Here is a 54328-nt window from a genome sequence, read left to right as displayed (position 1 = left end):
ATGAGTCCATTTTAAACATCCTCTAGCAGGTTTATAAACTATTATTTTGGGCGAGACTAATGCTAGAACGGCCCGGGACGGTTCACAGTACGTGCGTAGATGCGCGGGAATCGTTCCGGGCTTTTTGTTGTTGTCATTTCACATTCTATGAATATGGATAGGTTTGCAAGGGAGGGAATCACGTGTCCAATGATATGAAATCTAGCAAGGATGGTCCTGTTGCCCGGGATTATGATGTGTGGCTTGCCGCGTTTGCGGAACGAGGCTGGACCTCTTTCATGGAACGATTGGAGCAGGTAGTCGTCGGGAAGCGGGAGGTGATCCGCCTGGCCGGTCTGGCGATGCTGTCGGGCGGGCACATTCTGCTCGAGGATGTGCCGGGCGTCGGCAAGACGCTGCTGGCGCGCACCCTGGCACAAGTGGCGGGCGGCAGCTTCCGGCGCATACAGATGACGCCTGACATGATGCCTGCCGATATTACCGGCAGCATGATGTGGGAGCCGTCCTCCGGCAGCTTGCGGTATAGCGAAGGCGCGTTGCACGCGAACGTCGTGCTGGCGGACGAGCTGAACCGGGCTCCGGCACGCACGCAGTCCGCGTTGCTGGAGGCGATGGAGGAGGGGACGGTCACGGTGGACGGAGTGACGCGCGCTTTGCCGCAGCCGTTCCTGATAGTGGCGACGCAAAACCCGATCGCCTTCGAAGGCACGTACCGGATGCCGGAGGCGGAGATGGACCGCTTTGCGATGCGGCTGTCGCTTGGCTATCCGCAGGCGGAACAGGAGGCAGACATGCTGCTGCGGCAGCAGGAGGGAACGCCGCTGCGTCGTCTGAAGCCGCTCTGGTCGCCGGAGGAGTGGCAGCTTCTAATCGAGCGTGTGCGTCAGGTTCACCTCGACGTCGTCCTGTGCCGCTACATGGCGGACTTGGCTGATGCGACACGCCGCCATCCGGCCGTCAAGCTGGGCGTGAGCCCAAGGGGAACGTTGGCATTGATGCGGGTAGCCCAAGCGCATGCTTGGGTGGAGGGGCGCACTTATGCCGTTCCCGAAGACGTGCAGGCGGTCGTGCTGCCGGTGTTGGCGCATCGGCTGCTGCTGCAGCGCGAAGCCTCGCTGGCGGGCGCAACGGAGGAAGAGGTGCTGGCCGAGGTGCTGCTGCACACGGCAGTCCCTGGATTTCCGGCCGGCGCGAAAGGTGCAGGCAGACCTGCCAAGCCGATGCGGCAGCCAGAGGAGCGCGGGCGAGCGGCATCCCGGTACGTCAGTCCTCGAACGCGGCCGGTGTCAGGGGCTCCCGCTCGTTCGGCAGGCAGCCGCATCTGGTTCGGAGGGTTGTTCCGATGAAGCTGTCGCTGCGTTATGTGTTCACTGCGCTTGGCTGCGGGCTGCTCGCCTTTCTCGGCCTGTATCGCGAGAGCGCGGCTGAATGCTTCCTTGCCATTCTGCTCGCCCTTATGCTGATGCACGGGCTATGGCTCTACCGGACAGGGACCAAGCTGCGCTCCGTACAGGTTGTTCATAAGCCTTCTGGAGAATGGAGCTCAGGGCTGGAGGCGATGCGCTTCAAGGTTACGCTTGCCTCAAGGCGGCGTATGCCTGCGCTCTGGCTTATGTCGACGGATGTATGGACGCGCACAGGCGGAGATGGAGGCGCTTGGATCTGCCGCAGGCTGTTGTTTCCCCGCGGCCGGCGCGCGATCACCTATATGAGTTCCTTCGAGGGAGCGCCGCGCGGCGTCTACCAGCTGGCTCGGACGGAGCTGACGATCGGGGATTGGTTCGGCTGGTTCGGACGAACAGTGTCGCTCGCTGCAGAAGAAGCGGACGCGCCGATATGCGTCATCCCTCCACTTGCCGTTGTAAGCGAGCCCTTCGACAGAACTGTGCAAGCTGGAGCAGCGCCATGGGATATGGAGCCGGACGCGAATGATGGCAGTGAAGTCGATGACGATGCGAGCCGAGTAATGCGGCACAGCGCATCCGGAATGTCTGGAGTGGAGCTGCAGCCTTACCGTACAGGTGCTTCGCAGCGAGCCATCGACTGGCGCACCTATGCCAAGCGCCGTGTTCTTGCCGTCCGGCCGCTAGAGTCGGGCACGGCGGCAGCTTGCCTCGATCTCGTTGTCGATGACACTGAATGGCGGACTGCTTCAGGTGACAGTGACAAGTCTGCTCCGAGGCATACAAACAGGGACGGCTCTGGCGCCATAAGCCGGCATGCAGCAGAGATGGAAGCCGTGCTGTCCGTAGCAGCGATGGCCTTGCGGGAGGCGACGGAGAAGGACATCTCCGTCCGGCTCATATGGCTTAGCGATGGCGCTGCGATTGAAGGGACCTGGAATGCGGTCATTGCTCTTGCGGCGGAACGCCTAGGCGAGCGCGGCGAGCTTCCTTGGAAGCTTGATCAGGGACCGTCGCAGCCGGACAGCACGACAAGCGGGAAACTGACGGTCGTAAGCTTGAGCCGGGATGGGGCCGCTGTCAAGCGGGTGCTGGCATACGCTGGCGCCAAGGATATTGAGCGGTGGCTTGTTGCTGAGCAACACCTTGAAGCTGTTCAAGCGTTCCAATCGGCCCAGGCCAATTCAGCTGCTAATTTCAACGATCGGCCCTATCGCGCTAAGTTCGCATTTACCGGACCTGGACGAGCCGGGCGAAAAAGAGGTGAGAATGATGCACACGCCGAGCATCCGGCAACAATTGAAGGGTAACGAGCATCAAGCGGGACAGCCTGCCGAGGCGCAACGGGAGTCAGGGCGAAATGGATTGACCTTGTGGAAGCACGCCGTGTTTTCCGCGCTGCTGTATGCTTTGTTCGCCGAATGGTTTTATCCGCTGCATCAATTCGGCCGACAGATTGATATGGATGACATGCGGCCTTTTTTATGGGCGATAGCAATTTATTTAGGGATAGGCCTCGTTATCCGCAACACAGCTTGTTCCCTTATCCTGCGGGGAGCAGCAGCCATCGGCGTAACTGCATGGATGTTCGGCTCCGTCCGGCATAACTATGAAGCAGATTCCGTCAGCGGGGCGCTCTCTTTCTTTTCAGGCATCATGTCGGAAGGGTTATCGCTTATGGCGTCAGCCCTCTCATCGGATGTGAGCCGCTGGCTGGATGGGAAGTGGCTCAGCACGAGCGGGGAGACACGCACGCTGCTGCTGCTAATCGGCTGGGCGATGCTGACGGCCTCCATTCAATCGCTGATGCTGAGCAGGCGGACGGTGCTGTTTTTTTCTATCGCTACTCTCTGTTATTTATTCGGATTTCAATGGGGATTCGGCATGGATGCGACGATGTCGATTATCCGCGTGGTGGGCTGGAGCTTGCTGCTGTCGGCGTGGCTCCACCTGGACGATCACCTGGCGTTGGAGACGGAACGCGACCACAGAAGCCGCTCGTTCCGCTGGCTGCTGTCCTCCCTAATCGCAACAGCGGCGGTAGTCGGCATAGGGGTCGGCTTGTTGAACGCGCATGAGTGGGCAAATCCGCGCTCCTTGCCTTCACTGCAGGAATGGACGCAGTCGTTGACCGCCTCCTACAATTCACGCTTCAACCCTCCGGGACAGACAGCAGCCTATGCCGTCAATAAGGGGGCGAACCCACAGACAGGTCTTACGGGATACAGTCAAGACGATACGCAGCTAGGCGGTCCGATTCAGGATGATTTGCGCCTGCTGTTCACAGCTGCTTCGCCGGAGCCGACGTATTGGCGCGGGGAGAGCAAGACAGTCTATACCGGACAAGGGTGGACGTCGAAGCCGGAGCAGGCACAGACATTGGATGCTTCGGGAGCGCTGCGGGACGATTCGACCGCCACGCTCAAAGGATGGTCGGACCCGATCACGCAGACGATAACGGAGTCCCGGTTCATGCCGGAGCTTCCGCTTCTGTTCGGCGGCAAAGTGGAGAGGCTTATTTCGTGGTCACCCAATGGGGCTGACCCTGATCTGGCGCAGAGCTTGCCGGCGCTGCGCTACCTACCTATCGGCGAACGCTATGAAGCGGCAACGTCTGGGCAAGCTTCATCCGTAACGTATCAATATGAAACGCGCGTGTTCCGCTTGGACGAAGAGATGCTGCGGACAGTTGCAGAGAGTCCCGCGCCGCGAGAGACCCAACTGCCAGAAGAGGTCCGGCGTCTTGGCTTGCAGCTTCCCGCCTCTTTACCGGGGCGTGTGCGCGAGCTCGGTGCCCGGTTGACCGCCGGGGCAGACACGCAGTACGACAAGGTGCAGCGCATTCAACAATTTTTGCTGCGGGAATATACGTACATGAAGACAGAGACTTCCGTTCCGCCAGAGGGAAGGGACTTTGTCGACCACTTTTTGTTCGATGCCCGCCAAGGGTACTGTAATCACTTCTCGACAGCAATGGCCATTCTACTGCGCACGCAAGGAATTCCTGCACGGTGGGTTAAAGGATTCTCCCCAGGCGAAGCGCAATCACCCGGCCATTATGCCGTGCGCGCTTCGGATGCGCATGCATGGGTGGAAGTGTATTTCCCTGCTGTCGGCTGGGTTCCGTTCGAAGCGACCCCAGCTATCAGTCTGACAGGCGGGTCTGATACGGGGGTGGCGGACGTCGTTATGCATTCTTTCGCCCAAGATCGGACAGAGGCGGAGGCTGGTGGAACTGACTCACATGCGATGGTATCAACCTATGATACGCCAGCGGATGTCAAAGAATTGCTCGAGCAATCACTGCAGCCGCAAGCGCCGCTCACCGGCTGGGAGCGAGTGCAGCATGCCGGCTCCGTCGCCGTTCAAGCTTGGCGGAATGGGGTGGAGGAGATAAGGAAGCATTTCGTCTCGGAATGGGAGACACTGACACAGCTTAGCTCGGTATGGAAGCGGCTGACCTCTGGAGAAGAGGGCTTGTCCGCATTTGCAGCTCTCCTTCGCCATCTCATAATACGGATGCCGATATTGATCATCCTTAGTGTGTGGATGATTGCCTTGCTGTTGTTCCTAAGCGTTAAGCGGTGGCGCAAGATGGCTCCGCAGTGGCGTCTGCGCCGGCTCGTTCGGGCGCAAGAGCGCCGATTCCAGAACGAACGTGTGCAAGAAATGGGACGCATTGCTTGGCAGCTTATCGAACGCAAGTATGGCGAGCGCCCTTGCGGCATGACATGGAGCGAATACTTGACTATGAAGCGCAATTCGATGAGCTTGTCCGAGCCGTTGAGCGGTTCGCCACTCGAGCAATTCATTGCGGATTGCAATGCTCTGATCTTTGCCGGTCCACAGGGAGAGCGGGCGGTGAGGCAGCGCTTTTTAGATGGGTGCGCCTTCGTGCTTCGCCAATGCACGTAATATAACGTAATATAGCAGCGATATGCAGCGATAGTTCATGTACGCTGATGGATGCCATATGCTGCAGTATCATAAAAGCCTCCTGCCGCTGATGCAGACCGCAACCTGTTACCGGTGCGGTCTGCTCGTTCGATTTCGGCCTTGCGTTCGATTGCGTTTTTTTTGATTTACGGATGTACTGGAGTTATGTCGTGTGGCCCTGCTCTTTTTGCCTCTCCGCTTTCTCAGGCGAGAAGCTCTCTGGCGGCTTCTTGCGGTTCGCGGTTCATGAGCGGGTGTCAAAATCTGATTTGGTGTTGACAACGCGACATCTGTCATCTCCACGAGTATGTTTCTTGCTTCAGCCAATTGTCCATAATGGATAAGCCGGATGTGTGGTCTGTTCTGGAGAACGGACATGATGGAAGCGTCTGTAAATACGCGCAGTTCCGCTTCACGCGGCTCGATCCATTGGGAATATCGCCGTACGTCCGCATCAATATAACCGGGATGGCATAGCAGTTCCGACACACCGCATGGCAGTTGATCCAGAAGAGAGATGAGATGTTGAACGCTAGTGTCCCGATCATACGTATGCATAATGAGATGGTCGGCGGCGTATGGAAGCTCGATGTCCGGACGATCCGGATGCACTCGCAATGGCAGACGCAGAAGCTGAGCGAATCGCTTCAAGACCCGATATACGACAGGACTGTCAAAATGAATATGACAATGCGAATCGACATGCGTCGGCGCTAGCCCATTGGATATCATAAGACGATATTGAGCGTACAGCTCTCGTTCGACGTCTTGTTCTATCCAATCCGTATGCGTACCGTTAAATGTTCGGTCATGACGAATAAGAGAATGGACTTGTGCCGGTTCGGATATGGGGCTTCCATAAGTTAAGTTAAAATGCAAACCGACTCCGAGCGAAGGGATGGCCTTCGCTAACGAAACCGCATCATAGAAGCCAGGCATGTTGACCATGAGTGAAGTGCTGGTTACGGTTCCGGCGTGGTGTGCTGCTGCAATTCCCTCATTTACGCTGCGTGATAATCCGAAATCATCCGCGTTAATAATAAGAAAGTGATGCATGGTGCATCCCTGCTCCCATCATTTCTATTGAACATGAATCTTTAGTTTAAGCGAATTGATATTATATAGCGGTTCGTCCGAATGGGAAGGACTGTAAGGACCGAGAAGTCATTCTGTATACAGTAAATGCAAATCAAGGAACGAGGGAATAGGCTTCTCGCCTAAACGTTGATGCATTCGGGCGAACGTCTGTATCGATGCGCACCATGCTCCAGCTCTTTTCATTCGTCCATCCAGCCAGTATAATTTACCATACAAAATCATTGCAAAAGCCTAACGAATTTGTAATCGGGAGGGAAGCGGAGTATGGCCACCATGAAGGATATTGCAGAACAAGTCGGAGTATCCATTTCAACCGTGTCTCGCGTCTTGAATCACGATAACAGCCGGCGCATTAGTGAAGAGACGAAGCACAAAATTTGGCAGGCGGCCAAGCAGCTCAATTACCGCACGAACCTCGCACCCAGACGTTCGGCAACAACGGGGCAGCGAGCTCAGTCCCAATCTTCTGCCAAAACAATCGGCTGCATTTTATCACTGCCGGACAACAAGTATAATCATCCCTACTATTCCCCGATTCTGCAGGGGATTGAAGCGAAGCTGCTGGAAGAGGGCATTACGCTCTCTTTCATTCATACACAGGCTGAATTAAAGAGCGAGGCTGTGCGGCATGCGCTGCTGCAAGACAGGCCTCCAAGCGGCATCATCTGTGTGGAAGGCATGGATAAAGCGACCTACCGCTGGTTGAAGGAGCGGGTTCCATTTATGGTTGGCATCGATGTGGCGGATCCGGATATTCCGGTCATCTCCTACGATCGCATGAATGCCGCGCGAACAGCCGTGCAGCATCTGCTCAATCACGGACACCGCCACATCGGATTTATCGGAGGGGCAGGTCTGTTCGGGCAGATGGAACGGGAGAAGCGATACCGCGGATACAAGCTTGCTTGTGAGGAGGCGGGGGTCGAAGTTCGACCGGAATGGACGATTGATGCGGCGTGGGATGCCGATCGCAGCTATAAGGAAATGCAGCTTCTGCTTCAGCAGAAGCACCGTCCAACGGCGATGTTCTGTGCCAGCGACATGATGGCCATTGCGGCGATGCGGGCTGTCATCGAGCAAGGGCTGCACATTCCGGATGACATGGCGTTCATCGGGATCGATGATATCGAATTTTCCAGATACAGTTCGCCTCCGTTATCTTCGATTCATATCCCAAAATTTGAGATGGGCTATGCCGCCGCCAAGACGCTGCTGGACAGCATGCACAATCCGTATCCGTTTCCGTTCCGGATGCTGCTGCCGTTTCGCCTCATGAATCGGGAGTCGACGATGAAGCTCCAGTAACTATCTTGACCCAATAAACACACCTTGAGCGGAATTTTTATCCGTCAAGGTGTGTTGTCATTCCGGAGGACGATATCGTCCTCGGGCTTATTTATTTGCAGCCGGATAATGGATTAGCGTAATGAAACGGATCGGCTTGTCTGTTACATTTGTATAGGTGTGGCTTTGATTCGCCGTGAAGCGCATTGCCATGCTGGGATGGAGCACATAGGTCTTGCCGCCGATAACAACGTGCAGTTCCCCTTCCATGCCCATGATGAATTCATCCACTCCGTCGTAGTGCGGCTCGGACGTATAGGAGCAGCCTGGCTCGATGACGACGCTGTATACTTCGAATCCCTTGTCCTGTTCAAAAGGAAAAATGGGGTATGCGCGGTACGATCCTTCTTCCTCCACCAGCGGCGAGGTATCTTCCATATGGACAACCGTGACGTTCGGTGTCGATTCCTCCATCAGCGTAGCGAAGGAAATACGCAAGCCGTTCACAATTTTCCATAATACAGAGATGGTAGGATTAGACTCTCCGCGCTCGATTTGCCCGAGCATGCCCTTGCTGACACCGCTCATTTCAGACACTTGATCCAAGCTTAAATTCCGCGATTTGCGTATATCCTGAAGGTTTTTTCCGATTTTTTTGTGTATCGGTTCGTGCATTGCCGATCTCCTCTCCAACGATTCGTACAGTGGGTTTCCAATAGAATACAAAACACCATGTACAATATAACGCACAAACGTATAATATGTTATACAGATGGGTGTTTAAAAGTAGTTTTTCTTTCTATTGTAAAAAAAAATCGAAGGAGGGGCAATCGGTTTATGACAAGAACGATGATCGGTTTGGTGAAAGAAGAACGTAAACCCGGCGCCGTGCTCAAGGAAGTGCCTGTTCCAACTTGCGGTCCCCATGAAGTGCTGGTGCGCGTCAAAGCCTCTTCCATTTGCGGCACGGACGTGCATATTTATAAGTGGGACGATTGGGCAGCGCGCACGGTCGTTACTCCTAATGTATTCGGGCATGAATTTGCAGGTGTCGTTGAGGCGATTGGCGATGAGGTAACGAATGTCAAGGTAGGCGATTATGTATCTGGAGAAGGCCATGTCGTATGCGGGGTGTGCAAAGCTTGCCGCACTGGAAATGCGCACGTGTGCCGGAATACGAAGAGCTTCGGGATTACGATTCCGGGCTGCTTCGCCGAGTATGCAGTCGTCCGGGCGAGCAATATCATCCAGAATGATCCGATGCTGCCGTTCGACATCGCGTGTCTGCAGGATCCGCTCGGCAATGCTGTGCAAGCGGCGTTGTCGGGAGACGTGGTTGGAAAGAGCGTAGCGGTCATCGGGGTTGGACCGATCGGGCTGATGGCGATTGCCGTGGCGAAAGCGTGCGGCAGCGGATCTGTCTATGCCGTGGACATTAATCCGTATCGCTTGGCGATGGCCAAATCGATGGGGGCGGATGTCGTCATTAATAGCCGCGAGGTGCCGATGGCACAGGCGCTGATGGAAGCGACGAATGGGGAAGGCGTCGAGGTCGTGCTCGAAATGTCTGGCCATCCGGATGCGATTCGCGACGCTTTGAAAGCGGCTGCAATGGCAGGACGCGTATCGCTGCTTGGTATCCCGACCCAAGAGGTGCCGCTCGATTTGGCACAGGACATTATTTTCAAAGGACTGCATATTGAGGGCATTACAGGGCGGCGCATGTTCGATACGTGGTACCAGATTAAAGGGCTCTTGGGTTGGGGCAGATTGGATCTGGCCCCGCTCGTGACGCATCATTTCACGCTGAATCAATATGAAGAAGCGTTTGAATTGATGGCTTCCGGGAACTGCGGCAAGATTGTATTCTGGCATGATAGATAACAAATAACGAAGAAACATAACGGAGGTGCTGAAGCATGGCAGGGTTTCAACATATCGAACAGCAGCTGAACGAGCTGAAGCAAGCGGGGCGTTATCGTCCGCTTACGGTATGGGAAGGCGGCTCGGATTCGTGGATGACGCTGGATGACGGCCGGCGGGTGCTGCAAATGTCTTCGAACAATTATTTGGGGCTTACACAGCATCCAAGTCTGAAAAAAGCTGCTATCGAAGCGACCGAGACCTTTGGTGTCGGCGCAGGATCGGTGCGTACGATTACCGGAACGCTGGACATTCATGATATGTTGGAGCGCCGCTTGGCTGAGTTCAAAGGCACGGAAGCGACGCTCGTATTCCAATCTGGCTTCACGACGAACCAAGGAGTGCTGTCGTCCATTCTTGGACCGGACGATGTGGTCATCAGCGATGAGCTGAACCATGCCAGCATTATCGACGGCATTCGTCTGACGAAGACGAACAAGCGTATTTATGGGCATAAGGACTTGAATCAATTGGAAGCGGTGCTGAAGGACTGCGGAGGATTCCGTCAACGCCTCGTCGTGACGGACGGCGTCTTCAGCATGGACGGCGACATTGCGCCGCTGCCGCAGATCGTCGAGCTGGCCGAACGCTATGACGCGCTTGTCTACGTAGACGATGCGCATGCCAGCGGCGTGCTTGGCAAGCATGGCAAAGGCTCCACGGACCATTTCGGCCTGCACGGCCGCGTGCATATTCAAGTCGGCACGTTGTCGAAGGCGATCGGCGCCGTGGGCGGGTATGTCGCAACCTCGCAGGTGCTGAAGGATTACTTGACGCACACGGCACGTTCCTTCCTGTTCAGCACTGCGCTCCCGCCATCGGTTGCCGCTACTTGCCTGGCTGCGATTGAGGTGCTGCGGAACGAGCCGGAGCTGACGGAACGGCTGTGGAAGAATGCGAATTCGTTCCGCGCTTCCTTGCAAGCCGCGGGCTTCGACACCGGCGGCAGCGAAACGCCGATCATTCCGATCATCGTCGGCGAGCCGGCGCGCGCGCTGGATTTCTCCCGCCGTCTGTTGGAGGAAGGCATCTGCGCTCAAGGCATCGTCTATCCGACCGTAGCTATGGATAAGGGGCGCGTGCGCCTTATCATTACGGCGCAGCACACCGATCAAGACCTGGCCTTCGCACTGGAAGCATTGACGAAGGTGGGCAAGGAATTTGGATTGATCTGAATATAATCGACAGATGCAAGTTATAGTGCGGCACAGCACGCTTTTCTGCAGCGAATGAGCTGATAGGAAGGCGTGCTGTTTATATATGCCCAATCTCCCTTGAACTCAGGAAATAGAAGCGGGTTAGGAGATGATATCGGATCGATGAGACGATCATCGTTATTTGGCGTTATTCCCTTGTTAGGATGAGATGGACGAGCAAGGCTTTCTGAGTACAGTCTAGATGACAAGCAACTTTTTCTGAATTCAGTGTAGATGACGAACAATCTTTTCTGATGCAAAGGGAGAGTGCAGCTAAGGGGAAAATGACAACGTACGGAGTTCAACGGAAGCCGGATGGAGAAGCGTGCCGATGGATCGGCGAGGTCATAATCTAATCCAAACGCATGCCATTCGATAGAGTTAAGCTCCCAATTCTACCTAAAAAGCAGGAGGGTGAACCTAATTATTTGGGCCCAAATAAAGCGCAAAATAATTTCTAAAATGTGAACAAAAACGTATTGACTCCAAAGTTGACATCGTAATATAATGACCACAAGCCGTCACCATAGAGATTTTCCACAACAATAAATTCCATATCAATGCAAAACTCCACAATAATTATACCCAAATTGAAATGATATATTTGCACTATGCACGATCAATTAGCCAAATTGAGGCCAAAGCTACGCCAATGCATTCAAGCAGTAAACATGTGCCGCCGGTGTATATTCACCGTAATATGTAAGCGTTTTATATAGAGAGAGTGCGGCAGATGACTTTCAATATGATGAGGAAAGTAGCAAACCTATTTACTATGTTGCTTTAGTTCATTAACTTACTGCATTGACAAACAATCCGAAAGGGGAATGCAACATGAAGCAAGTTCGAATTGGAATGATTGGAGCTCGCGGAAGAGGCGGCATCGCCAAATATTGGCACCAGCCGGATGGCCGTTCGATCGTCGTCGGCGCAGCGGATATTTATCCAGAGAAGCTGGAGGAGTTCAAGCAGGAGGTAAATCCAGACGCCTTCGTGACGACGGATTATCGTGAACTGATTGCACGCGATGATATCGACGCAATTGCGGTTACATCGCCAGACTTCTGTCACGAGGAGCATGCGGTGGCCGCCTTGAAGGCAGGCAAGCACGTGTTCTGCGAGAAGCCGCTCGCCATTACAGTCGATGGCTGCGACAACATTTTGCAAGCTTGGCAGGAATCAGGCAAGAAGCTGATGGTCGGCTTCAACATGCGCTATATGAACATGTTCCGCACGATGAAGGAAATTGTCGATTCTGGAGTCATCGGCGAAATAAAGGCGGTATGGGTACGGCATTTCGTTGGCTGGGGAGGTTACTTCTATTTCCACGACTGGCACGCGAATTCTAAAAATTCGACCGGACTGCTGCTGCAGAAAGGTTCCCACGACATTGATATCATCCATTGGATTACCGGACGTTACGCGACGAAGGTATCGGCGTTCGGCGGGCTTGATTTTTACGGCGGTGACAAGCCGAATGATTTAACGTGCCCGACCTGCAACGAGAAGGAGACGTGTACGGAAGCAAGCCCGGGGCATTTGATTGAGTGCGCATTCCGCGAGGAAGTGAACGTGGAAGACAACAATATGGTCATTATGGAGTTGGAAGGCGGAATTAAGGCATCTTACTTGCAGTGCCATTTTACGCCGGACTACCATCGGAATTATACGTTTATCGGCACAGAAGGGCGCATGGAGAACAACGAATTGGAGAACAAGGTGTATGTATGGACACGCAGCTCGAACTCATCGCGTGAACTTTCGAACCGCGTTTACGAGGTGAAGGAAGCTAAGGGAACTCATGGCGGGGCAGATCCGAACATCTGCCGAGACTTTGTCGACATGATTCTCGATGGCAAAGAGCCGATCGCTACGCCCCTGGCGGGTCGCATGAGCGTCGCCGTCGGCTGTGCGGCCACAGAATCCATCCGTTCCGGAGGCGGTGTTGTTCAAGTGTCTCCGACTCCTGACTTATCCACGCTGCAAGGCATCGGACAATAACTAAAAGAGGGGGCGTCTTGACGCTCCCTTTCATACCGATAAATTCTCAAAAATTTTAAAAGCTGAAAAATAACATTGGACTCATTTTTACAAGATCTGGGATTTAACAAATATTAGGATTTCTTGTAAATAAAAAGGGGGGATCAATGCGTGAGCAGAGCAGGCGCGGTTGAACAGGCTGCGAATCGCCTACCGGTCCAGGAGAGCAAGGCGAACTGGATATGGCGTTCCATGAAGCGTAACTGGCAGCTGTATGCACTTATTGCACCGGTCGTCATTTATTACATCGTGTTTCACTATTTGCCGATGTACGGCGTTCAGATCGCCTTTAAAGACTTTATCGCGTCAAAAGGAATATGGGATAGCCCATGGGTTGGATTCAAGCACTTCGAACGTTTTTTTAACAGTTATTTCTTCGAACGTTTAATTTTGAACACGCTTACAATTAGTCTGTACACGCTTCTCGTCAGCTTCCCGGTACCGATTATATTGGCGCTCATGCTGAACGAAGTGAAGACGAAATGGTTTAAGAAGACCGTGCAGACGATTACGTACGCGCCGCATTTCCTGTCGGTTGTCGTCGTGGTCGGCATGCTTTTCATTTTCCTTAATCCGAGCACAGGCATTATCAATCACCTCATCGTGGCGCTCGGAGGCGAATCCGCCAGCTTCATGACGGATCCCAAATGGTTCAAGACGCTGTACGTTATGTCGGACGTCTGGCAGACGATGGGCTGGAGCTCGATTATATATCTGGCTGCGTTGTCCGGCGTCGATCACCAGATGCATGAAGCGGCGACAATTGATGGGGCGAGCAAGCTGCAGCGCATCTGGCACATCAACATTCCAACCATTGCACCGACCATCGTCATCCTGCTCATTCTCAATTTGGGCAGCGTGATGGCGATCGGCTTCGAGAAAATTTTCCTGATGCAAAACTCGCTTAACTTGGAGAGCTCTGACGTCATTTCGACGTACGTGTACCGCGCTGGTATTTTGGACGCTCAGTACAGCTTCTCCGCAGCCATCGGCCTGTTCAACTCACTTGTCAACTTCACGCTTCTGGTCGTTGTGAACTTCATAGCGAGGCGTGTAAATGAGACGAGCTTATGGTAAAGGAGGGACAGACATGATAGACCGTTCATTTGGTGACCGCATCTTCGATGTCGTCAATTACATCTTATTATCATTCATTACGATCATTGTGCTGTATCCGCTCCTGTTCGTCATGAGCGCGTCGATCAGCAATCCAGAGACGGTGCTGCGCGGAGAGATGTGGCTCATCCCGCGGGAAATTAATTTTGATGCGTATCACACGATTTTTCAGAACAAAGATATTTTGAGCGGCTACGGCAACACGATTTTGTATACGGCAGTCGGCACGGCCATCAATCTCGTCATGACGATATGCGCTGCTTATCCGCTTGCGCGCAAAGACTTTTTCGGCCGGGGTCTCATCACCGGCATGATCGTATTCACGATGTTCTTCAGCGGCGGCCTGATCCCGACGTATCTCTTAATTAAAAATTTGCATATGCTCGATTCACTATGGGTCATGGTTATCCCGAATGCGGTCGCTGTATGGAACATCATCATTATGCGGACGTTCTTCCAGCAGTCGATACCAGGTGAAATTCAAGAGGCGGCCATGATTGACGGATGCAGCCACATGCAGACGCTGCTTCGTATCGTGCTGCCGTTATCGATGCCGATTATTGCCGTCATGGTGTTGTTCTATGCGGTAGGGCACTGGAATTCCTACTTTAACGCCTTAATTTATTTGACAAGCAAAGACAAATTTCCGCTGCAGCTCATCCTGCGGGAAATTCTTATCCAGAGCGACTCCGGGGATATGGTGAAGCTGACTTCGGAATCGGCCATCAAGATGAAGATGAGCGTCGAAGGATTAAAATATGCGGTGCTGGTCGTGGCCAACTTGCCAATGCTCATCTTGTATCCGTTCCTGCAGCGCTATTTTGTGAAAGGCATCATGATTGGGGCTCTAAAAGGATAAATTTCAATACGTAAGGGGGACTTGTAATGCGTGCAAAAAAATGGTTTGCGATGACAATGAGCATGGTGCTTAGCCTCTCACTGTTCGTAACGGCGTGCAGTGGAGGCGGCGGTAATGAAGGAACGGATTCGGGGAAGAGCGAGGAGCGGCTTGCGAACCTGAATCAAGCAGGCATGCCGATCGCCAAAGAGAAAATAACGATGACGGGCTTTGCCGCGAAGCTGTATGCATCAGCCGACTGGAGCAAGCTCATGCTGTGGGAAGAGTACGAGAAGATAACGAACGTTCATATCGACTGGGAAACGGTGCAGATTGACAGCCTGAAGGAAAAGCGCAACATTAAGCTGGCAGGCGGGGATTACCCGGAAATCTTCTTCGCCTCGGCCTTCGCCAAGAGCGATCTGATTAAGTACGGCAGCCAGGGCACATTCCTGAAGCTGAACGATCTCATCGATCAGAATGCCCCCAATTTCAAGGCCATGATGGAGAAATATCCGATCGTCAAAAAAGGCATTACGATGCCAGATGGCAGCATTTATGGACTGCCGACGGTATTTGATCCGGAATTCATATCGCTCTTCTATGGTACGCCGTGGATGAAGCAGGAATGGCTCGACAAGCTCAACCTGAAGCCGCCGGCCAATCTGGATGAGCTGTATAACGTGTTGAAGGCCATCAAGGAAGGCGATCCGAACGGAAATGGCAAAAATGATGAAATTCCGTGGGGCTCCAAAGGCGTATGGATTATGATCAACTACTTGAAAGGCTCGTTCGGCCTGAACAAGAATGGTGTTGCGAATCCAAACGTTGATCTCGATCCGGACACTGGCAAGCTGCGCTTCGTGCCGGCAACGAAGCAGTACAAGGAATTGCTTGAGTATGTAGCCAAGCTGTACCGTGACGGCATGTTCGACAAAGAGACATTCACGATGAAGGATACCGACATCTCTTCCAAGGCAACCGCGGGTGTGTACGGCTTCCTGGACGGTGTCGATCCGAAGGCGATTTACAATCAGGAAGGTTATGTGGGGATGCCGATCCTTGAGGGGCCGTATGGAGACAAGATGGCAACTAATATCGGCTCGCCGCTCGGCAATATTGGCATGTTCGTACTGACAGACAAGGCAAAAAATCCGGAAGCCGCCATCCGTTGGATGGATCATTTTTATAGCGATGAAGGCGCGAAGATGTTTTTCATGGGTTTTGAGGGTGTCACGTACAAAATGACCGACAAAGGGGAATATGAGTATTTAGACAGCATTGCGAAAAATCCGGACGGCTTGAATCTGGATCAGGCTGTGAGCCAATACCTCGTGTGGCCTGGCGGATATTATCCGGGCATCGTCAAGCAACAGTTCTTTAAAGGTGCGGAAGGCTTGCCGTCTTCTGTCAAGAACGCCGAGGATGCGGCGCCTAATTCCATTAAATTGGACGACATATGGCCGGCATTCAACTTTACGCCGGAAGAGCAGGATGAATTAACGACAATTCAGACGGACATCCACACGTTCGTTGACGAGATGCGCGACAAGTTCGCTTCCGGCGCCCTCGGCTTCGACCAATGGGACAGCTACGTGCAGCAGCTGGATAAGATGAATGTGAAGCGTTATCTCGAGATCTACCAAGCGGCGTATGACCGATATACCTCTTCGAAATAACCGCCCTTTCTAAGAGTCCCTTGCGGTCAACGATCGCTAGGGATTGACGCACCACCATGCATCATAAGTCAGGTGATGTGTCAACGTCTTCCTGCATTCACCTTCAATGCGGGAAGACGCTCCTTATTATTGTAACGCACCTATCCACATGCAACTGAAGCATAATCATATATTCACGATCAGTCTCGAATTTATATGATGCGATAGAATTATTGGTCCTTCCTATTTCCACATCACGGACACTCCTTAAAAATAGTATACATCCACCTCGCCAATGAAAACGGAAGCTTAACCACAGTACCGTGCAACGCTGTAATTCTACTTTTTGAAACTGATACATATATTACCCCTAGAATCACTCGAAAGCTAAACAATTGTCATGCTTAACCAAGTAGAGTGGATAGTATGTTCCTTGGAATTACAGAGGTCAAAAAATGAGGCATAAGTATTTTTAAATTTATGGTTTACATAATTTTACTAGAGGCTTATAATAGGGGTCATTATAATTCCTACTGAGTTTATAGGAATAATGAGGAATTATTAAAATATCCGTATTAACGGGAGGGTCACCATGAAGAAAATATTGATGACGTTATTATCTTTGACGATGGCTAGCAGCCTGCTTCTTGCAGCCTGCTCTAACGACAGCTCCGCACCTGCCTCCGACAACGGCAATCAGGCCGCGCCGGCAAGCAGCTCAGATTCGGGCGGCACGACGACAGAGGCGAATGCCGTGGAACTGCTTGCGGGTCCGGTCGCAGCCTCCGACATGTCGAAGCTTCCGGAGCAAGCGAAGAAGCGTACAGATACGATAATTGTTGGGCTTACGGATCCGAGCGGCGCGTTTACGCCTTATTTCCACCAGAGCGGCTATGACGGCAACGTGTCTTCCGTCCTGTACGCTTCACTCGTGACGGTGGATGACAAGGGACTTCCGATTCCAGACCTTGCGGAGAGCTGGGACATTTCCGAAGACGGGCTTACATATACATTCCATTTGCGCAAAGACTTGAAGTTCAGTGACGGTTCCCCGCTGACGGCTGAGGACGTGGCATTCACATGGACGATTCTCCATGACAAGGCGTACGACGGAGACTCTGAAGTTTCGACGGTCCTCAGGATTAAGGGCGGCCAAGATTATAAGGAGGGCAAGGCCAAGTCCATTGAGGGTATTACCATTATCGATCCGCAGACGATCTCGGTAACTATTGAGAAGGTCAACGCGAAGGCTTTACTGACGCTTGGCGATAATGTGCTGTCCAAAGCTTACTACGGGAAAGATTATACGTTCGGCAGTCTGGATTATATTAAAAAGCTGCATGCCACTCCGGTGGGCAATGGGCCTTACAAGCTGGATAAGTTCATTCCAGGTCAAGAGGTGCGCTTCATAGCTAATGAATACTATTACAAAGGCAAGCCGAAGACAGAACATTTTATTTACAAAACGACAGAAGGCGACACATGGCAGTTTATCGAGACGGGGGAGCAAGACTATGGCAGCTTTACGGCGACACAAGACAATATTGATAAGCTGAAGAAGCTCGGCTTCCTTAACATCGTTCCGTCGACAGGCAGCTCTTACGGCTACTTGCAGTTCAATCTGGAGCATGCAACGCTCAAGGATAAGAAGCTGCGTCAGGCGCTGACTTACGGCTTGGACCGTAAAACCATTTACGTCGATGCGAACCAAGGCGGCGCACAAATCGCGAACGTTCCGACAGCGCCGATCTCATGGTCATATACGGAAGAGGGGATTAACCCGTACAACTACGATCCGGAAAAAGCAAAGGCCTTGCTGGATGAAGCCGGTTGGACAGAAGGGGCTGGCGGCATTCGGGAGAAGGACGGACAGAAGCTGACGATTCATTTCATCGGTTCGAAGAGCAAAGGGACGGATATCTTTATTGCCGTGGCAAAAGAGAACTATGCGGCGATTGGCGTTCAGTTGGAAGCCGAGCAGTTCGCGGATTTCAACGCGTTGTCGTCCAAGTTCGAAAGTCGTGATTTTGATCTCGTATCCTTCTCTACACCGATGCTGATAGATCCATCTGATGGCGTATCTTCTTTTGTCAACGGAGAAGTGAAGGGCTACGACAATCCGAAAGTGAAGGAACTGTATGACAAAGGCTTGGAGACCACCGATATCGAAGAGCGAAAAAAGATATACAAAGAGCTATATCAAGTCATCAACGATGATGCGCCTTACATTTTCACCAGCTATCGAAAATCAGTATACGCCTACAACGGACGTATTGAAGGGTTGAACGTGAGTCCGTTCCGTGGACTCGCCACCAGCCTGCCTGACTGGTCGTTGAAGTAGGATTGTAGAGGTTGTTCAAACTCGAACTTTATGCCCCCGTCTGACGGGGGTGAATGACTTCCAAAGGAGCCGATCATGAGTACATATTTGCTGCGAAGATTTCTGTACATGATTCTTATATTGTTTGCGGCGTCGTTGCTCATATTTATGTTGTATGCATTGATGCCGGGCGACTTCGTCTCGAACAACATGAAGCTGACCGCAGAACGCAAAGCCGAGCTGCGAGAAATATACGGCTTGAGCAAGCCTGTTATGGAACGCTATTTCAATTGGATGAACAATGCCTTCCACGGCAACTTCGGTTATTCGTTGGCGCAGCAGAAGCCCGTATTGACCTTGTTTAACGAATATATTTGGAATTCATTTTTGCTAGCGGTAACGTCGACCTTCTTCACATGGCTGTTGGCAGTCATTATCGGAGTCATAGCCGCCTATAAGCAATATTCATGGTTCGACACGCTGGTCATGATCGGCATCTTCGCCGCGATGTCGATTCCGTCGTTCTTTATCGGTCTCTTCCTGATCAAGATGTTCGCTGTCGACCTGAAATGGCTGCCGCCGGGCGGGATGCTGACGACAGGGAGCAATGCCACAGGCATGGAGTTCGTTCGCGAAGTCGTCGATCATATGATGCTGCCGGTTATCGTCATGACGCTGCTCGGCGTCGGTTCGCTGACCCGCTATTTCCGCAGCAACATGCTCGATGTTATCCGTCAGGATTATATTCGTACCGCCCGTGCCAAAGGAATGCGGGAACGAGTCGTGCTGTACCGGCATGCGTTGAAAAATGCCATGCTGCCGGCCATCACCCTCGTCGGCTTCGAGCTGCCGGGCTTGTTCGGCGGATCGCTCATCATCGAGAAAATATTTAACTGGCCGGGTATCGGCCAATTGTATATGCAGTCCTTCACTGTGAGGGATTACCCGCTGCTGATGGGTTTCACCATGTTTATCGCCGTCTTGACGGTCATCGGCACGCTTTTGTCGGACATCTTATACCATGCTGCCGATCCGCGCGTCAGATTGTAACAGCATGAATAGGGAGGTTTCACCATGTCATCCATATCAGGCAGTGTGACGAAGACGGAAGCTCATCAGGCAGCAGTCACGCCGATCCGTTCATCATTGTGGCGTCAAGCGCTTCACCGCCTCCGCAAAAATAAGCTGGCGATGTCCGGTTTTATTTTTATTGTGTTTATGCTTTTGGCTTGTTTTGCAGGGCCTCTGTTCTCACCATATGCCGACAACAAGATTAATCCGGCCAATATGAATGCCGCGCCGTCGCTGAAGCATTGGCTAGGCACCGATATGCTCGGAAGGGACGTTCTGACGCGGCTGCTGCAGGCGGGTCGCATTTCTCTCACTGTCGGCATTGCATCTATGTGTATTTCCGTGATTCTCGGGTCTATTCTTGGAGCGGTTGCTGCTTATTATCGAGGGATTGTTGATCAGATCATCATGCGCGTGGCTGATCTGCTGCTAACGATTCCAGGCTTGCCAATTTTGTTTATTATGGGCGCCCTGCTCTCAGAGTGGAAAATCCCATCCGAATATCGCATGTATATCGTCATGCTGATGCTCAGCTTCATTGGCTGGCCGGGACTGGCGCGGCTCGTTCGCAGCCAGATGCTTAGCATCCGCGAGCGTGAATTCATGCAGGCGGCGATCGTGCTCGGCTTAAATGACCGGCGGAAGCTGTTCAATCATATGATTCCGAACATCATTCCGCTGCTCATCGTCGTTGCTACGCTCAGCATTGGCGGCGCTATTTTGAGTGAATCTGTATTGAGCTTCTTTGGTCTTGGCGTCATGCCTCCGACGCCGACTTGGGGGAATATGATTGATGCGGCGAACAACCTGATTGATTTCGAGAAGCACCCTTGGTTATGGATACCGCCAGGCGTGGCCATTTTTACAACGGTTATCGCCATCAATATTTTTGGTGACGGTCTGCGTGATGTGCTTGATCCTAAACAGAAGAAGTAAGGGAATGACATGTGATGAAAAATGTAATCGAGATTGATCATCTCAGCACTTATTTTTATACGGAAGAAGGGGCCGTGAAGGCGGTCAACGACATCAGTCTGCGCGTTCGCGAGGGGGAAACGGTCTGCATCGTCGGCGAATCCGGCTGCGGGAAGAGTGTGACAGCGATGTCAGTAATGGGACTCGTCGAGGAGCCGGCCGGCAAGGTGGTGGAAGGCAAGATTCAGTTTGATGGACGGGATCTGCTGTCACTTCATAAAAATGAGCTGCGGCACGTTCGCGGCAACGACATCGCGATGATCTTCCAAGAGCCCATGTCTTCGCTTAACCCGGTGCTCACGATCGGCAAGCAGATAATGGAGCCGTTGATGGAGCACCAGCGGATGAACAAGAAACAGGCCCGCATGCGGGCGATCGAGCTGATCGAAATGGTTGGCATCTCACGTCCCGAGCAAATTGCGAACAGCTATCCGCACCAGCTGAGCGGTGGCATGCTGCAGCGGATTATGATCGCGATTGCGATCTCCTGCAATCCGAAGCTGCTGATCGCGGATGAACCGACGACTGCGCTGGATGTCACCATTCAAGCGCAGATCCTCGATATGCTGCGTCAGATCAAGGCAGACTCGAACATGTCCATCCTGCTAATTACGCACGACCTCGGCGTCGTGGCCGAAATCGCGGATTATGTCGTGGTTATGTATTCCGGCAAAATCGTAGAAGAAGGCGATGTCGTCGAGCTGTTCGAAAATCCGAAGCACCCGTATACACAAGGTCTGCTTCGCTCGAAGCCGATTATGGGGGAGCGTCAGGAGGAGTTGTACTCCATACCGGGCCAGGTTCCGAATCCGCTTGAACTGAAGGAATCTTGCTATTTCCATGACCGCTGCGAGCACTGCATGGCGATCTGTCAGACGAAGCTGCCGTATCTCCGGGACGTGGCCGGCAGACAGAAAGTGGCCTGCTGGCTGTACGAGGAGGTGGTCGAGCATGTCTGAGCCGTTGTTAGAAGTGAACCATCTGAAGAAATACTTTCCGATTACGTCCGGGCTATTCAACCGCACCATCGGTCATGTGAAGGCAGTGGATGATATTAGCATTACTCTCCAGCAGGGCGAGACGTTCGGCTTGGTCGGCGAGTCCGGCAGCGGGAAGAGCACAGTGGGCCGCACGATTATCCGTCTGACCGACAAGACGGACGGGGAAGTGAAGTTCAAGGGCATTGACCTGTACAATGTGCCGGAGAAGGAGCTGCGCAAGCTAAGACCGAAGATGCAGCTTATTTTCCAAGATCCATACAGCTCGCTCAATCCGCGGGTTCGAGTGGGGGATGCCATCGGTGAAGCGCTCATCAACCACGGGCTTGCGCCGAAGGAAGAAGTTCGGGATCGAGTCTTGGACGTGCTGGATTCCTGCGGTCTATCGTCCTATCATATCGACCGCTTTCCGCATGAATTCTCGGGCGGACAGCGCCAACGCATCGGCATAGCACGTGCACTTATATTGGATCCTGATCTCATCATTGCGGATGAGCCGGTATCTGCCCTGGATGTGTCGATTCAGGCTCAAATCATTAATTTATTCCGCAAGCTGCAGACGACGCGCGGACTGACCTACTTATTCATATCCCATGATCTGAGCGTCGTAGAGCATCTGTGCAACCGCATCGGCGTCATGTATCTCGGCACGATGATGGAGACCGCTTCGCGAGACGAGCTGTTCAAAAATCCGCTGCATCCGTACACGAAGGCGCTGTTATCAGCGGTGCCGATTCCTGTGCCCAGGCTGAAGCGGGAGCGGATCGTGCTGAAGGGCGACATCCCGAATCCGGCCAATCCGCCAGCGGGCTGCAAGTTCCATACGCGCTGCCCGTTTGCTGCGGATGTTTGCCGCGAGCAGGTACCCGTGTTTCGCCATATGGGCGGGGATCATTATGTAGCTTGTCATCTGGTCTAAAGAGTGTATGCCCCGCAAGTCGAGTACTCGGCAGCGGGGCATTGTTTTCTTAATCGATAAGCGCATTATATTATTATGATAAAAATACCGAGTAGGCTTTCGCACAAACAACCATCTCATGGATTACATATTCTGAATTCTGTGTTACTAATCCAGGGGAGATGATCTTTTGGTACAGATTCTTGATTATAAAGCAACGGAACCACTTCGGAGATTTAACCGAGCTAAATCGTTCACTATCCCGTTTTCTCCAAGAAGGGTTCGTCTTGCATCGATACGGCTGCGCCTTCCGAAGCGCGCGAATCGGGTGCAATTAATTGCGAGCGTCGGTGTTCGCGGAATCACAGGCATTGCCCAAATTTTATTTAAGATCTTTCGTGATGGAACAGAAATCTTCAATACCAAGCAAGGAATCGAATCCGCAGGATCGGAGCAAAATTATATCGTAACTTTCCAAGCCATAGATTTTAACGTAGAATCGGGTTCGCATACCTATACGGTAACTGCAGAAAACACCACAGCGGGAACTAGAGCTGATGTAGTAGGTCCTATATCATTTAGTGGATTGGCTATTAAAACAACCAAATAATTGGGATTCCATTTTGCACCTGTAAAAGGTGCTTTTTTTATTCAGAGCGTTTTTCATTAATCAGAGCTCTTGAGCCACAAGGATTTCAGACATAAAAAAGGGACTTCACCCCAACACAAACGACAATCCATAGACTATGCTCCCTAATCAAGGAAATCAAGGAGGGGGGCGGACATGTCCGCAGTGGTGTTTACTACATCCATATGGCGGACAGACTGTTACAACCAACCTTAATCATTGCATGACGGAGGCGATTCGGATGCTGAAGCGCTCATTGGCCGATATCGGTCAGCGCGTCGGGTACGGACATATCAAGCGGTTCAACCGGGTGTTCATGGAATTCAAGGGCATCCCCCGCTCAAATACTGCCTGAGTAAGCGCGGTTCTAGCGGATGCGGTTAGATTGCAGATTGACTCCGCTTTTGTCAGTTCGTTATAATTAGGGACAATATGTTTAGGGAGGCACGGCAATGACAAAGCCACATCATGAAATGATCGTTGTTCTCGACTTTGGAGGACAATACAACCAGCTCATCGCACGCCGCATTCGCGATTTGGGCGTGTACAGCGAACTCATTCCTTACAATACACCAGTAGAACGCATTCAGGAGCTGAATCCGAAGGGCATTGTCTTCTCTGGCGGTCCGGCAAGTGTGTACGAAGAGAACTCGCCACTCGTAGACCCGCGTATTTATGACTTGGGTCTGCCGATTTTTGGTATCTGCTACGGCATGCAAATGATGTCCCATCAATTGAACGGCAAGGTGGAACGCGCAGGCAAGCGTGAATACGGTAAAGCCGATGTAGTCTTCCAACCGGATAGCGGCTTGATTCATGACCTAGAGCCAAATCAGACGGTATGGATGAGCCATACTGATCTGGTTGTCGAGCTGCCGGAGGGCTTCCGCGTGGACGCGGGTACGGAGCATGCGCCGATCGCGGCAATGAGTCATCCGGAGAAGCGTTTCTATGCGGTGCAGTTCCATCCGGAAGTGCGGCACTCCGTCTACGGCAATGAAATGATTCGCAACTTCCTGTTCAGCATTTGCGGTTGCCACGGCGACTGGACGATGGAGACGTTCATTGAGGACAAAGTGCGTGAAATCCGCGAAACGGTCGGCGATCGCAAAGTGCTGTGCGCCTTGAGTGGCGGGGTGGACTCTTCCGTCGTTGCGGCGCTCATTCATAGAGCTGTTGGCGATCAGCTGACTTGCATGTTCATCGATCACAACCTGCTGCGTAAGGGGGAAGCCGAAGGCGTTATGGAGACGTTCGTTGGCAAATTCGACATGCACGTGGTGAAGATTGACGCGCGTGAGCGTTTCATGAGCAAGCTGGCCGGTGTATCGGATCCGGAGAAAAAACGGAAAATTATCGGCAACGAGTTCATCTATTGCTTTGACGAAGAGTCTGCGAAGCTTGGTGACTTCGGTTTCCTAGCGCAAGGCACGCTGTACACGGATATCGTGGAAAGCGGCACGGCGACGGCGCAGACGATCAAGTCTCACCACAATGTGGGCGGCTTGCCGGAAGATATGAAGTTCAAGCTCATCGAGCCGTTGAACACGTTGTTCAAGGACGAAGTGCGCAAGGTGGGCGAAGAGCTTGGCCTGCCGCGCGAAATCGTGTGGCGGCAGCCGTTCCCGGGACCGGGACTCGCCATCCGCGTGCTTGGCGAAGTAACGGAGGACAAGCTGGCTATCGTGCGCGAATCCGATGCGATTCTGCGCGAAGAGATTGCCAAGGCAGGCTTGGACGGCGAAATTTGGCAGTACTTCACAGCGCTGCCTGACATGAAGAGCGTTGGCGTCATGGGCGACGCGCGCACGTACTCCTACACGGTAGGCATCCGCGCCGTAACGTCCATTGATGGCATGACCGCTGACTGGGCGCGCATTCCATGGGATATTCTCGAGAAGATTTCCGTTCGTATCGTCAATGAGGTGGACAACGTGAACCGTATCGTCTATGACGTTACGTCGAAGCCGCCAGCAACGATTGAATGGGAATAGTGTAAGATAAAGAAAGGGCTATTCACAGTCTATTAAGACTGCGGGATAGCCCTTTTCTATGTATTCATGTATTATAATGTGCGCTTCGCCACGTGGTGCTCCTGCGTGCGATGGTTCGCGTTGCGGATGCCGGGGATGAGAAGGAGGCAAGCAGCGGCCAATATGACGATGACGATGGTGTTATATACGATCGTGCTTGTGGTTTCATTGCCCAAGAACTGAATGAGATTGTGCAACGTGTGAAACAGAATCAACGGGAGTATTTGCTTCGTCTTCACCATGAGCAAGGCCAGTACAGCTCCGACAAGAAGGGCATATACAAGCTGCAGAATGGTCCGCGCTATGTCTTGACCCGACAGCATGTTCAGCACATGGGTGAGAGAAAATAAAATGCTCGAGGTAATCACGGCTGGCGCAACTCCCTTCGGCAATAAAATGTGCAAAATCATGCCACGGTAGACCGTTTCCTCGACAAATCCGACCAAAACGGTAAAAAATACAAAGAATAACAGCTCTGTAAGAGTCACCGCTTTAAATCCTTTGAGGCTTAGAATGATTAATACGAGCAAGAGTGGCGCATAGTAGAACAGATAGCTTGGCGAGAGAGCCGATAAAGAGTTGAATCCGTATGCTTTCCATCTCTTGTGTACCGAGAAATAGACGATGCAGACGAGCGCAATCGGAATGAACGAAATCAGAATAGGCGCCGTATAATCCAGCTGTGCAATGGTCGCATAGGCTCCTGCCGCAAATACCGCGAATAGCAGCAACAGTTCGATGATGACGACGCTTAGCACCGGACGTCTTTGTGTAAAGGATGTACGGGATGGAGCAAGTTGATTAGTCATGCTGTTCGTCATTGTTTCTATTCTTCCTTTCCATGATGTCTTCCACCCAACTGTTCTCCATCTCGAAATAATGGAGCCCGTACTGCAGAACGGACAGCCGATAGTAATACTGCTGCGGATTGCTGAGTTGAGTAAGCTCCTTTGCGACAATCCGTTCTACGTTTTTTAGCCGTTCACGTTCGTTTGCGACTTTGAATTGGTATTCGGCGAGTCGTGTTTGCCGGGTATCTTCATCGAGATAGTCGTAAAAAAAGATTTTGAGCAAATGCTCGTTCTTAGTCAGTTGCAACGGCTGCGAGAGCCATTTCAGAAAAGCTTCCTTGCCAGCAGGCAAAATGGAATATATTTTTTTGTTCTTGCTGTCTTCGATTGCGGTCACATTGACCAATTGCTTGTCGGCCAGCCGTTTCAATGCGGGGTAAAGGCTGCCGTAACTCGCGCTGTAAAATATACCGACGGTATGGTCGATCGTCTTCTTCAACTCATATCCATTCATTTCATTTTCAAGCAGCAGACCAAGAATGATATGTTCAAGCATGGATTCACCTTCTCATTTAGTTTTAAATATGGAGTTGTTGCTCTCTATACATTTATATCGAACAGATATATCGAATCGATATATATAACATAGATCACTATCTGCGTTTTGGTCAATAGATCGTATGAAAAAAAATCATTGTGCGCATGCCACCAAAAGAAAGCCTAGTCCTCCATCAGTGAATCGGAGAATTAGGCTTTGCCCGGTAATTATATTTAGGCCGAATTAAATTGAATTATCTCTTAACCGATTGGAGGGTCTCCAATAAGGTTTGGCGATACTCTTTTTGCTCCTCCATAATCGAATGCAGCATGGGAAGAAAAGAATCAATTTTTGCTTTCTGATTACTTGTCCCGTCCGCAAGCATTAAGATTAAGGTGTATAACATCGTGATTATGGAGTAGTTGTCCACGTACGTAATATTAAGAGCCTGTCCACCAGTGCCCCCGGCTCCACCAGTCCCCCCAACGCCGCCGTGAGCAATGGCACTGGAATTTGCATTCGCGCCGACGCTTGATTCCGGATTTTCGCTTGCTTCGACAACGTTTTGACTATCGAATTGTTCGTCCTGACGAGCTTCACTCAACGTCATCACCCTAACATGTTTATATATTCTTTTGATTAAGCCTGATTCATCTTATCAGCTAGTTGCCTTTGTCGATTTCAGCATTTCCATTGCCGCCGTCGCCGCCGTCGCCGCCAGCACCGCCAGCACCGCCATTGCCACCATTGCCGCCATTACCCATATTGCCGTTGGCAGTTGCGACGGATCCTCCAACTGCTACGGCTACCCCGACGCCGATCCCAAATCCACCGTTGCCGCCGTCGCCACCGTTGCCCCCGTCACCACCGTCGCCTCCGTTGCCGCCGTTACCGCTGTCTTCTATTTCAACCGCCGGTTTTTTCTTATGATTTGGATTATATTTTTCTTCTTCTCCCCACATCTTAGATCACTCCTATTATTTTGTAATTGTTTCATAAGACTTGAATTTGTTTCATGAAAGCTACTTCTGTAGCTTGGACAATGAAATAAGCTGTTGAATCAATTTCGCAACGTCGATGTTCAACTTGACGCCCTGAATGTCCATATTGAGCCCGCTATCACCATCTAAGCCCAAGCTCGAACCTTCGCCATCGATTCCATTTACTCCATTACTTCCATCGATTCCGTTTGAACCATCGACGCCATTTTTACCTGCGACATGTCCAATCTTCTTTCTCTTAATTTCTTCTTGGTTTTGATCAGTCACCTTTATCACCACCCAATATCGTCTCAATCAAAGCTCAGCGACAAAGCTGAAATCTCTTTCTTGCACTATCAGTTTGTTTCTGAGCTTATGATAGTATATGAAGAACAATTCTTTATGGTAACGATAATTCCCTGATTTACAGCGTTTAATTTATTGCAATTTATAGTGTTTACTAGAATTTAAACTAATGGATAAGGCATTTTAATAGATTAGGATTTTTCCCGGGCAAGCTTTTCAATTTCTTGGCGGAGCGTCTCGACCCCTTTTATCGTATTATTTAGTTCAGTCAGGCTTTGCTTAAGTTCGTCTAGATTTTGCGCAAAACCTTGAATGTCTTTTCCTCTATTCATTAGTTTGTCTAAATTTTTTATTACGGCATCCAAGTTCACCATACTTCTTCCCTCCTTGTGTCAGACTTCATACCAATCTATGAAAATTCTATTAAAATCGTTAGTGTTTATTTACGGAGTATATTCAAAATAAGTATGTAGCCTGTAAGGTTGTGCTGAGTCCTTGCAGCAATTAGCTGTGACTGAGTTAGTGCAGGATTATAATGAGCGATATCCATTGAAATATTGTTAAACACGAACAAGGATTATATTTACTGTTTAAATGTTCGGATTTAGCGTTGACAACCTTCTAGGTTCGCTTTACAATGGTTGTAGATAACCTAATACGTCAAGTTTTTTCGTATAATCTCGGGAATTGGCCTGAGAGTTTCTACGGATCACCGTAAATGATCTGGCTACGAAGAGCATCGGCGCTGTCTGTCTGACGAATCGATACCATTCGTCTCTACCATCCTGCTCCCTAAGCGTTTTGAATGTCATTTTCAAGATGGGAACTTGTGATGCATAGATGCATGTACAGGGACAGTGGAAGAAGCACGCCGTACTTTTCAACGCCAGAACTCGGGAGATCATCATCCTGAGTTCTTTTTTTGTCCGTATAGGTTGCTGGGGAGTAAACAAGTAAACATTCATGAGAGTTCATGGGGAGGATGTTACAAGCATGGAGCGCTTCTTCAAAATCAAGGAGCAAGGTTCAACAATTAAGACAGAAATAATGGCAGGGATTACGACCTTCATGACGATGGCTTACATCTTGGCTGTTAACCCGGACATTTTGACTGCATTCGGCAAAACGGGCATGGATTGGTACGCTGTATTCCTCGCGACGGCCATTGCCGCTGGAGTGTTCACCATTGCCATGGGAATTTTCGTTAACTTCCCGGTCGCATTGGCGCCAGGGATGGGACTTAATGCATATTTCGCTACGGTCGTCGTCTCCACGGCTGGATCGGACCATCCGATTACGTGGCAGATGGCTCTAACGGCGGTCTTTATTTCAGGTATTATCTTTTTCTTATTGACGATTACACACATACGCCAAATGCTGCTGGAAGCTGTGCCGGACGCATTGAAGCATGCGATTACGGTCGGTATCGGGCTATTCATTACGATTGTCGGCCTGAAGAACAGCGGGCTGTTGTCCGTATCGGTCGAGACGGTGAATGATGTTCCGAAGGGAACGTTCACGCCGCTCATGGGCTTCGAATCGGTATTCGGTATGGGCAGCTTCACCGATCCAAGTGTGCTGCTGACCATTATCGGCTTGGCGCTTATCTCGGTGCTTATGATTCTGAATGTGCCGGGCGCGATTTTGTTCGGTATTCTTGGCACGACCATCATCGGTATTTTCATGGGTGTCGTTGACTTCAACAACTTGTCGACAGACAAGACGCCATGGATCCCGGATTTGGGACAGCTTAGCTTCTTTGAATTCGATTTTGCCGGCATTATGGGCGTCGGTATCGTATCCATCATTTTGACCTTCACCTTCGTGGAGCTGTTCGACACGTTCGGAACACTCGTCGGGACGGCGAATCGCGCTGGATTCATGAAGAACCGCGAAGAAGGCAACAAGCGCGTCGGCAAAGCGATGTTCGTCGATTCTATCGCTGTCGGCGGCGGCGCGGTACTCGGCACAAGTACGGTAACGGCATTCGTCGAGAGCTCTGCTGGGGTAGCGGCAGGCGGCCGCACCGGTCTGACTTCGGTAACGACAGGCATTTGCTTCTTGCTGTCCTTGTTCCTGGCACCGGCTGTGGCGCTTATTCCAGGCTCCGCAACGGCTGCCGCGCTGATTGTGGTTGGCGTGCTCATGATGCAGGCCGTGCGCGAGATCAATTTCCAAGACCTCGTCATCGGCATTCCGGCGTTCATGACAATTGCCTTCATGCCTTTTACGTACAGCATTGCGAACGGGGTCTCCTTCGGTATTCTCGCTTATGTGCTGCTTGCATTCGTAGCGAACGTATTTGGCAAAGGAGAGCAAAAATATAAAATTCATTGGCTCATGTGGATATTGTTCGTGCTCGTCATCATTCGCTATGTGGCGATGGGCGGACACTAATCACTCCAATCAGACTGGCATTACATCAATCCGGCAGCGGATTGCCGTGAATACAGAAGGAATCGGTGCATGACTGGAATATGTGGAACGACCCGGGAAGCGGCGAATCGCATCTGCTTCGAGGCTATAGGCGAAGGACAGCCGCTTCTCGTGCTTCACGGATTTACGCTGGATCACCGTACGATGATGCGGACGCTAGAGCCCGTGTTGGCTGGTTCATCCGGCAGGCTGCGCATCTATGCGGATCTCCCCGGAATGGGGCGGTCCCACTCGGGCGGTCCTGTTACGACTTCGGATGACATGCTGGAGGTGTTGGCGGCATTCGTGAAGCGAGTCATCCCTCACGGAAGCTTTGCCATCTGCGGTCATTCGTACGGCGCTTACCTTGCGCGCGGGCTCGCACGCTTGATGCCGCAACGGATCAGCGCGCTCGTGCTGCTGGCTCCGGTCGTGCATCCGACCGTGCGTACTGTGCCGCTGCATCAAGCGAAGGTGCGTGACGATGCGTTCCTCGCGAGGCTGACGCCTGCGGAACGCGAAGTCGCCGCGCGGAAGCTGGTCGTGCAGACCGAGCCGGTATGGCAGCGATACACGGAGGAAGTGCTGCCGGCACAAGCGCTCGCCGACTGGGATGTGCTGACACCGCTGCGGAGCGCTGGATACGCCTTGTCGTGTCCGCCGGACGAGCATGACGAACCGCCGGCTTATCCGATGCGCATCATTGTCGGGAAGCAGGATAGCATCGTCGGCTGGCATGATGCCGTAATGTTAACGGACACTGTCCCGAATAGCGCCGTTACTATATTGAACGGAGCGGGACATTTTCTCCATCTGGAGCAGGAAGAACAAGTTCAACACTGGTTGGCTGACAGCTTTTCAATATTTTGATGAACAACACATGCAAACATATGCACGAGCAACGAAATGGTTAACCCAATCGGCTCACCCAGATTTAGCATCTAGGAGGACATGACTTCATGAGAAAAATCGCTTTGACTCTCGCTATCGTATTATCCCTCGGCACACTGCTTGCCGCATGCTCCAGCAGCAACAATGCGGAAGGCGGCCAAGACAAACCGACAGAGCTTGTTATCTCCACCTGGGGATTTGCAGAAGATGCGATGAAGAAAAACGTATACGAGCCGTTTGAGAAGAAGTACAACGTTAAGATTGTGACGGAAATCGGGAACAATACCGACCGCTTGAATAAAATCCGTCAAGGAAGTTCGAAGGTAGACTTGGTGTACTTGTCTGACTACTATGCGCTGCAAGGCATTGAAGAAGGATTATTCGAGAAGATTGACCGCAAGAACATTCCGAACCTGGACCATTTGTATGATATTGCAAAAGCCCCGCTTGGCGAAGACTACGGTCCGGCCCACACGGTAGCTCAGCTTGGGCTCGTCGTGAACGGGGATGAAGTGAAGACTCCGGTGGAGTCGTGGAACGATCTGTGGAAGCCGGAATTCAAGGACAAGCTGGCGCTTCCGAACATTACGATTACGACCGGTCCGATGTTGATGGACATGGCGGCCAAGCGTGAAGGCAGCCAAGATATGAATAGTGATGCCGCATTCAAGGCGCTGACCGAGATCAACCCGGGTGTCGTGAAGTATTATTCCAAATCCGCGGACCTTGTCAACATGTTTGCTCAAGGTGAGGTGGTTGCGGCGCCAATGCAAGATACGTTCTATGGCAGCGTGTCCCAAGCCGTCCCATCCGCGAAGTTTATAACTCCGAAAGAAGGAGCCTATGCGCTGTTGAACACCGTAAATGTCGTCAAAGGCTCTAAACATAAAGAATTGGCAGAGAAGTTCATCAACTGGCACCTCAGTCAAGAAGTGCAGCAAGCGAATGCAATCGACCGCGTCGATTCCCCGACGAACAAGCTGGTCGAATTGACAGAGGAGCAAGCGGCAGGCATGACGTACGGCGCAGACGTCGTTGAGAACTTGAAGACGCTCGACTTGCGCAAAGTAAATCAAGAAATGAGCGGCTGGATAGATCGTTGGAATCGTGAAATCGAGTAACGGGTTCATGAGCAAGGTATAGTTGGAACGTTGGAGGGCTGCCGTTTCGTAGCACCCTCCTTTTATATTCTCTTGGAACAACAACCAGCATAGTTCCTAATCATAGCCTAGACAACAGGAGAACAATATCCATGAAAAAACAATATTTATGGCTTTTACTGCTTCCGGGGCTCTTGTTCCTGACATTGTTTATGATCATTCCTATCTTTATGACGATTGGCTCGACCTTCTTCCACGAAGGCACATTCACGATAGAAGGCTATGTCAAGCTGCTCGGTGATCCGTACATTTTGAAAATATTAGGCACGACGCTGCAAGTCAGCCTCGTTACAACCATCGTGTGCATCCTGCTCGGGTTTCCGACCGCTTACTATATTTCGAAGCAGAAGGCGCGCACGAAAGGCATCCTGCTTGCGTTGGCGCTCTTTCCGCTCTTGACTAGCGCCATCGTGCGCTCGTTCAGCTGGATGGTCATTCTCGGGAAGAATGGATTGGTCAATAACTTCTTGGTCGGCGTCGGCCTCGTCGCCGAGCCGCTGAAAATACTGTATACGCCGACCGCCATGATGATCGGCCTTATTCACCTGTTCCTGCCGCTGATGATTATTTCGCTTGTCGGCGTCATGGAAAATATCGACGAAGATTTGCTGAAAGCCTCCGAAAGCTTGGGCGCTTCGCGGATGAAAGGGTTCATGAGCATTATCGTGCCGCTGTGTGTGCCGGGTCTTATCGTCGGCAGCATACTGGTATTCGTCGGCAGCCTGACGGCTTATACGACTCCGCAGCTGCTGGGCGGCAAGCAGCGGGTCGTAGCGACATTTCTGTATCAGAATGCGATGACGCTGAACGATTGGTACATGGCTTCGATCGTTGCTACGGTTATGATCGTCGTCACCTTTATTATTATCGGGCTTATGAACCAGCTTGCCCGCAAATTGAATCCGAAGGGGTAACGGGGGTAACGAACATGAAGGAAAAACATCGCGGACTCGCCCTATTTACGACACTGGTATTTATCTTTTTGCTCGGGCCGTTGTTCATCATTATGGCCACATCTTTCGGAGATAGCACGGTGTTGAAGTTTCCGCCGGAAGGCTTCTCTTTCAGATGGTACAAAAATATATTTGATGTGGAAATGTTCATGACCACCTTTAAAGTGACGATAGTGGTGGCGCTGGCTGGCAACCTGATCGCACTGCTGCTCGGCGTTCCCGCTGCATACGCGTTAAGCCGCTTTAACTTTAAGGGCAAGGGATTGTTAAATACGATATTTATTTCGCCCATTCTGATTCCGGGCGTTGTTCTCGGCTTTACCATGCTGAAATATTTGGTCGTCATCTTCAATCTGCCGATCTATACGAGCTTGCTTATCGGTCATGTCGTGCTGATGCTTCCGTTCATCATTCGCGTCATTGCATCGAGCTTATCGAACTTCGATTATGCGGTCGAGGAAGCGGCAATGAGCTTGGGCGCCAGCCGCCTGAAGACGTTCTTCACGGTCGTGCTTCCGAATATCCGTTCCGGACTGATCGCGGGCGTGCTGCTTGCGTTTCTGGAATCGTTCAACAACGTCGATATTTCGGTCTTCATGACCGGACCGGGAGTAAGCACGCTGCCGATTCAGATGCTGACTTATGTGGAGAACTACTTCGACCCTACCATTGCGGCCATTTCCGTGCTGTTGATGGCAGTAACGGCGTTGCTCATGTTCTCGATTGAACGCTTGATGGGACTCTCCTACTTTACGAAAAATAACTAGCATACATCGGAGGCCAGACGACCATGGAATTATTATCCATGCAAAATATATCCGTAGCTTACGAAAAAAATCTAATCTTGAAGGACTTCAATCTGCATATTCAGGAAGGCGAGTTAATTTCGCTGCTCGGCCCGTCGGGGTGCGGCAAGACGACGACGCTTCGCCTCATTGCAGGCTTCCTCGAAGCGAAAGACGGCAAATTCATGTTCAAAGGGAAGGATTATACGCGCGTGCCTGTCAACAAGCGCAACTTCGGCTTCGTATTCCAGAGCTATGCGCTCTTCCCGCATATGACGGTATATGACAACGTTGCTTACGGCCTGCGCTTACGCAAAGTGGACCAATCGCAGATCGCGAAGCGCGTGCAAGAAATGCTGGAGGTCGTTGACCTGAAGGGCTTCGAGAAGCGCTTCCCAGGTGAACTGTCCGGTGGTCAGCGCCAGCGTGTCGCTATTGCCCGCGCGCTTGTCATCCAGCCCGATTTGCTGCTGTTCGACGAGCCGCTTAGCAACCTGGACGCGAACCTGCGCGTCAACATGCGCGTCGAGATCCGCCGCATTCAGAAGCAGCTCGGCATTACGACGGTATACGTCTCCCATGATCAGGAGGAGTGCTTCTCTATCTCGGATAAGGTGGCCATAATGAATAAAGGCATCATCGAGCAGCTGGATGCGCCGTCGACCATTTATAAATACCCGACGACCGAGTTCGTCGCGCGTTTTATCGGCTTCAACAACTTTATCGAGTACGGGGAAATGCATAATGATGGCAGTGTCGTCACGCTGCACGGCGCCGAAGGCACACGTCTTGAAGTCAGCCACCGTTCTGGCCATCCGCTGACGGATTCGATGAAGGGTGCTATCCGCCCAGATGATTTGCTCGTTGCGACCGACAGCGAGTGTGCGGAAGGGGTCGGCGGATTGACGGCTGCCGAGCTGGCGTCCGGATTGAACGTTATTAACGGCAGTGTGAAAATCAGCACCTTCTTGGGCCGCAGCTATCAATATGTCGTGGACACGCCGCTCGGCGAATTTACGGTGAACCGTGAAATGGAGCAGCCGTTCGACCGCGGTACGGCGGTGAAACTGGTGCTTCCGAGAGAGAAGGTCGTGCTGGTACAGAGCTCGAAGTAACCGCAGCACGCAGGTCGTGCTGGTTCAAAGCGCAGAGCCGCCGGAACAAGCAGGGCGCCGGGCAGATGTTCTGCGAATACACTGCGCAATCGAATCGGAATGGGTCGCTTTTCAGCGCCGATAAGGTTGCAAGACACAGTTAAGGGAACTAACAAACAAGAGGGAGCGTGCAGAAATGAACATCGAGTTGTTAGTGAAGAATGTGCAGGTCTTTAACGCATATATGAAACGGTTCGTGAAAGGCAATGTGGCCGTGAAGGACGGGCGGTTCCTATACATCGGTTCGCGTGCCGAGGATACCTTCGAAGCGGAGCGCGTCGTGGATGGCGCAGGGCGTTACATGATTCCGGGCCTCGTGGACATTCATCTTCATATTGAGAGCACGATGGTGACACCGAAGACATTCTCGTTCGGGCTCATCAAAAACGGCGTGACGACGATCGTATCCGAGCCGCATGAGATGGCGAACGTATGCGGCGTGGAAGGCGTGAAGGAAATGATTCGCGCGAGCGAGGGCTGCACGGCGGATATCCTCTATGCGATTCCAAGCTCGGTTCCAGCGACACCACTTGAGACGACAGGCGGGGAAATCGATATCGCGGATATCGATGAGCTGCTGCAGGATGAGCGTGTCATTTGCTTGGGCGAGATTATGAACTCCGTCGATGTGCTGCGCAACCCGGACTGCAAGACGAACCGCATTTTGAACCATGTGCGCACGAACTATCCGAACCTCGTGATCGAGGGGCATACGCCTAAGAAGCTGGTCGATCTTGATCTGGCGCGCTTCATGTTCGCGGGCGTCGATTCCGACCATACTGAGCAAGAAGTGGCGAGCATGAAGGACCGTCTCTACAACGGTATGTTCCTGGAAATTCAGGAGAAATCGATGAACCGCGATATTATGGACGTGCTCATCGAAGAGGACGTGGCTGAGTTGTTCTGCTTCGTTACCGACGATGTGATGGCAGATACGTTCGTGCAGGACGGGCATTTGAATCATCTCGTCAAAAAGGCGATTGCCATGGGCATGAAGCCGGAGCGTGCCATTTATGCGGCGACCTACACGCCTGCCAGACGCATGCAGCTGCATGACCGCGGGGCGATTGCGCCGAACAAGGTGGCGGATTTCATCCTGCTCGGTGATGTGGAGCAGTTCCGAATCGAGGCGGTGTATAAGCATGGCCGGCTGGCATATGACGCGCAGGCGCCATACGAACAGGAGCGCGAGGAAGGCCAGTTCCCGCCGCACTTCTATCGCAGCGTGCAGCTGCAGCCGATGAGCGCGGCCGACTTCGCAGTGGATGTGAAGGCTGCGGACGGCGAGCATCTATGCCGCGTTATGGAGGTCAAGAACGGCACGACGAATACGACCGAGCTGCATAAGCCAGTGCAGGTGCAAGACGGCAATCTGCAGTGGGAGGCGAGTCCGTTCGGACTTATCGCGACGTTCGAGCGCTATGGCAAGAACGGCAACCGCGCTTACGGCCTCATTACCGGCAACACGATTAAGCGCGGCGCGATTGCGACGACGTATTCCCACGACAATCATAACCTGCTCGTCGTCGGCCACTCGCCTGAGGACATGGCGCTCGCGGCGAATACGGTCATTGCCGACCAAGGCGGCTTCTGCGTCGTCGCAGACGGCAAAGTACTGGCGCACGTCCCGCTGCCGGTAGGCGGCATTCTCTCCGAAGAGCCGCTCAGCACGTTCGGGGAGACCATTAAGGATTTGCGGGCAGCTATGGAGTCGATCGGATATGAGCATTACAATCCGATAATGTCTATCAGCACGCATTCCTTGCCGGTGAGTCCGGCGCTCAAGCTGACGGATCTCGGCTTAATCGACACACATGCGGGCCAAGTGGTTCCGCTTATCGTAGAATAGATGATGATAAGTTCGTAATTTTTAAGCATAGGGTAGTATCGGCATACAAGCCGGATGAGGGAAAACCTCACGCCGGGTTCTATGGGGGCGGGCCACCGGTTAGGTGGCCTCTCAACCCAGAGGGGTTAGTTTGTCCAGCCCTTTATTCTACAACCGTGTTATCCCGCATCATCTCTTTCCAAAATGACCTCATCCTATTATCCTCTTACGACTGATGAAGCATGGCTGAAGGACAGGGCGTATCCGTCCATGCCGTCTTCCGTTGGATTTTATACATTGAGACAGCAGCGTATATCTCATTACGGCAGGTTTCATTGGAATTCATACAGCGTTTTGACACTCATTCCGCAGCAGATTCTGAAAACAGCCAGATCCACTGGATAAAATGCAGTCCACATACCCTTTAGCCGGACCATCCCTACATTTGGCTGTATGTTATCCAATGGCAACGCGGGATGCGTTCACGAAGCTCGATAAGTCCCCCGATTATTCCGATTGCAGCAGCTTTGTAGAGAGGCCTTCAACTAGTTGAGGATGGAACACGATCTTCTGTTTCGGCATATCAGGGGTGTCGGATTGGCGCAGCAGCAGTTGAACGGTCTCCTTGGCCATCTCTTGGATTGGCTGCAAAATGGTCGTCAAGCGCGGAACGACGATTTTGGACAGAATCGTATCGTCAAAGCCGATGATCGACAGATCGTCTGGCACGCTCAAGCCCAACCGCTGCGCTGACTGCATGGAGCCGACGGCGATCAGGTCATTGCAGGTGAATAATGCCGTTGGCCGATGCTCCAGCTGAAGCACGCGCGCAGCGCCTTCGCAGCCGTCTTCAATGGATGAATTCACCTTCACGATCCAATCATCATTGACTGTAATTCCGGAATCGCTCATCGCCTGCTTCGCACCGAGCACACGGTGATCGCCGCTCGGGCTGTCCTCCGTGACGACACCGATGCGGCTATGCCCTAAGGAAATCAAGTGCTGTATTGCTTCATAGCCTCCTTTGTAATCATCCACGGTGACCGTATGCATGGATAAGGAAGGAATGTCTTTGGAGAACAGCACTACGGGGAAATTGGCGGTGACGCTGTCTTGCAACAGTGACCATTTGGAGAATTGGCAAGCAACGATAAGTCCATCGATCTGCTTGCGCTGCAGCAGCGAAATATAATTAAGACCTTTATCATCTTTGTTGTCGGTGCTGCACATGACAATGCTGTAGCCTACCGCTTGGGCCTGATCCTCCAAATTGCGAGCGACCTCGGCAAAGAACGGGTTCGCCAAGTCGGAAATGAGCAGTCCGAAGGTAGACGTCTTCTTTCCGGTCAGCGCTGACGCGACGACGCTCGGCTGGTATTGCAGCTCTTTCATAATATGAAGCACGCGTTCCCGCGTTTTCTCGCTAATGTTTCCAGTCTGATTGACAACCTTCGATACGGTGGCGATAGAGACGCCGGCAGCTCTGGCGACGTCATAAATAGTTGATTTCATACCTAACTCCTCTGGCTCATCAAATGAAAACATATTGTGCGTGATCAAAAGAGGCCATTGTGAACACGCACTTATACTTTACTATAATTATAGACAACAAAAGGAGAATGGACTACACCCATTCTCCCTTAGTAGTTCGATAGCTTATACGTGCTATTTTGTAAACAGCCATTCATGATCAGGATCGTTGTGGAACTTCCATGTCCGCTCTGGTCCGGCCATCACGTTCAAGTAATAGGAATCGTAGCCTGGAGGAGCCGAAACGGGATGGTACCCCTCCGGAACCAATACAACGTGGCGGTGAGGAACAGCCAACGTCTCGTCGAGCGAACGGTCGTCATTATAGACACGCTGCATGACGAAGCCCTGTCCGGGATTGACTTCATGATAATACGTCTCTTCCAAATAAGACTCTTTCGGCAAATTGTCACGGTCATGCTTATGCGGAGGATAGCTGGACCAATGTCCCGCAGGCGTGAATACCTCCACGACAAGCAAGCTGTCCGCCTCCTTCTGTTCCGGCAAAATATTATGGATATGCCGCTCAATGCTTCCTGAGCCGCGCGTCTCCACGCCGACATCCTCGGGCGCGATGACCCGAGCGGGATAAGTTCCTCGCCCCGGCGCCGAGCATACGGCCAGTTCCAGTGCCGTCTCCGCCTGAACCGTGTAGCGATCCTCGTTCGGCACATAGACGGAGTAGGGCGGAATGCGATCGAAGACGTTCATTCTATGTCCGAGCACGCCGAACGATTGCTTGGCGGTATCGACCTTCGCCTTTCCGCTCAATAATACAAGACAGACCTCCTGCTCCTTCGTTTCCCGCTGCAAGGTTTCTCCTGGACGCAACGAATACACTTCAAATCCGACATATTTCCAGCCAGCGCTGTGCGGCGTTACGGATAAAATATTGCCTTGTTCGTCTCGCGGTTTAGGTTTCACAATTAATTTCGACATCAATGAACCTCCTCCTGAGCCAATTGAAAATGTCCAGTGCTAAAAAGGGCGACTAGCGCTGCCCAAACTCCTACTGCAAATGTTGCGCTTATTGATGCTGCATAGTTGCCGGTCCATGCTCCAGCTTGACGGGACGTCCGCTCAGCAGCGACTCCTTCGCCGCACGGGCGATTCGTTCCGCTTGCAGTCCGTCGTTCGCATCGCACACGATAGGCCCATCATGGAGGACGGCGCGGACGAAGTCCTCGACCTCCTGAATATAGGCTTGCGTATATCGCTCTAAAAAGAAATAAAGAGGTTTATCCATTTGCACCCCGTCAGCCGTTGCGACAATAGCAGTGGATGCGCGGTCATTGTTCGTAGTGACGCAGCCTGCGGAACCAAAGGCTTCCAAGCGCTGATCATAACCGTATACCGCCTTGCGGCTGTTCTCAATGATGCCTAGCGCGCCGTTGGCGAAGCGGAGGTTGATTACGGCCGTATCGATATCGTTCAATTCGCCGATCTTCGGATCGATCAGATTGGCTCCTTGCGCATACACCTCGACCACTTCGCTCTGCATGACATAACGCGCCATGTCGAAGTCGTGAATCGTCATATCCATGAACAAGCCGCCGGATTTGGAAATGTATTCGGCCGAAGGCGGCTCTGGATCGCGGGACGTGATGCGCAGCAGATGCGGAGCTCCGATCTGGCCCGCTTGGACAACGTCACGCGCTTTTTTGAAATTATGGTCAAAACGGCGGTTGAAGCCGACCTGCATCTTTACGCCGGCTGTCTTCACCGCTGCCAATGCTTGTTCGGTCGTCTCTACAGAGAAGCTGACGGGCTTCTCGCAGAAAATATGCTTGCCTGCTTCTGCAGCCTCCTGGATAATCGCAGCGTGTGTGCTCGTCGGCGAGCAGATGAACACCGCTTGAATTTCCGGATCATAGAGCACATCGTGATAATCACTCGTTACAACGGGAATTCCCATCTCAGAAGCCCAAGTGTCCAATCCCGCAATACATACATCCGATATGGCGCGGACACGCACATTACACATGTGTTGAATATGGTCTGCGTGCAGCTTGCCGATTCGTCCGGCACCGATGATTCCAACTTGAAGCATGAACATCCCTGCTTTCTGAATAATGAAATAGTCAAAGCAAGGGAAAGCGCTTAACTCATAATTTAACTATACGTGATAAGCAAGACATTGGCAAGATGAAAAGCGCATATGAAGTGAGAAAACTAGCGTCGTTGTTGATAAATATACGAATCATTTTCAATATGAAAAGACATATGATTGTGAAAAAAAGAACTTAAAATTTGTATAGAAAAGCGTTTACATTCCCGAAAAGGTGTGTTTATAATTATCATCAAGGTAAGCGCTTAACTCAAATTGCATGAATTCAGTGATTACATCATAGCTTTGCTTCAGCCTGCTGGATATTGCTTGAAGCAGACCACAAGGAGGTGCTGACTGGGCATGAGTGCATTAACATTTCCAACGAATCGGCCGTTTGACCTGATTGCAATCGGGAGATTGTGCATTGATTTGAATGCGAACGAAATTCATCGGCCGATGGAAGAGACGAGAACGTTCACGAAATATGTGGGCGGATCACCGGCTAATATAGCGATTGGCGCGGCCCGCCTCGGAATGAAGAGCGGCTTTATCGGCAAGCTGGCCGATGACCAGATGGGACGTTACATTGAACAATATTTAAACGATAAATCAATAGATACGTCGCAGTTGTCTGTGGATGATACGGGCGCTGTGACCGGTCTTGCTTTTACAGAAATCAAAAGTCCAACCGACTGCAGCATTCTGATGTACCGGGACAATGCGGCTGATATGCTGCTGAAGCCGGAGGAAGTGTCGGAGGAGTATATCAAGCAGACGAAGGCGCTGCTTATCTCGGGGACGGCGCTTGCGGCCAGCCCGTCGCGCGAAGCGGTATTTGTCGCCTTGGACTATGCGCGCAAGCATGGGGTATTTGTGTTCTTTGATTTGGATTACCGTCCTTACACATGGAAGAACGTTGCCGAAACCTCAATCTATTATCAGCTTGCGGCGGAAAAGTGCGATTTCATCATCGGCACCCGCGAAGAGTTCGACATGATGGAGAAGTTCGCCGGTCATCAGGCGGATGACAAGCTGACGGCAGAGAAATGGTTCGGGCATCACGCGCAAGTGGTGCTCATCAAGCACGGCTCGGACGGCTCCATCGCTTACACGAAGGAAGGCGGGGCATATAAAGGCGGTATTTTTAAGACGAAGGTGCTGAAAACGTTCGGTGCCGGCGACTCCTACGCATCCGCTATGATTTACGCCTTGATGCAAGGATGGGAGCTGCCGCGTGCGATGGAATACGGAAGTGCTTCCGCCGCCATCGTCATTTCCCGTCACAGCTGCTCTGACGCCATGCCGACAACAGAAGAGCTGGATACGTTTATAGCTAGTGCGGAGCGCGGGGAGTAAGGAATAGCGAAGGCACATATATGAGATAGGTTGGGAGGAACGGCACATGCTCGTCACCTTGACGGAAATGATGCAAGGCATTGCCGAGAAAAAAGGCGCCGTGCCGGCGTTCAATGTATTCGGCTATGAAGACGCTGCCGCGGTTATCGCTGCGGCGGAGGAAGTGAAGGCGCCGGTTATTTTGGCGACGAATAAGGTTGCACTGCGCTATATGCCGCTGCAGGTGTCAGGGGCATTGTATCGGAGCTTGGCCGAGCGGGCAAGCGTACCGGTCTGCATCCATCTGGACCATGGCGACGGATACGAGACAGCGGCGGAAGCGATTATGAGCGGCTATACGTCCATCATGTACGACGGCTCGCAGCTGCCGCTCAAAGAAAACATTCGGAACACGCAACAAATCGTGATGATGGCGCATGCTTGCGGCATCCCCGTCGAAGCGGAAATTGGAGCGGTCGGCTACAGCGATCCTGCGCTGAACGTGGAGGCGCGTCTGACCGATCCGAATGAAGCGAAAATATTCGCCGAAGAGACGGGCGTGGATGCGTTGGCGGTCGCGATCGGCACGCTCCACCGGATGGAGGAGCAGGCGGCTCCGATCGATTACGGCCGGCTGGATGACATCGAGCGCCTCGTATCCGTGCCGCTTGTATTGCACGGTTCGACGGGAGTGCGGGATGATGACTTGCGCAAGCTCGCAGGCACTCGCATCGGCAAGGTCAACATCGGTACGGCACTTCGGATGGCCTTCGGCAAGACGCTGCGCAGTGAGATGCAGGCTAAGCCGGACGAGTTCGACCGAGTTGCTCTGTTTGCACGCCCGATGGAGGCGGTCAAGGAAGAAGCAAAGAAGAAGATGCTGCTGCTGAATGCGCATCATGTGCTGCAAGCTTAATGAAGACTTAATGAAGACGGACAACGGAAATGACGAGAGGAGAATGGAACATGGCAGAAGTAACAACCATTCGCAACTATGTCGGCGGAGAGTGGAAAGCGTCCACATCGGGCAAGACCGAGCCAGTATTCAATCCAGCAACAGGTGAAATTATCGCGCACGTGCCGCTTTCAAGCATGGAAGAGCTGAATGAGGCGGTAGAGACGGCTGAGCAGGCGTTCAAGACGTGGTCGCGCACCGCCGTGCCGCGCCGGGCGCGCATTATGTTCAGATACCAGCAGCTGCTGGTTGAGCATTGGGACGAGCTGGCGAAGCTCCTTACATTGGAGAATGGAAAAAACTACAAAGAAGCGTACGGCGAGGTGCAGCGAGGCATCGAATGCGTCGAATTCGCCGCAGGCGCGCCGACGCTTATGATGGGCAAGCAACTGCCTGACATTGCGACGAACATCGAATCTGGCATGTACCGTTACCCGATTGGCGTTGTCGGCGGAATTACGCCGTTCAACTTCCCGATGATGGTGCCGTGCTGGATGTTCCCGCTGGCTATCGCTTGCGGCAACACGTTCGTGCTGAAGCCTTCCGAGCGTACGCCGATGCTGGCTTGCCGTCTGGCAGAGCTGATGGAAGAAGCGGGGCTGCCTCAAGGCGTGCTTAACATCGTGCACGGTGCACATGACGTTGTGAACGGTCTGCTCGACCATAAGCAGGTCAAGGCAATCTCATTCGTCGGCTCCCAGCCTGTAGGCGAGTATGTCTACAAGCGCGGTACGGCCAACTTGAAGCGTGTGCAAGCGTTGACGGGTGCCAAAAACCACTCGATCGTCATGGAGGACGCCGATTTGGCGCAGACCACGACACAAATCATTAACGCTGCCTTCGGCTCCGCCGGAGAGCGCTGCATGGCTTGCTCTGTCGTGCTCGTGCAGGAATCGGTTGCAGATGAGCTTGTATCCCGCTTGGTGAAAGCATCCGATGAACTGATTATCGGCAATGGCGTGGAAGAGGACGTATTCCTCGGTCCCGTTATCCGTGAAGCTCATAAGGAGCGCGCGCTCGGCTATATTGACGCAGGCGTCAAGGAAGGGGCGCGTCTGGTCCGCGACGGCCGCCAAGATGCGGAAGCCAACGGCGAGGGCTTCTTTATGGGACCGACGATTTTTGATGACGTAACACAGCAAATGAAGATCTGGCAGGATGAAATTTTCGCGCCGGTGCTGTCGATTGTGCGCGTGAAGGATATCGATGAAGCGATTGCGTGGGCGAATGAATCCCGGTTTGCCAACGGCGCTTGTCTCTTTACGACGAGCGGCGCGTATATGCGCCAGTTCCGCGAACATATCGATGCAGGCATGCTCGGGGTGAACGTAGGCGTTCCCGCGCCGATGTCGTTCTTCCCATTCTCGGGCTGGAAAGATTCCTTCTATGGCGACCTGCATGCGAACGGCACGGATGGAGTGGAATTTTACACTCGTAAAAAGATGGTCACTTTGCGCTGGTAAGGATGGTGTTCGGTATGGAAACGATTCGATTGACTACGGCGCAAGCGCTCGTAAAGTTTCTCAATCAGCAATATGTCGAATTTGATGGAGTGGAGCAGCGCTTTGTCAAAGGCATTTTTACGATATTCGGCCATGGCAACGTATTGGGATTGGGTCAGGCGCTGGAAGAAGACAGCGGCGGCTTGGAAGTGTATCAAGGGCGCAACGAGCAAGGGATGGCGCATGCGGCAGTGGCGTTCGCCAAGCAGATGCGGCGGAAGCAGATCTGTGCCTGCACATCGTCTGTCGGCCCCGGCGCCGCCAATATGGTGACGGCGGCAGCCACCGCTACGGCCAATCAAATCCCGGTGCTGCTGCTGCCGGGGGATACGTTCGCCTCGCGCCAGCCGGATCCGGTGCTGCAGCAGATTGAACAGCCGCATGACCTGACGGTATCGACGAATGACGCGTTCCGCCCGGTGAGCAAATATTGGGACCGCGTCGTGCGGCCGGAGCAACTGATGACTGCGCTCATTCAAGCGATGCGCGTGCTCACGAATCCGGCCGATACGGGAGCTGTCACAATCGCGCTGCCGCAGGATGTACAGGGGGAAGCGTATGATTATCCCGCATCATTTTTCGCGAAGCGTGTGCATCGGATAGACCGCCGACCGGCGACGGAAGCAGCACTCGAGGACGCGGTCCGGCTCATCGCGCGCAAGCGCAAGCCGCTGCTCATATGCGGAGGCGGCGTGCGCTATTCTGAGGCAGGAGCGGCGCTGCAAGCCTTCGCGGAGGCGTTCCACATCCCGTTAGCCGAGACGCAGGCGGGCAAGAGCGCGGTGTCTGGTTCGCATCCGCTCAACCTCGGCGGCATCGGGGTGACGGGCAACGGAGCGGCGAATGAGATCGCCAAGGAAGCCGATCTCATTATCGGCGTTGGCACGCGCTTTACCGACTTTACGACTGGCTCGAAGGAGCTGTTCGGCCGCCCTGGCGCAGATATTTTGACCGTGAACGTGTCGGAGTTCCAAGCGCTCAAGCTCGATGCAACGCCGGTAGTGGCAGATGCGAAGGCAGCTCTTGCAGCCATGCATCAGCGGCTGGAGGCAGCCGGATACCGTTCTGCCTATACGACGGAGATTGAAGCGGCGCGCGCCGCATGGAGCAAGGAATGGAAGCGGCTGGCCGGCATCCAATACGTTCAAGGCTCATTCACGCCTGAAATCGCGGGGCACTTGGATGAGGCGCTGCCGGAATATGCGGAGGAGCTTGGCAGCTGCCTGACGCAGACACAGGTGCTCGCGGCATTGAACAGGCTGCTTGGAGACAACGCAGTCATCGTCGGCGCATCGGGCAGTCTGCCTGGAGATTTGCAGCGAATGTGGATGACGGAAGCGCCACATTCGTACCACATGGAATATGGATACTCCTGTATGGGCTATGAGATTTCCGGGGCGCTTGGTGTGAAAATGGCGGAGCCGGATCGCGAAGTGTATGCATTCTCGGGTGACGGGAGCTATCTCATGCTTCACTCTGAATTGGTCACAAGCATTCAAGAAGGACAGAAGATAAATGTGCTGTTGTTCGACAATAACGGCTTCGGCTGCATTAACAACTTGCAAATGGGCAACGGCATGGGCAGCTTCGGCACTGAATTCCGCGCGCGCAACGAGTCGACCGGTAAGCTGGACGGTCCGCTTGTGGGCATTGATTTTGCCCTCAGCGCAGCAGGCTACGGCGCGCTCACGTATACGGTTCGCACGCTAGAGGAATTGGAGCAAGCCGTCGCGGCCGCACAGCGGCAGACTGTATCTACGCTCATTGATATTAAAGTGCTGCCGAAGACAATGACGAATGGATACGGCGCTTGGTGGAATGTAGGCGTCGCGGCAGTTTCCGGCAAGCCGGAAATTGCGCAGGCAAGCGAGGAGCGCCGCCGATTTTTGCAGCAGGCGAGACCTTATTGACACGGAAGCTACAATAAAGATCGCAGATTGGCGGGAGCGGGCGCGCAGAGCGGCATGATAATCGCATAGAAGGAAGATATCATGCGATACGGGATGGCTCGGAGCATGCAACCTATCAGAATAAAGCATGTAACGGCCATCGCGGCTGCGCCGCCCGGCCAGCCCTGCCAAGCTACGATGACATCGGGGAGGAATAGACGTGTTTGCAGCAGGCAGCGTAAAGATTGGGATTGCGCCCATCGGTTGGACGAATGATGACATGCCCGAATTGGGCGGTGAGAATACGTTCGAGCAGTGTGTAAGCGAAATGGCGCTCGCAGGATATGCGGGAACGGAAGTGGGCAATAAGTACCCGCGGAATGTAAGTGTCTTACAAAAGGCGCTCCGTTTGCGCAACCTGGAGGTGGCCAGCGCTTGGTTCAGCGCGTTCCTTACCGTAAAGCCATTGGAAGAAACGACGGCTGCATTCGTTCAGCACCGTGACTTCCTGCACGCGATGGGGTCGAAGGTCATTGTCGTATCCGAGCAGGGACACAGTGTCCAAGGTCAGATGAATACGCCGCTGTTCGATAGCAAGCCAGTATTCAGCGACGATGATTGGAAGCGCTTAATCGACGGCTTGCATGTTCTCGGAGAGCTGGCCCGGGAGAAAGAGATGCATGTTGTGTACCATCATCATATGGGTACAGGCGTTCAGACTACGGAGGAAATTGTCCGTCTCATGGAGGGCACGGACCCGAACTTGGTGTCATTGCTCTATGATACCGGCCATCTCGTATTCTCGGGCGAAGAGCCATTGAGCATATTGAGCCGCTATATGGATCGGATTAAGCACGTCCATTTGAAGGACGTTCGTGCCGATGTGGCGCGCCGCGTGCGTGAGGATAAGCTCAGTTTCCTGCAAGCGGTGAAGGAAGGGGTATTTACCGTTCCTGGAGACGGCTGCATAGACTTTGCTCCAGCGTTCAAAGCCTTGTCCGCGGCTAAATATCGCGGATGGATGCTCGTAGAAGCGGAGCAGGATCCTGCCAAAGCGAATCCGTTCGAATATGCGTTAAAAGCGAGAGACTATATTTTACGGCAAGCAGGCGTATAATTACGAGTTCAAAAAGTCGACTTTTCAGAACCGAGAAGGTTGCATGAACCAGAAGCATCAGCTCTTCGATGGTGAGCGCCAGATTCGATGTCGAATGTGCCTCCCGGTATGCTTCGTGATCAAAAGGTGACTTTTTGAACAACCTCTATATGAGGAAGGGAAGAGGCTGACATATGGGACACAACAGATGTGTATCAGTAGGGCTCGTAGGCTTAGGACGGCTCGGGCGACAGCACGCCGACAATTTGGCATTCCGCATTCCGAACTGCAGACTGGCGGCGGTATGCAGCATCAAGCCAGAGGAGGTTGAGGAGGCACAGGCGCAGCTTGGCGTGCCTTACGGCTATGCCGATTATGAGGAAATGCTGCGCAACAAAGAGCTGGACGCTATTTTTATTGCCTCACCGTCCTCTTATCATTGCGATCAGATTGAAAAGGCATTGGCGGCAGGATTTCATGTATTCAGCGAGAAGCCGCTCGGACTGTATATGGAGGAAGCGCTGCGCGTGCAAGAGGCGGTGCGCCGTCACCCCGATCAAGTGTTTATGCTCGGCTTTATGCGGCGGTATGACCGTTCCTATGTCTATGCCAAGCGGAAAATTGAAGCGGGAGCGATCGGCGAACCTGTGCTCATCCGCTGCTATGGCATTGATCCGGCTCAAGCTATGCCCGGCTTTTTACAATTTGCTAAGAGCAACTACAGCGGAGGCTTGTTCCTGGATATGGCCATTCACGACCTCGATCTGGCGCGGTGGTACTTGGGTGCGGAAGCAGAGCGGGTGTGGGCGATTGGCGGATCTCACCGCTATACAGAGCTTGCACAGCTGCAAGATGCTGAGACGGGTGCGGCTCTAGTTCAATTTGCCGGGAATAAAATGGGGATGTTCGTAGCGGGGCGCAACTGCGCGCACGGCTACCATATTGAAACGGAAATTATCGGCACACTCGGAACGCTGCGCATCGGTACGGTGCCGGAGAAAAACCAGGTGGCAATTATGGATGACCGCGGTGTGGTGCGCGAATGTGCGAACGGCTTCTTGGAGCGGTTCGAGCAGGCTTACTTGGACGAAGCCATTGACTTTGTACGGGCGATTCTAGATGGACGACAGCCAGAAGTGAAGGTGGAAGATGGCGTGCTGTCGACTGCGCTTGGCTATGCATGCAAAGAATCGTTCGAGACCGGGCAATTGGTTGAGGTGAGTACGCCAGCGGCATTATGCAGCCCGCACAAGGCGCGGTAAGCAAACAGGTTTCTCTATGCATGGAGAAGGAGGGCTCTCATGACCTACATTACTGTCATTACCTTTTTATTGTATACCGGAATCGTCGCCTGGTACTCCTGGTACAAGACGCGCAGCATTGACCTCAACAGCTCGGATGGATATTTTCTCGGCGGGCGCAGCTTGACCGGCGTTGTAATCGCTTTCTCACTTTTGCTTACGAACCTGTCAACAGAGCAAATGGTCGGGTTGAATGGACAGAGCTACGCGACGTCCATGGTCGTCATGGCTTGGGAAGTGACGTCTCCGATTGCGTTGATTTTTATGGCCTTCATCTTTTTACCGCGTTATTTGAAGACAGGCATTACAACTATTCCGGATTTTTTGGAACAGCGTTATGATTTACGGACGCGCCAGATTATTTCCGTTCTGTTCTTGCTCGGATATGCCGTTGCTTATTTGCCTACGGTGCTCTACTCCGGGGCGCTGGTGCTGGATACGATATTCAACATTTCAGACCTGTTCGGTCTAAGCGATTTCAATATTATTCTGATTATGTCCCTTGCTATCGGAATAACGGGTATCGCCTATGTCGTGCTCGGAGGCCTGCGTGCGTGCGCGCTCTCGGATACGTTGAACGGTGTCGGGCTCATTATCGGCGGGCTTCTCATTACTGTTCTCGGCTTGTTCGCGCTCGGCGGTGGCAATCTGGTCGAAGGTGTGAGCACGCTGCTGCACAAAGAGCCGGAAAAATTGAACTCGATTGGAGACAGCTCATCTCCTGTGCCGTGGATTACGATTTGCGCGGGGCTGCTCTTCAACAACCTGTTCTATTGGTGTACGAACCAGGCGATCGTCCAGCGCACGTTGGGGGCGAAGAACCTGAAGGAAGGGCAGAAGGGCGTGTTGTACGCCGGCATGTTCAAAATCTTTGGCGCCTTCTATCTGGTGCTGCCTGGCATCATCGCTTATCATCTGTTCAACAATTCGTTAAGCAATGCGGATATGGCTTATCCGTCGCTTGTTATTAAAGTGTTGCCGACATTGTTGTCCGGATTTTTCGCAGCCGTCCTGTTCGGTGCGATTCTAAGCTCCTTTAACGGGGCGTTGAACAGCTCCTTAACCTTGTTCACATTAGATATTTATAAACCTATATTCAAGCCGAATGCGACGGATAAACAATTGGTGAAGGCAGGCAGAATCTTTGCCGTAGCGCTCGGTATCGTGGCCGTCATTGTATCGCCATTCATTTTGTATGCGCCTTCAGGACTGTATTACTACTTGCAGGAAATGTTCGGATTTTATAACATCCCGATTATCGCTGCAGTCGTCGTAGGGTTCTTCAGCAAAAAGGTGCCGGCTATCGCACCGAAGATTGCGCTTGTCGTGCACATCGTGTTGTACACGCTATCCAAGTTCTATCTAGGTACGCTCAATTTCTTGTACATTTTAAGCGTGCTGTTCCCGGTCTGTGTTCTGGTCATGCTTATCGTAGGCAAAATAAAACCGCGCGAGCAAGACTACAAGCTGTATGAATCGGGCAAAGTCGATCTGACGCCATGGAAACATGCGAAAGCGTTTACGATCGTTATGGTGGTGCTGATGATTGCTGTGTATGTTCTGTTCTCTCCTTTAGGCATCGCGGCATAAAAATAGAAAAATACGTTGTCGCTGTCACATTGCAGTAGAGTGATAAGCGTCATCACATCGGGCTGCCGAAGCTTTCGGCAGCTTGTTTTATTTGGCTAGCATAGTTAGAATGCATTGGTGATACATGATTCTTCCATAAAACTATGATATAGTTAAGTAATCGGTAAGCGATTACAATCGGGCTTAAATGTTACCGATATCTCATTTTGAATACGGTAACTCTAGCCAACGAAGGGGTGGAACGATGAAGGTAGGTCTCAGTACGTATAGTCTGTTGCAGGCGATTAGAGCAGAAGAAATGACGGTCCTTGACGTAATTGATTGGATTGCGGATAATGGCGGCGAGCATATGGAAATTGTCCCATATGGTTTTACGCTGGTAGACAATCCAGAGTTGGCGGATGCAGTACGCGATAAGGCGAAGTCCCGCGGCATCGCCCTGTCCAACTATTCCATGCCGGCGAACTTCGTGCAGGATACGGAGGAAGCATTCGAGGCGGAAGTGGAGCGGGTGAAGCAGCACGTTGATTTGCTCGTACGCATGGGAATTAAGCATATGCGCCACGATGTCACGGCATTTACGATACCGGAGGAGCAGATGAGCATCGAATGGTTCGAGAGCAATCTGCATCTGATGGTGGAGGGAAGCCGCCGTATCGCCGATTATGCGGCTCCATTCGGCATTACGACGACGCTGGAGAATCACGGATTCTCGGCACAGGCGAGCGACCGCGTACAGCGCGTGCTGTTATCGGTAAATCGTCCTAATTTCAAAACGACGCTCGATGTCGGCAACTTTATGTGCGTAGACGAGAATCCGCTTATCGGCGTGAAGAAGAATTTACCGTATGCTTCGCTCGTTCACGTCAAAGATTTCTACTTCCGTCCGTATTACCAACCGCCGGGCGGCGGCGACTGGTTCAAGACGGCCCACGGTAACTTCCTGCGCGGCTCCATTCTCGGACAGGGTGATTTAGAGATGCGTGAAATTTTGCGCCTTGTCAAGCAATCCGGCTATGACGGCTACATTACGCTCGAATTCGAAGGGATGGAGGAGTGCCGAATGGGCTCCCGGCTCGGACTCGAAAATTTGCGCCGTCTATGGGATGAAGTATAATCCATAACGAGCTATAAGCTTTTATTGAGGAAAGTTCGTTCCCTTGTCAGATAGGGATGGACTTTCCTTTTGTTAATTCCCTCTGCCGCTTATGTATCTCTAAACGCTGTGACGTGTGATGTATGACCTTTTGTCCATTCACCCAGTGACTCAGATTGAGTATGATTAAGAGTTGTCGAAGCGCCCTTTTGTTCACTCTCCCCATGATTCAGATAGTGCAATGAACAGCTCAGGAACTGAAGGCAATTCTACAAACATGCTTCAGCCTGCAACCCAATTTATTCCTTGCCTCATCTATACTTATAGAGAGAAACGGGGTGAGGAGATGGAAGCGGAGCGGGAATGGGGTGAACGACTGCGGTCTGGAGACCGGGAAGCACTGGGGTTGCTGATGGACGCCTATGGCGGTGAGGTGTATCGGACAGCGTTGCTTCTGCTTAGAGATAAGCATACATCGGAGGATATGGCTCAAGAGGTCTTTTTGACGGTGTACCGCAAAATCGGCCAGCTATCGTATCCTTATCGGGAAGTGGTCGTGCTTCATTATTTTCACGATAAATCGGTGGCCGAAATGAGCGACATGCTGGGAACGTCCGAGGGGACGATCAAGAGTCGCTTATCGAGAGCGCGTGAACACATGCTTCTATTATGGAAAGAGGGGGAGAAGGATGACACAACAGGATGAACAGATTAAACGACAGCTGCAGGAGGACATGTCCAAATATGAGCTGGATGATGCGGTGAAGGTTTACATTCTCTCTCAGGCTCGACCATCAATATAGGAGCGGACCGTTCGCTTTCGGTTATCGAGAGCCATTGCGTGCGGTTGTTTTGGAATGCTGCTTATTGTAGTGCCCTTGTGGCTGCCATTTGCGGCTTCGTCGCACGTGAAGACAGATGCGGTCCCGGAACAACAGCAGATTACATATATTGTAGACGGAAAGTGGCTGGTACGTGAGGATTTGCTGTCGAGGGGGGAGAAGGATGCGTATCGTTGAAATAAAGGTGAAGCATCTTGTATTGGGGCTGGGACTTGCCTGCGTGCTAAACGCTAATGATATACTTTATTGCTCCGGCATTGTTTTATCAAGCAGGAAAATACAATGCCATAATCCGGTGGTTTCCAACTTCTGCAGTAACGGCGGATGTGCTTTATGAGAGTACTGAAGGGGTGTTCGTTCGGGATAATCAAATGATCTATGTCGGCGAGAAAGGCACATTTATGACAGGACCTGCCGAGTTGCCTGAACCGATGTCGGAAGAGGAGGCGGTACGGCGTTTGGAATGGTTGCTTCAGGATTTCCCTACTTATAAATATGTGAATGCAGCCAAGGGGCGCCTTGCCTATTTATATATGAACCAAAACCGCTGGGATGAGGCGGAGCGGATATTTCAGGAACTGTCAAAAAATGAAAAGTATATCAACTCCCGAAATGCATCGGAAATAAAGATCTTGGCCACCAGACATGAACGGCCATATGAGCTGCCGAAGCTCAGCGGTACTGTTTTGGTGGATGTATCTCTTGCTCCGACAGAAGCTTCTTCTTATTATATGCCCCCGCCAGATCATTATCCGATCGTAATGACGGATGAAAATGGGCGATTTCGCTTCTATGGTATTGAAGCTGGAGCGTATACATTGACTCTCGGCACCGTGTTTCGAAATATCAAGGGCCATACGCTATCATCTGCGGGTGTTGATGAAATCGAACTTTCCTCAGAAAAGAGCACGCAGACCGTGGATGTGCGATTTCGAAAAAACATCCGATATGAACCCGTCTCCCAGCCGGTGTATGATGCGGAGGATGTTGTCGCGTTACGCTGGAGCTCTGATCCAGAGGCTGCCTACTATAAGGTTGAATTGACGGAAGTCGTGAAGCAGGCAGAAGGCAAATGGGAGATGAAGGGGACGCATCTGTTTGAGGAGAAGCATGTGAAGCCTGAAGCTGAGTATACGGTGGATGAATTGCGGCACTATCCATTAGTAGGAGGAGCTACGTATCTAACGCTCGATAATCATTATTATATTGATAATGGTTATGTTCTTGGAATTGCCTATCCGGGGAGCCAGTGGAAATGGACAGTAAAAGGCTATGATCATAATGATAATGCAATAAGCAGCTCGAACGATTATATGCAGTTTACAGGCGAATTGCCGCTGCTGACCACTTCACCTGCCGGGTTCACGGAAGCGGATCGCTTGGCATTGGATGGCAAATATTCCGAGGCCATTGCTATGTATGAACGGGAAGGCTCGGAAGACGAGATTCGTAAAATCGCACGCATATATTTCAGCGGTCTTGAATGGGAGCAGGACGGAGACTATGCGAAGGCGCTTACGTATTTGGAACGTATTCAGCATCCGACCACCGGAGATTTGAAGCTGATGGAAGCGTGTTACGATCAGGCGAAAAATGCAGCCAAGAAACAGGCGGTGCAGAAGAGACTGAAGCAGTTGGCACAGAACGCTTAAGCTAAACGTTAAGGATGACGGGTTGATCCGTGATCGTGCCTGATGATTACAGGGCATCCCCATGATATTTGAGATGAACAATTGATTGCGTTATATATATATAGAAGAAAGCGGTGATAAGTACAACGAAAAGGCCGGAGTCAGATGAGCCTGTTTAATGGTCCGTCACAACGATTAGGTATAAGTTGAAGCGAATTGATTTTGTACGGAACGTGCTTTGAATACAGCTTGCTTGAATTAATTTTTAAAAAAGGGTTGCAATCTATTGCGAAGC

General features: G+C 52.1%; 46 protein-coding genes and 1 riboswitch. Of the genes, 35 read left to right on the top strand and 11 right to left on the bottom strand.

Annotation, left to right across the window (positions count from 1 at the left end; translation table 11 throughout):
* The first annotated feature begins 182 nt into the window (after nt 1–182).
* Genes A372_RS0107720 through A372_RS0107710 form a run of 3 tightly spaced genes read left to right on the top strand, consistent with a single transcriptional unit; the run spans nt 183 to nt 5318 of the window.
* The gene (locus A372_RS0107720; RefSeq protein ID WP_019420260.1) at nt 183–1346 is read left to right on the top strand and encodes an AAA family ATPase; all 1164 of its coding nucleotides are present in this window, start codon (nt 183–185) and stop codon (nt 1344–1346) included.
* The gene (locus tag A372_RS0107715; protein WP_019420259.1) at nt 1343–2713 is read left to right on the top strand and encodes a DUF58 domain-containing protein; all 1371 of its coding nucleotides are present in this window, start codon (nt 1343–1345) and stop codon (nt 2711–2713) included. Before A372_RS0107720 ends, A372_RS0107715 begins: the two co-directional genes overlap by 4 nt.
* Entirely contained in the window at nt 2673–5318 is a 2646-nt protein-coding gene (locus A372_RS0107710) for a transglutaminase family protein (RefSeq protein WP_157259481.1), read from the top strand. The genes A372_RS0107715 and A372_RS0107710 overlap by 41 nt, the downstream gene beginning before the upstream one ends.
* Nucleotides 5319–5426: 108 nt before the next feature.
* Here A372_RS0107710 and A372_RS33525 read toward each other — a convergent pair whose 3' ends face one another.
* On the bottom strand, nt 5427–6395 hold the full coding sequence (locus A372_RS33525) for a carbohydrate deacetylase (RefSeq protein ID WP_019420257.1): 969 nt from the start codon (nt 6393–6395) through the stop codon (nt 5427–5429).
* Nucleotides 6396–6701: 306 nt separating this feature from the next.
* On the opposite strand from A372_RS33525, the gene A372_RS0107700 reads away from it, so the two are divergent.
* Nucleotides 6702–7742, top strand: a complete 1041-nt coding sequence (locus tag A372_RS0107700; RefSeq protein WP_019420256.1) for a LacI family DNA-binding transcriptional regulator — start codon at nt 6702–6704, stop codon at nt 7740–7742.
* Nucleotides 7743–7829: 87 nt separating this feature from the next.
* Here the strand turns inward: A372_RS0107700 and A372_RS0107695 are convergent, their stop codons facing one another.
* Nucleotides 7830–8396: a helix-turn-helix domain-containing protein gene (locus A372_RS0107695; protein ID WP_019420255.1), complete on the bottom strand. Its 567-nt coding sequence runs from the start codon at nt 8394–8396 to the stop codon at nt 7830–7832.
* Nucleotides 8397–8558: 162 nt separating this feature from the next.
* Here A372_RS0107695 and tdh point away from each other — a divergent pair, with 162 nt between their 5' ends.
* The 13 genes from tdh (at nt 8559) to guaA (ending at nt 25376) form a co-directional block, all read left to right on the top strand.
* Nucleotides 8559–9605 carry an L-threonine 3-dehydrogenase gene (gene tdh, locus A372_RS0107690; protein WP_019420254.1) on the top strand — a complete coding sequence of 349 codons (1047 nt, stop codon included), beginning with the start codon at nt 8559–8561 and terminating at the stop codon, nt 9603–9605.
* 35 nt (nt 9606–9640) lie between these two features.
* Entirely contained in the window at nt 9641–10819 is a 1179-nt protein-coding gene (locus A372_RS0107685) for a glycine C-acetyltransferase (protein WP_019420253.1), read from the top strand.
* Between the two features lie 855 nt (nt 10820–11674).
* Nucleotides 11675–12841: a Gfo/Idh/MocA family protein gene (locus A372_RS0107675; protein ID WP_019420252.1), complete on the top strand. Its 1167-nt coding sequence runs from the start codon at nt 11675–11677 to the stop codon at nt 12839–12841.
* Nucleotides 12842–13072: 231 nt separating this feature from the next.
* Nucleotides 13073–13957, top strand: a complete 885-nt coding sequence (locus A372_RS0107670) for an ABC transporter permease subunit (RefSeq protein ID WP_085981968.1) — start codon at nt 13073–13075, stop codon at nt 13955–13957.
* 13 nt (nt 13958–13970) lie between these two features.
* Complete coding sequence (locus tag A372_RS0107665; protein ID WP_019420250.1) at nt 13971–14855, top strand: carbohydrate ABC transporter permease; 885 nt, start codon at nt 13971–13973, stop codon at nt 14853–14855.
* 26 nt (nt 14856–14881) lie between these two features.
* Nucleotides 14882–16513 (top strand): extracellular solute-binding protein, encoded by a 1632-nt coding sequence (locus A372_RS0107660; protein ID WP_019420249.1) that lies wholly within the window; start codon nt 14882–14884, stop codon nt 16511–16513.
* A 571-nt stretch (nt 16514–17084) separates the two neighbouring features.
* Nucleotides 17085–18833, top strand: coding sequence for an ABC transporter substrate-binding protein (locus A372_RS0107655; RefSeq protein WP_019420248.1), 1749 nt, complete (start codon nt 17085–17087; stop codon nt 18831–18833).
* 75 nt (nt 18834–18908) lie between these two features.
* Nucleotides 18909–19862 carry an ABC transporter permease gene (locus A372_RS0107650; RefSeq protein WP_019420247.1) on the top strand — a complete coding sequence of 318 codons (954 nt, stop codon included), beginning with the start codon at nt 18909–18911 and terminating at the stop codon, nt 19860–19862.
* Between the two features lie 24 nt (nt 19863–19886).
* Entirely contained in the window at nt 19887–20819 is a 933-nt protein-coding gene (gene opp4C, locus A372_RS0107645; RefSeq protein ID WP_019420246.1) for an oligopeptide ABC transporter permease, read from the top strand.
* 14 nt (nt 20820–20833) lie between these two features.
* Nucleotides 20834–21817, top strand: coding sequence for an ABC transporter ATP-binding protein (locus A372_RS0107640; protein WP_019420245.1), 984 nt, complete (start codon nt 20834–20836; stop codon nt 21815–21817).
* Nucleotides 21810–22775, top strand: coding sequence for an ABC transporter ATP-binding protein (locus tag A372_RS0107635; RefSeq protein ID WP_019420244.1), 966 nt, complete (start codon nt 21810–21812; stop codon nt 22773–22775). Before A372_RS0107640 ends, A372_RS0107635 begins: the two co-directional genes overlap by 8 nt.
* Nucleotides 22776–22944: 169 nt before the next feature.
* The gene (locus A372_RS0107630) at nt 22945–23364 is read left to right on the top strand and encodes a hypothetical protein (protein WP_019420243.1); all 420 of its coding nucleotides are present in this window, start codon (nt 22945–22947) and stop codon (nt 23362–23364) included.
* Nucleotides 23365–23834: 470 nt separating this feature from the next.
* On the top strand, nt 23835–25376 hold the full coding sequence (gene guaA, locus A372_RS0107620; RefSeq protein ID WP_019420241.1) for a glutamine-hydrolyzing GMP synthase: 1542 nt from the start codon (nt 23835–23837) through the stop codon (nt 25374–25376).
* 71 nt (nt 25377–25447) lie between these two features.
* Here the strand turns inward: guaA and A372_RS0107615 are convergent, their stop codons facing one another.
* The 6 genes from A372_RS0107615 to A372_RS0107590 form a co-directional block, all read right to left on the bottom strand.
* Nucleotides 25448–26236, bottom strand: coding sequence for a CPBP family intramembrane glutamic endopeptidase (locus A372_RS0107615; protein ID WP_019420240.1), 789 nt, complete (start codon nt 26234–26236; stop codon nt 25448–25450).
* Nucleotides 26217–26762, bottom strand: coding sequence for a PadR family transcriptional regulator (locus tag A372_RS0107610; RefSeq protein ID WP_019420239.1), 546 nt, complete (start codon nt 26760–26762; stop codon nt 26217–26219). The genes A372_RS0107615 and A372_RS0107610 overlap by 20 nt, the downstream gene beginning before the upstream one ends.
* Before the next feature lie 235 nt (nt 26763–26997).
* Complete coding sequence (locus A372_RS33520; RefSeq protein WP_019420238.1) at nt 26998–27348, bottom strand: hypothetical protein; 351 nt, start codon at nt 27346–27348, stop codon at nt 26998–27000.
* A gap of 58 nt (nt 27349–27406) precedes the next feature.
* Nucleotides 27407–27706, bottom strand: a complete 300-nt coding sequence (locus A372_RS33515) for a hypothetical protein (RefSeq protein WP_019420237.1) — start codon at nt 27704–27706, stop codon at nt 27407–27409.
* A gap of 60 nt (nt 27707–27766) precedes the next feature.
* Nucleotides 27767–28012 (bottom strand): hypothetical protein, encoded by a 246-nt coding sequence (locus A372_RS0107595; protein WP_019420236.1) that lies wholly within the window; start codon nt 28010–28012, stop codon nt 27767–27769.
* Nucleotides 28013–28221: 209 nt separating this feature from the next.
* Nucleotides 28222–28404, bottom strand: coding sequence for a hypothetical protein (locus A372_RS0107590; protein ID WP_019420235.1), 183 nt, complete (start codon nt 28402–28404; stop codon nt 28222–28224).
* Between the two features lie 276 nt (nt 28405–28680).
* Nucleotides 28681–28780: riboswitch (purine riboswitch) on the top strand.
* 243 nt (nt 28781–29023) lie between these two features.
* Between A372_RS0107590 and A372_RS0107585 the strand changes: the two genes are divergently transcribed.
* The 7 genes from A372_RS0107585 (at nt 29024) to A372_RS0107555 (ending at nt 37237) form a co-directional block, all read left to right on the top strand.
* Entirely contained in the window at nt 29024–30427 is a 1404-nt protein-coding gene (locus A372_RS0107585; protein WP_019420234.1) for an NCS2 family permease, read from the top strand.
* Nucleotides 30428–30496: 69 nt separating this feature from the next.
* The gene (locus tag A372_RS0107580) at nt 30497–31315 is read left to right on the top strand and encodes an alpha/beta fold hydrolase (protein ID WP_019420233.1); all 819 of its coding nucleotides are present in this window, start codon (nt 30497–30499) and stop codon (nt 31313–31315) included.
* An 89-nt stretch (nt 31316–31404) separates the two neighbouring features.
* A complete protein-coding gene (locus tag A372_RS0107575; RefSeq protein WP_019420232.1) occupies nt 31405–32457 on the top strand; it encodes an ABC transporter substrate-binding protein in 1053 nt (350 codons plus the stop codon).
* A gap of 131 nt (nt 32458–32588) precedes the next feature.
* Nucleotides 32589–33410, top strand: coding sequence for an ABC transporter permease (locus A372_RS0107570; RefSeq protein WP_019420231.1), 822 nt, complete (start codon nt 32589–32591; stop codon nt 33408–33410).
* 14 nt (nt 33411–33424) lie between these two features.
* A complete protein-coding gene (locus A372_RS0107565; RefSeq protein ID WP_019420230.1) occupies nt 33425–34216 on the top strand; it encodes an ABC transporter permease in 792 nt (263 codons plus the stop codon).
* Nucleotides 34217–34239: 23 nt separating this feature from the next.
* The gene (locus A372_RS0107560; RefSeq protein ID WP_019420229.1) at nt 34240–35349 is read left to right on the top strand and encodes an ABC transporter ATP-binding protein; all 1110 of its coding nucleotides are present in this window, start codon (nt 34240–34242) and stop codon (nt 35347–35349) included.
* Nucleotides 35350–35524: 175 nt separating this feature from the next.
* A complete protein-coding gene (locus A372_RS0107555; RefSeq protein ID WP_019420228.1) occupies nt 35525–37237 on the top strand; it encodes an adenine deaminase in 1713 nt (570 codons plus the stop codon).
* A gap of 486 nt (nt 37238–37723) precedes the next feature.
* Here the strand turns inward: A372_RS0107555 and A372_RS0107550 are convergent, their stop codons facing one another.
* The 3 genes from A372_RS0107550 to iolG form a co-directional block, all read right to left on the bottom strand.
* Nucleotides 37724–38728: a LacI family DNA-binding transcriptional regulator gene (locus A372_RS0107550; protein ID WP_019420227.1), complete on the bottom strand. Its 1005-nt coding sequence runs from the start codon at nt 38726–38728 to the stop codon at nt 37724–37726.
* 153 nt (nt 38729–38881) lie between these two features.
* Nucleotides 38882–39685 (bottom strand): 5-deoxy-glucuronate isomerase, encoded by an 804-nt coding sequence (gene iolB / locus A372_RS0107545; protein WP_019420226.1) that lies wholly within the window; start codon nt 39683–39685, stop codon nt 38882–38884.
* A gap of 88 nt (nt 39686–39773) precedes the next feature.
* The gene (gene iolG, locus A372_RS0107540; protein WP_026010949.1) at nt 39774–40802 is read right to left on the bottom strand and encodes an inositol 2-dehydrogenase; all 1029 of its coding nucleotides are present in this window, start codon (nt 40800–40802) and stop codon (nt 39774–39776) included.
* A gap of 354 nt (nt 40803–41156) precedes the next feature.
* On the opposite strand from iolG, the gene iolC reads away from it, so the two are divergent.
* The 11 genes from iolC (at nt 41157) to A372_RS0107480 (ending at nt 54054) form a co-directional block, all read left to right on the top strand.
* Nucleotides 41157–42152 (top strand): 5-dehydro-2-deoxygluconokinase, encoded by a 996-nt coding sequence (iolC, locus tag A372_RS0107535; protein ID WP_019420224.1) that lies wholly within the window; start codon nt 41157–41159, stop codon nt 42150–42152.
* 46 nt (nt 42153–42198) lie between these two features.
* Complete coding sequence (locus tag A372_RS0107530) at nt 42199–43047, top strand: class II fructose-bisphosphate aldolase (protein WP_019420223.1); 849 nt, start codon at nt 42199–42201, stop codon at nt 43045–43047.
* Nucleotides 43048–43097: 50 nt separating this feature from the next.
* The gene (locus tag A372_RS0107525; protein ID WP_019420222.1) at nt 43098–44549 is read left to right on the top strand and encodes a CoA-acylating methylmalonate-semialdehyde dehydrogenase; all 1452 of its coding nucleotides are present in this window, start codon (nt 43098–43100) and stop codon (nt 44547–44549) included.
* A gap of 14 nt (nt 44550–44563) precedes the next feature.
* A complete protein-coding gene (iolD, locus tag A372_RS0107520) occupies nt 44564–46498 on the top strand; it encodes a 3D-(3,5/4)-trihydroxycyclohexane-1,2-dione acylhydrolase (decyclizing) (protein ID WP_019420221.1) in 1935 nt (644 codons plus the stop codon).
* A gap of 199 nt (nt 46499–46697) precedes the next feature.
* A complete protein-coding gene (iolE, locus tag A372_RS0107515; RefSeq protein ID WP_019420220.1) occupies nt 46698–47594 on the top strand; it encodes a myo-inosose-2 dehydratase in 897 nt (298 codons plus the stop codon).
* A gap of 173 nt (nt 47595–47767) precedes the next feature.
* Entirely contained in the window at nt 47768–48835 is a 1068-nt protein-coding gene (locus tag A372_RS0107510; protein ID WP_019420219.1) for a Gfo/Idh/MocA family oxidoreductase, read from the top strand.
* 39 nt (nt 48836–48874) lie between these two features.
* A complete protein-coding gene (locus A372_RS0107505; RefSeq protein WP_019420218.1) occupies nt 48875–50464 on the top strand; it encodes a solute:sodium symporter family transporter in 1590 nt (529 codons plus the stop codon).
* Nucleotides 50465–50708: 244 nt separating this feature from the next.
* Nucleotides 50709–51581, top strand: coding sequence for a sugar phosphate isomerase/epimerase family protein (locus A372_RS0107500; RefSeq protein ID WP_019420217.1), 873 nt, complete (start codon nt 50709–50711; stop codon nt 51579–51581).
* Between the two features lie 256 nt (nt 51582–51837).
* Nucleotides 51838–52266: an RNA polymerase sigma factor gene (locus A372_RS0107495; RefSeq protein ID WP_157259480.1), complete on the top strand. Its 429-nt coding sequence runs from the start codon at nt 51838–51840 to the stop codon at nt 52264–52266.
* A gap of 151 nt (nt 52267–52417) precedes the next feature.
* Entirely contained in the window at nt 52418–52579 is a 162-nt protein-coding gene (locus A372_RS37255) for a hypothetical protein (protein WP_019420214.1), read from the top strand.
* A 56-nt stretch (nt 52580–52635) separates the two neighbouring features.
* The gene (locus A372_RS0107480; RefSeq protein WP_019420213.1) at nt 52636–54054 is read left to right on the top strand and encodes a tetratricopeptide repeat protein; all 1419 of its coding nucleotides are present in this window, start codon (nt 52636–52638) and stop codon (nt 54052–54054) included.
* Nucleotides 54055–54328 lie beyond the last annotated feature (274 nt).

This window comes from Paenibacillus sp. OSY-SE, assembly GCF_000283315.1.
GTDB lineage: Bacteria > Bacillota > Bacilli > Paenibacillales > Paenibacillaceae > Paenibacillus_B > Paenibacillus_B profundus.
Note: the sequence above shows the minus strand (reverse complement) of the source record. Positions and strands in the feature narration are given on the sequence as shown.

Bases quoted from the DNA above. Each gene is read 5' to 3' on its own strand.
- A372_RS0107715 (WP_019420259.1), top strand. From the start codon at position 1,343: ATGAAGCTGTCGCTGCGTTATGTGTTCACTGCGCTTGGCTGCGGGCTG.
- A372_RS0107710 (WP_157259481.1), top strand. From the start codon at position 2,673: ATGATGCACACGCCGAGCATCCGGCAACAATTGAAGGGTAACGAGCAT.
- A372_RS33525 (WP_019420257.1), bottom strand. From the start codon at position 6,395: ATGCATCACTTTCTTATTATTAACGCGGATGATTTCGGATTATCACGC.
- A372_RS0107700 (WP_019420256.1), top strand. From the start codon at position 6,702: ATGGCCACCATGAAGGATATTGCAGAACAAGTCGGAGTATCCATTTCA.
- A372_RS0107695 (WP_019420255.1), bottom strand. From the start codon at position 8,396: ATGCACGAACCGATACACAAAAAAATCGGAAAAAACCTTCAGGATATA.
- tdh (WP_019420254.1), top strand. From the start codon at position 8,559: ATGACAAGAACGATGATCGGTTTGGTGAAAGAAGAACGTAAACCCGGC.
- A372_RS0107685 (WP_019420253.1), top strand. From the start codon at position 9,641: ATGGCAGGGTTTCAACATATCGAACAGCAGCTGAACGAGCTGAAGCAA.
- A372_RS0107675 (WP_019420252.1), top strand. From the start codon at position 11,675: ATGAAGCAAGTTCGAATTGGAATGATTGGAGCTCGCGGAAGAGGCGGC.
- A372_RS0107670 (WP_085981968.1), top strand. From the start codon at position 13,073: ATGAAGCGTAACTGGCAGCTGTATGCACTTATTGCACCGGTCGTCATT.
- A372_RS0107665 (WP_019420250.1), top strand. From the start codon at position 13,971: ATGATAGACCGTTCATTTGGTGACCGCATCTTCGATGTCGTCAATTAC.
- A372_RS0107660 (WP_019420249.1), top strand. From the start codon at position 14,882: ATGCGTGCAAAAAAATGGTTTGCGATGACAATGAGCATGGTGCTTAGC.
- A372_RS0107655 (WP_019420248.1), top strand. From the start codon at position 17,085: ATGAAGAAAATATTGATGACGTTATTATCTTTGACGATGGCTAGCAGC.
- A372_RS0107650 (WP_019420247.1), top strand. From the start codon at position 18,909: ATGAGTACATATTTGCTGCGAAGATTTCTGTACATGATTCTTATATTG.
- opp4C (WP_019420246.1), top strand. From the start codon at position 19,887: ATGTCATCCATATCAGGCAGTGTGACGAAGACGGAAGCTCATCAGGCA.
- A372_RS0107640 (WP_019420245.1), top strand. From the start codon at position 20,834: ATGAAAAATGTAATCGAGATTGATCATCTCAGCACTTATTTTTATACG.
- A372_RS0107635 (WP_019420244.1), top strand. From the start codon at position 21,810: ATGTCTGAGCCGTTGTTAGAAGTGAACCATCTGAAGAAATACTTTCCG.
- guaA (WP_019420241.1), top strand. From the start codon at position 23,835: ATGACAAAGCCACATCATGAAATGATCGTTGTTCTCGACTTTGGAGGA.
- A372_RS0107615 (WP_019420240.1), bottom strand. From the start codon at position 26,236: ATGACGAACAGCATGACTAATCAACTTGCTCCATCCCGTACATCCTTT.
- A372_RS0107610 (WP_019420239.1), bottom strand. From the start codon at position 26,762: ATGCTTGAACATATCATTCTTGGTCTGCTGCTTGAAAATGAAATGAAT.
- A372_RS33515 (WP_019420237.1), bottom strand. From the start codon at position 27,706: ATGTGGGGAGAAGAAGAAAAATATAATCCAAATCATAAGAAAAAACCG.
- A372_RS0107590 (WP_019420235.1), bottom strand. From the start codon at position 28,404: ATGGTGAACTTGGATGCCGTAATAAAAAATTTAGACAAACTAATGAAT.
- A372_RS0107585 (WP_019420234.1), top strand. From the start codon at position 29,024: ATGGAGCGCTTCTTCAAAATCAAGGAGCAAGGTTCAACAATTAAGACA.
- A372_RS0107580 (WP_019420233.1), top strand. From the start codon at position 30,497: ATGACTGGAATATGTGGAACGACCCGGGAAGCGGCGAATCGCATCTGC.
- A372_RS0107575 (WP_019420232.1), top strand. From the start codon at position 31,405: ATGAGAAAAATCGCTTTGACTCTCGCTATCGTATTATCCCTCGGCACA.
- A372_RS0107570 (WP_019420231.1), top strand. From the start codon at position 32,589: ATGAAAAAACAATATTTATGGCTTTTACTGCTTCCGGGGCTCTTGTTC.
- A372_RS0107565 (WP_019420230.1), top strand. From the start codon at position 33,425: ATGAAGGAAAAACATCGCGGACTCGCCCTATTTACGACACTGGTATTT.
- A372_RS0107560 (WP_019420229.1), top strand. From the start codon at position 34,240: ATGGAATTATTATCCATGCAAAATATATCCGTAGCTTACGAAAAAAAT.
- A372_RS0107555 (WP_019420228.1), top strand. From the start codon at position 35,525: ATGAACATCGAGTTGTTAGTGAAGAATGTGCAGGTCTTTAACGCATAT.
- A372_RS0107550 (WP_019420227.1), bottom strand. From the start codon at position 38,728: ATGAAATCAACTATTTATGACGTCGCCAGAGCTGCCGGCGTCTCTATC.
- iolB (WP_019420226.1), bottom strand. From the start codon at position 39,685: ATGTCGAAATTAATTGTGAAACCTAAACCGCGAGACGAACAAGGCAAT.
- iolG (WP_026010949.1), bottom strand. From the start codon at position 40,802: ATGTTCATGCTTCAAGTTGGAATCATCGGTGCCGGACGAATCGGCAAG.
- iolC (WP_019420224.1), top strand. From the start codon at position 41,157: ATGAGTGCATTAACATTTCCAACGAATCGGCCGTTTGACCTGATTGCA.
- A372_RS0107530 (WP_019420223.1), top strand. From the start codon at position 42,199: ATGCTCGTCACCTTGACGGAAATGATGCAAGGCATTGCCGAGAAAAAA.
- A372_RS0107525 (WP_019420222.1), top strand. From the start codon at position 43,098: ATGGCAGAAGTAACAACCATTCGCAACTATGTCGGCGGAGAGTGGAAA.
- iolD (WP_019420221.1), top strand. From the start codon at position 44,564: ATGGAAACGATTCGATTGACTACGGCGCAAGCGCTCGTAAAGTTTCTC.
- A372_RS0107510 (WP_019420219.1), top strand. From the start codon at position 47,768: ATGGGACACAACAGATGTGTATCAGTAGGGCTCGTAGGCTTAGGACGG.
- A372_RS0107505 (WP_019420218.1), top strand. From the start codon at position 48,875: ATGACCTACATTACTGTCATTACCTTTTTATTGTATACCGGAATCGTC.
- A372_RS0107500 (WP_019420217.1), top strand. From the start codon at position 50,709: ATGAAGGTAGGTCTCAGTACGTATAGTCTGTTGCAGGCGATTAGAGCA.
- A372_RS0107495 (WP_157259480.1), top strand. From the start codon at position 51,838: ATGCTTCAGCCTGCAACCCAATTTATTCCTTGCCTCATCTATACTTAT.
- A372_RS37255 (WP_019420214.1), top strand. From the start codon at position 52,418: ATGCTGCTTATTGTAGTGCCCTTGTGGCTGCCATTTGCGGCTTCGTCG.
- A372_RS0107480 (WP_019420213.1), top strand. From the start codon at position 52,636: ATGATATACTTTATTGCTCCGGCATTGTTTTATCAAGCAGGAAAATAC.